The sequence below is a fragment of the Nocardioides luteus genome (genome assembly GCF_000960475.2).
In the GTDB taxonomy this organism is placed as follows: domain Bacteria; phylum Actinomycetota; class Actinomycetes; order Propionibacteriales; family Nocardioidaceae; genus Nocardioides; species Nocardioides luteus_A.
Genome location: NZ_JZDQ02000015.1, coordinates 1 through 57,671, shown reverse-complemented (window position 1 = coordinate 57,671; position 57,671 = coordinate 1). Strand labels below are relative to the sequence as shown.

At 69.6% G+C, this 57,671-nt stretch carries 49 protein-coding genes (1 of these 49 running past the window's edge); 17 read left to right on the top strand and 32 right to left on the bottom strand.

The window, feature by feature from the left end; genetic code table 11:
• A protein-coding gene (locus tag UG56_RS12260) for a hypothetical protein (protein ID WP_045546947.1) crosses the window boundary here: on the top strand, positions 1–659 show its 3' portion. 964 nt of this gene lie to the left of the window's left edge; only the last 659 of its 1,623 coding nucleotides appear in the window; its start codon lies beyond the left edge, outside the window; the stop codon is at positions 657–659.
• Between the two features lie 191 nt (positions 660–850).
• On the opposite strand, the gene UG56_RS12255 is transcribed toward UG56_RS12260, so the two are convergent.
• Positions 851–1,252, bottom strand: a complete 402-nt coding sequence (locus tag UG56_RS12255; protein WP_045547001.1) for a DoxX family protein — start codon at positions 1,250–1,252, stop codon at positions 851–853.
• Positions 1,253–1,386: 134 nt separating this feature from the next.
• Positions 1,387–4,803 carry a bifunctional proline dehydrogenase/L-glutamate gamma-semialdehyde dehydrogenase gene (locus UG56_RS12250; protein ID WP_045546946.1) on the bottom strand — a complete coding sequence of 1,139 codons (3,417 nt, stop codon included), beginning with the start codon at positions 4,801–4,803 and terminating at the stop codon, positions 1,387–1,389.
• An 82-nt stretch (positions 4,804–4,885) separates the two neighbouring features.
• Between UG56_RS12250 and UG56_RS12245 the strand changes: the two genes are divergently transcribed.
• Positions 4,886–5,803: a LysR family transcriptional regulator gene (locus UG56_RS12245; RefSeq protein ID WP_045546945.1), complete on the top strand. Its 918-nt coding sequence runs from the start codon at positions 4,886–4,888 to the stop codon at positions 5,801–5,803.
• A 10-nt stretch (positions 5,804–5,813) separates the two neighbouring features.
• Here the strand turns inward: UG56_RS12245 and UG56_RS12240 are convergent, their stop codons facing one another.
• Together UG56_RS12240 and UG56_RS12235 are read right to left on the bottom strand one after the other, a co-directional pair.
• Positions 5,814–6,482 carry a TetR/AcrR family transcriptional regulator gene (locus UG56_RS12240; RefSeq protein ID WP_045546944.1) on the bottom strand — a complete coding sequence of 223 codons (669 nt, stop codon included), beginning with the start codon at positions 6,480–6,482 and terminating at the stop codon, positions 5,814–5,816.
• Positions 6,483–6,545: 63 nt separating this feature from the next.
• Positions 6,546–8,060: a flavin-containing monooxygenase gene (locus tag UG56_RS12235; protein WP_045546943.1), complete on the bottom strand. Its 1,515-nt coding sequence runs from the start codon at positions 8,058–8,060 to the stop codon at positions 6,546–6,548.
• Between the two features lie 274 nt (positions 8,061–8,334).
• On the opposite strand from UG56_RS12235, the gene UG56_RS12230 reads away from it, so the two are divergent.
• Positions 8,335–9,156, top strand: a complete 822-nt coding sequence (locus UG56_RS12230) for a hypothetical protein (protein WP_143055014.1) — start codon at positions 8,335–8,337, stop codon at positions 9,154–9,156.
• Between the two features lie 39 nt (positions 9,157–9,195).
• On the opposite strand, the gene UG56_RS12225 is transcribed toward UG56_RS12230, so the two are convergent.
• The gene (locus UG56_RS12225; protein ID WP_045546999.1) at positions 9,196–10,374 is read right to left on the bottom strand and encodes a CaiB/BaiF CoA transferase family protein; all 1,179 of its coding nucleotides are present in this window, start codon (positions 10,372–10,374) and stop codon (positions 9,196–9,198) included.
• Positions 10,375–10,497: 123 nt separating this feature from the next.
• Between UG56_RS12225 and UG56_RS12220 the strand changes: the two genes are divergently transcribed.
• Both UG56_RS12220 and UG56_RS12215 read left to right on the top strand, forming a co-directional pair.
• Positions 10,498–11,970, top strand: coding sequence for a serine/threonine-protein kinase (locus UG56_RS12220; RefSeq protein WP_143055013.1), 1,473 nt, complete (start codon positions 10,498–10,500; stop codon positions 11,968–11,970).
• 155 nt (positions 11,971–12,125) lie between these two features.
• Complete coding sequence (locus UG56_RS12215; protein ID WP_045546942.1) at positions 12,126–13,574, top strand: glyceraldehyde-3-phosphate dehydrogenase; 1,449 nt, start codon at positions 12,126–12,128, stop codon at positions 13,572–13,574.
• 9 nt (positions 13,575–13,583) lie between these two features.
• Here UG56_RS12215 and UG56_RS12210 read toward each other — a convergent pair whose 3' ends face one another.
• The 4 genes from UG56_RS12210 to UG56_RS12195 form a co-directional block, all read right to left on the bottom strand.
• A complete protein-coding gene (locus UG56_RS12210) occupies positions 13,584–14,078 on the bottom strand; it encodes a hypothetical protein (protein WP_045546941.1) in 495 nt (164 codons plus the stop codon).
• Positions 14,079–14,557: 479 nt separating this feature from the next.
• Complete coding sequence (locus tag UG56_RS12205; protein WP_045546940.1) at positions 14,558–15,292, bottom strand: amino acid ABC transporter ATP-binding protein; 735 nt, start codon at positions 15,290–15,292, stop codon at positions 14,558–14,560.
• Positions 15,289–16,143, bottom strand: a complete 855-nt coding sequence (locus tag UG56_RS12200) for an amino acid ABC transporter permease (protein ID WP_045546939.1) — start codon at positions 16,141–16,143, stop codon at positions 15,289–15,291. Before UG56_RS12200 ends, UG56_RS12205 begins: the two co-directional genes overlap by 4 nt.
• On the bottom strand, positions 16,140–16,994 hold the full coding sequence (locus tag UG56_RS12195; RefSeq protein WP_045546938.1) for an ABC transporter substrate-binding protein: 855 nt from the start codon (positions 16,992–16,994) through the stop codon (positions 16,140–16,142). The genes UG56_RS12200 and UG56_RS12195 overlap by 4 nt, the downstream gene beginning before the upstream one ends.
• A gap of 63 nt (positions 16,995–17,057) precedes the next feature.
• Between UG56_RS12195 and UG56_RS12190 the strand changes: the two genes are divergently transcribed.
• On the top strand, positions 17,058–19,058 hold the full coding sequence (locus UG56_RS12190; RefSeq protein WP_045546937.1) for an NADPH-dependent 2,4-dienoyl-CoA reductase: 2,001 nt from the start codon (positions 17,058–17,060) through the stop codon (positions 19,056–19,058).
• A gap of 17 nt (positions 19,059–19,075) precedes the next feature.
• Positions 19,076–19,495: an HIT family protein gene (locus tag UG56_RS12185; RefSeq protein WP_008356022.1), complete on the top strand. Its 420-nt coding sequence runs from the start codon at positions 19,076–19,078 to the stop codon at positions 19,493–19,495.
• A 2-nt stretch (positions 19,496–19,497) separates the two neighbouring features.
• Here the strand turns inward: UG56_RS12185 and UG56_RS12180 are convergent, their stop codons facing one another.
• Complete coding sequence (locus UG56_RS12180; protein WP_256206579.1) at positions 19,498–20,718, bottom strand: glycoside hydrolase family 1 protein; 1,221 nt, start codon at positions 20,716–20,718, stop codon at positions 19,498–19,500.
• Positions 20,719–20,763: 45 nt separating this feature from the next.
• Here UG56_RS12180 and UG56_RS12175 point away from each other — a divergent pair, with 45 nt between their 5' ends.
• From UG56_RS12175 to UG56_RS12165, 3 genes are all read left to right on the top strand, one after another.
• Entirely contained in the window at positions 20,764–21,447 is a 684-nt protein-coding gene (locus tag UG56_RS12175; protein WP_177191467.1) for a pirin family protein, read from the top strand.
• A gap of 66 nt (positions 21,448–21,513) precedes the next feature.
• Positions 21,514–22,029, top strand: coding sequence for a hypothetical protein (locus tag UG56_RS12170; RefSeq protein WP_045546935.1), 516 nt, complete (start codon positions 21,514–21,516; stop codon positions 22,027–22,029).
• A gap of 15 nt (positions 22,030–22,044) precedes the next feature.
• Entirely contained in the window at positions 22,045–23,556 is a 1,512-nt protein-coding gene (locus UG56_RS12165) for a flotillin family protein (RefSeq protein WP_045546934.1), read from the top strand.
• 259 nt (positions 23,557–23,815) lie between these two features.
• Here UG56_RS12165 and UG56_RS12160 read toward each other — a convergent pair whose 3' ends face one another.
• The 3 genes from UG56_RS12160 to UG56_RS12150 form a co-directional block, all read right to left on the bottom strand.
• Complete coding sequence (locus tag UG56_RS12160; protein WP_052693107.1) at positions 23,816–25,615, bottom strand: penicillin-binding transpeptidase domain-containing protein; 1,800 nt, start codon at positions 25,613–25,615, stop codon at positions 23,816–23,818.
• Between the two features lie 207 nt (positions 25,616–25,822).
• The gene (locus UG56_RS12155) at positions 25,823–26,845 is read right to left on the bottom strand and encodes an SGNH/GDSL hydrolase family protein (protein ID WP_045546933.1); all 1,023 of its coding nucleotides are present in this window, start codon (positions 26,843–26,845) and stop codon (positions 25,823–25,825) included.
• 127 nt (positions 26,846–26,972) lie between these two features.
• Positions 26,973–29,063, bottom strand: coding sequence for an MMPL family transporter (locus UG56_RS12150; RefSeq protein WP_045546932.1), 2,091 nt, complete (start codon positions 29,061–29,063; stop codon positions 26,973–26,975).
• Positions 29,064–29,150: 87 nt separating this feature from the next.
• Between UG56_RS12150 and UG56_RS12145 the strand changes: the two genes are divergently transcribed.
• Entirely contained in the window at positions 29,151–29,471 is a 321-nt protein-coding gene (locus UG56_RS12145) for a PadR family transcriptional regulator (RefSeq protein ID WP_045546931.1), read from the top strand.
• A gap of 77 nt (positions 29,472–29,548) precedes the next feature.
• A complete protein-coding gene (locus UG56_RS12140) occupies positions 29,549–30,187 on the top strand; it encodes a permease prefix domain 1-containing protein (RefSeq protein WP_052693105.1) in 639 nt (212 codons plus the stop codon).
• A gap of 97 nt (positions 30,188–30,284) precedes the next feature.
• Here the strand turns inward: UG56_RS12140 and UG56_RS12135 are convergent, their stop codons facing one another.
• The 4 genes from UG56_RS12135 to UG56_RS12120 all read right to left on the bottom strand — a co-directional run bounded on the left by UG56_RS12135 (position 30,285) and on the right by UG56_RS12120 (position 35,116).
• Entirely contained in the window at positions 30,285–32,066 is a 1,782-nt protein-coding gene (locus tag UG56_RS12135) for a DEAD/DEAH box helicase (protein WP_045546929.1), read from the bottom strand.
• A 119-nt stretch (positions 32,067–32,185) separates the two neighbouring features.
• Positions 32,186–32,992, bottom strand: coding sequence for an MOSC domain-containing protein (locus UG56_RS12130; RefSeq protein WP_045546928.1), 807 nt, complete (start codon positions 32,990–32,992; stop codon positions 32,186–32,188).
• A 22-nt stretch (positions 32,993–33,014) separates the two neighbouring features.
• Complete coding sequence (gene glmS / locus UG56_RS12125; RefSeq protein WP_045546927.1) at positions 33,015–34,838, bottom strand: glutamine--fructose-6-phosphate transaminase (isomerizing); 1,824 nt, start codon at positions 34,836–34,838, stop codon at positions 33,015–33,017.
• A 14-nt stretch (positions 34,839–34,852) separates the two neighbouring features.
• Positions 34,853–35,116 carry a hypothetical protein gene (locus UG56_RS12120; RefSeq protein WP_084100980.1) on the bottom strand — a complete coding sequence of 88 codons (264 nt, stop codon included), beginning with the start codon at positions 35,114–35,116 and terminating at the stop codon, positions 34,853–34,855.
• A 535-nt stretch (positions 35,117–35,651) separates the two neighbouring features.
• Here UG56_RS12120 and UG56_RS12115 point away from each other — a divergent pair.
• Positions 35,652–36,260, top strand: coding sequence for a YceI family protein (locus UG56_RS12115; RefSeq protein WP_045546925.1), 609 nt, complete (start codon positions 35,652–35,654; stop codon positions 36,258–36,260).
• 89 nt (positions 36,261–36,349) lie between these two features.
• On the opposite strand, the gene UG56_RS12110 is transcribed toward UG56_RS12115, so the two are convergent.
• The 5 genes from UG56_RS12110 to UG56_RS12090 form a co-directional block, all read right to left on the bottom strand.
• Entirely contained in the window at positions 36,350–36,853 is a 504-nt protein-coding gene (locus UG56_RS12110) for a hypothetical protein (RefSeq protein WP_143055012.1), read from the bottom strand.
• A 580-nt stretch (positions 36,854–37,433) separates the two neighbouring features.
• On the bottom strand, positions 37,434–39,074 hold the full coding sequence (mctP, locus tag UG56_RS12105) for a monocarboxylate uptake permease MctP (RefSeq protein ID WP_218145203.1): 1,641 nt from the start codon (positions 39,072–39,074) through the stop codon (positions 37,434–37,436).
• Complete coding sequence (locus tag UG56_RS12100) at positions 39,071–39,325, bottom strand: DUF3311 domain-containing protein (RefSeq protein ID WP_045546922.1); 255 nt, start codon at positions 39,323–39,325, stop codon at positions 39,071–39,073. The genes mctP and UG56_RS12100 overlap by 4 nt, the downstream gene beginning before the upstream one ends.
• Before the next feature lie 156 nt (positions 39,326–39,481).
• Positions 39,482–40,804, bottom strand: a complete 1,323-nt coding sequence (locus UG56_RS12095) for an exo-beta-N-acetylmuramidase NamZ family protein (RefSeq protein ID WP_071327043.1) — start codon at positions 40,802–40,804, stop codon at positions 39,482–39,484.
• A gap of 84 nt (positions 40,805–40,888) precedes the next feature.
• Positions 40,889–42,046, bottom strand: coding sequence for an ROK family transcriptional regulator (locus UG56_RS12090; RefSeq protein WP_071327042.1), 1,158 nt, complete (start codon positions 42,044–42,046; stop codon positions 40,889–40,891).
• A 105-nt stretch (positions 42,047–42,151) separates the two neighbouring features.
• Here UG56_RS12090 and edd point away from each other — a divergent pair, with 105 nt between their 5' ends.
• Both edd and eda read left to right on the top strand, forming a co-directional pair.
• The gene (gene edd / locus UG56_RS12085; protein WP_045548277.1) at positions 42,152–44,017 is read left to right on the top strand and encodes a phosphogluconate dehydratase; all 1,866 of its coding nucleotides are present in this window, start codon (positions 42,152–42,154) and stop codon (positions 44,015–44,017) included.
• On the top strand, positions 44,010–44,639 hold the full coding sequence (eda, locus tag UG56_RS12080; RefSeq protein ID WP_045548276.1) for a bifunctional 4-hydroxy-2-oxoglutarate aldolase/2-dehydro-3-deoxy-phosphogluconate aldolase: 630 nt from the start codon (positions 44,010–44,012) through the stop codon (positions 44,637–44,639). Before edd ends, eda begins: the two co-directional genes overlap by 8 nt.
• On the opposite strand, the gene UG56_RS12075 is transcribed toward eda, so the two are convergent.
• The gene (locus UG56_RS12075) at positions 44,636–45,301 is read right to left on the bottom strand and encodes an SIMPL domain-containing protein (RefSeq protein WP_045548275.1); all 666 of its coding nucleotides are present in this window, start codon (positions 45,299–45,301) and stop codon (positions 44,636–44,638) included. The genes eda and UG56_RS12075 overlap by 4 nt on opposite strands.
• 39 nt (positions 45,302–45,340) lie before the next feature.
• Between UG56_RS12075 and UG56_RS12070 the strand changes: the two genes are divergently transcribed.
• Complete coding sequence (locus UG56_RS12070) at positions 45,341–46,573, top strand: low temperature requirement protein A (RefSeq protein WP_218145202.1); 1,233 nt, start codon at positions 45,341–45,343, stop codon at positions 46,571–46,573.
• A 100-nt stretch (positions 46,574–46,673) separates the two neighbouring features.
• On the opposite strand, the gene UG56_RS12065 is transcribed toward UG56_RS12070, so the two are convergent.
• The 8 genes from UG56_RS12065 to UG56_RS12030 form a co-directional block, all read right to left on the bottom strand.
• Positions 46,674–47,609 carry a type IV toxin-antitoxin system AbiEi family antitoxin domain-containing protein gene (locus tag UG56_RS12065; protein ID WP_177191466.1) on the bottom strand — a complete coding sequence of 312 codons (936 nt, stop codon included), beginning with the start codon at positions 47,607–47,609 and terminating at the stop codon, positions 46,674–46,676.
• Positions 47,610–47,798: 189 nt separating this feature from the next.
• The gene (locus UG56_RS12060; RefSeq protein ID WP_052693431.1) at positions 47,799–48,641 is read right to left on the bottom strand and encodes a PadR family transcriptional regulator; all 843 of its coding nucleotides are present in this window, start codon (positions 48,639–48,641) and stop codon (positions 47,799–47,801) included.
• A 151-nt stretch (positions 48,642–48,792) separates the two neighbouring features.
• Positions 48,793–50,061, bottom strand: coding sequence for a mechanosensitive ion channel (locus tag UG56_RS12055; RefSeq protein WP_045548272.1), 1,269 nt, complete (start codon positions 50,059–50,061; stop codon positions 48,793–48,795).
• A 201-nt stretch (positions 50,062–50,262) separates the two neighbouring features.
• Entirely contained in the window at positions 50,263–52,194 is a 1,932-nt protein-coding gene (locus UG56_RS12050; protein ID WP_045548271.1) for a M3 family metallopeptidase, read from the bottom strand.
• A gap of 23 nt (positions 52,195–52,217) precedes the next feature.
• Complete coding sequence (locus tag UG56_RS12045) at positions 52,218–52,988, bottom strand: hypothetical protein (protein ID WP_045548270.1); 771 nt, start codon at positions 52,986–52,988, stop codon at positions 52,218–52,220.
• Between the two features lie 124 nt (positions 52,989–53,112).
• Positions 53,113–53,478 (bottom strand): YciI family protein, encoded by a 366-nt coding sequence (locus UG56_RS12040; RefSeq protein ID WP_045548269.1) that lies wholly within the window; start codon positions 53,476–53,478, stop codon positions 53,113–53,115.
• Between the two features lie 106 nt (positions 53,479–53,584).
• The gene (locus tag UG56_RS12035) at positions 53,585–54,823 is read right to left on the bottom strand and encodes an RNA polymerase sigma factor (RefSeq protein WP_045548268.1); all 1,239 of its coding nucleotides are present in this window, start codon (positions 54,821–54,823) and stop codon (positions 53,585–53,587) included.
• A complete protein-coding gene (locus tag UG56_RS12030; RefSeq protein ID WP_045548267.1) occupies positions 54,820–55,188 on the bottom strand; it encodes a YciI family protein in 369 nt (122 codons plus the stop codon). The genes UG56_RS12035 and UG56_RS12030 overlap by 4 nt, the downstream gene beginning before the upstream one ends.
• A gap of 170 nt (positions 55,189–55,358) precedes the next feature.
• On the opposite strand from UG56_RS12030, the gene UG56_RS12025 reads away from it, so the two are divergent.
• The gene (locus tag UG56_RS12025; RefSeq protein WP_045548266.1) at positions 55,359–56,681 is read left to right on the top strand and encodes an MFS transporter; all 1,323 of its coding nucleotides are present in this window, start codon (positions 55,359–55,361) and stop codon (positions 56,679–56,681) included.
• Here the strand turns inward: UG56_RS12025 and UG56_RS12020 are convergent.
• Positions 56,658–57,491, bottom strand: coding sequence for an alpha/beta fold hydrolase (locus tag UG56_RS12020; RefSeq protein ID WP_045548265.1), 834 nt, complete (start codon positions 57,489–57,491; stop codon positions 56,658–56,660). The two genes, UG56_RS12025 and UG56_RS12020, sit on opposite strands and share 24 nt — an antisense overlap.
• Between the last annotated feature and the right edge of the window lie 180 nt (positions 57,492–57,671).

Genomic DNA, 57,671 nt, shown 5'->3' with positions numbered 1-57,671 from the left:
ACAACCCCCGCCTGGTCGACCGGCCGGCCGAGCTCGACTGGCTGCCGCAGCCGCCGATCTATCCGTCGGGGACGGTGTGCAACCCCTACGGCCTGTCATCGCTGGGCGAGTATGCGCTGAGGGGTCTGATCAAGCGCGGGATGATGGTCGAGGTCGACCACATGAGCGCCAAGGCCGCCGGCCGGGCCCTCGACATCCTCGAGGAGACCGACTACCCCGGCGTCCTCGCCACCCACTCCTGGATGGACGAGCGCTACCTCGACCGGCTCTACGCCCTCGGCGGCTTCTCGACGATCTACGGCCACAGCACCGACCAGTTCCTCGCGGAGTACGCCCGCACGGCCCCCGTCCGTGACCGCTACGGCGCGGGCATCGGCTTCGGCTTCGACATGAACGGCTTCGGCGGCACGCCCGGGCCGGCGAAGACCCACGTCACCTATCCCTTCCGCAGCATCCTCGGTGACGCCGTGGTCGACCGTCAGGTCACCGGCCAGCGGATCTGGGACTACAACACCGACGGAGTCGCCCACTACGGGATGATCCCCGACTACCTCGAGGACCTCCGCCTCACCGGCGGCCAGGACGTCATCGACGACATCATCCGTGGCCCGGAGACCTACCTGCGTACGTGGGCAGGAGCAACCGCAGCAGCACACTGACCCGCGGGCCTGCCGACTCGGCGCATCTGACCCCGTGCCTCGCGAAGCGAAGCGAGCGAGGAGAACGCACTCAACCACACACCGACCCGAAGGCCCGCCGAGTCGGCGCATCTGACCCCGTGCCTAGCGAAGCGAAGCGAGCTAGAGGGGTCGGATGCGCCGACTCGGCAGTCACGTCAGAAGCAGGCGATTCAGTCGTCTCGAGAACGCCTCAGCCAACCCCCGCCGAACAAAGCCCAGACCACGAGCACAGGCTGGAAGAACAGCCGAACGAAGCGCTTGGTGTCCGTGTCGAGCCCGAACGCGTCGACACCTTCCACGTACTGCCCGACGTTGCCCGGGAAGATCGCCACGAAGAACACGGCGAGCAGCGCTCCGACGACCCGCCGCTTGCCCGGTAGCACGAGGAACGCCAGCCCCAGCCCGATCTCGACGACGCCCGACGCGAGCACCGTCAGGTCCTCGTCGATCGGGAACCAGCTGGGCACCTGGGCTCGGAACTCGTGTCGCTGGGTGGTCAGGTGCGCCACCCCGGCACCCATCATCGCCACGCCGAGCAGAAGACGCGCGATGGTTCGCGCGATCGATGTCATCGCATCACTGTAGGAGAACGCGCCGAACCCCACGCACGCCGAGTCGGCTCGTCCTGACCGACACCAGCGCCGAGCCGGCTCGTCATGACGAGCCGACTCGGCGCGGATCTGTGTCAGAACGAGCCGACTCGACCTCAGAAGAGGTTGTCCACCAGCGGCGTCGGGGAGCCGAAGCGGTGGGCGGTGATCGAGACGGCCTGCTCGTGCACGAAGGTGAGCAGCTCGACCCGGCCGGCCTCGACGACGGGCTGGGCGTAGAGGGCGATGTCGACCCGGCCCTGGCTCGCCTCGGCGAAGGCCTCGCGCGACCCACCCAGCAGACGTACGCGGCTGGGCGCATACGGACCGGAGAGGATCGACGCCCACGCGGCCATGTCCTCGACGACATACGTCGCACCGGTCGCCTTCACCAGCGAGGCGGTCTCGTCGTCGAGCGCGTCGGCGACGGAGACCGTCACCGGGGCGCCGGCGGCGACACCGGCGGCGAGGACCCGCAGCAGGTGGGCGACGGGACCACCCTCGTAGCGGATCGTGACCGGAACCGGCGAGTAGCGCAGCACGTTGACCTCGGCGGTCAGTCGCGACACGTCCCGGGCTGCCCCGAACTCACGCTCCCAGGCGACCGCGTCCGACCCGGCGCCACGCTCGAGCATCTCGATCTCGTCGACCCCGATCCGGCGGGCCCAGTCGACGAGCGACCGGACCGCAGGAGCCGGCGTGGCGAGCTCGGTGGCCGGAGCCGACACCCAGTCGCTGAGACCGACCAGGTAGTTGGGCCCGCCGGCCTTCGTCCCGGCGCCGACGGCCGACTTCTTCCAGCCACCGAACGGCTGCCTGCGCACGATGGCGCCGGTGATGCCGCGGTTGACGTAGACGTTGCCTGCTTCCACCGACGAGAGCCATTGCGAGATCTCGGCCCGGTCGAGGCTGTGGAGGCCCGCGGTGAGGCCGTAGTCGACCTGGTTCTGGATCTCGATCGCCTCGTCGAGCGAGGAGGCCGAGATCAGACCGAGGACGGGCCCGAAGTACTCGGTCAGGTGGAACTCGGAGCCGCGCTTGACGCCGGTCTTCACACCCGGCGACCAGAGCCGGCCGGTGTCGTCGAGCTGGCGCGGCTTCACCAGCCACGACTCACCCGGCGCGAGGGTGGTCAGGGCCTTGAGCAGCTTGCCGGAGGCGGGCTCGATGACCGGGCCCACCTGTACCGTCGGGTCGGTCGGGTAGCCGACGCGAAGCGAGGTCACCGCGTCGATGAGCTGGTCGCGGAAGCGCCGTGAGGTCGCGACCGAGCCGACCAGGATGCCCAGCGATGCGGCGGAGCACTTCTGCCCGGCGTGACCGAAGGCGGAGTGGACGAGATCCTTGACCGCCAGGTCGAGGTCGGCGTCGGGCGTGACCACGAGCGCGTTCTTGCCGGAGGTCTCGGCCAGCAGTGGCAGGTCCGAGCGGAAGGAACGGAAGAGCTCGGCCGTGTCGAAGGCGCCGGTCAGCACGAGGCGATCGACCAGCGGCGAAGCGATCAGCGCGCGACCCACCTCGTTCTCCGGCACGTGGACCAGCCGCAGCACCTCCTTCGGCACCCCGGCGGCCCACAGCGTCTCGACCAGCACCGAACCGCAGCGCTGCGCCTGCGGCGCCGGCTTGATCACCACCGCCGACCCGGCGGCGAGCGCCGCTGCGACGCCACCGGTCGGGATGGCGAGCGGGAAGTTCCACGGCGGGGTGACCAGGGTGAGGCGTACGGGCACCTGACGCGCGCCGTCCACCAGATCCAGCTCCTCGGCCAGACCCGCGTAGTAGTTGAGGAAGTCGATCGCCTCGGAGACCTCGGGGTCGCCCTGGTCGAGCGTCTTGCCGCACTCCGACGCGGCGACCTCGAGCCATTCGGCACGGCGCCGCTCGACCTCGACCGCGGCGGCCCGGAGCACGGCGGCCCGCTCGGCACCGGTCTTGCGGCCCCAGTCGGCCTGGGCGCCGACGGCACCCTCGAGCACCGACTCCACGGCCTCGACCGACGTCACGGTGTGGTCGGCGACGAGCTGGTCACCCAGCGTCGAGGAGCCCACCCGGGCGATGATCGCCTTGCCCCACTCGCGGTTGCCCGGCAGATGCGGGTCGGTGTCGGGGGTGTTCTCGAAAGGCTTGGCCACCGGCGCGTCTGCCACCGGCTCGCGCCGGTCCTGGGTGCGGTTGGGCGGCGGCACGGACTCGTCGACAGCCGCCAGCGAGCGTACGAACCGCTCCTTCTCGCGCTTGTAGAGCGCCTCGGAGGAGTTGAGGTCGAAGACCGCCGACATGAAGTTCTCGGTGCTGGCGCCTTCCTCGAGGCGACGCACCAGGTAGGCGATGGCGACGTCGAAGTCCTTCGGGTGCACGACCGGCACGTAGAGCAGCAGGCCGCCCACGGTCTCCCGGACCGCCTCGGCCTGGCCCTCCGCCATGCCCAGCAGCATCTCGAACTCGACCGAGTCGCGCACCTGGCGCTCACCGGCAAGGATCCAGGCGTACGCCACGTCGAACAGGTTGTGGCCGGCGACGCCGACGCGCACGTTGGCCATCCGCTCGGGCGTCAGCGCCCAGGACAGCACCCGCTTGTAGTTGGTGTCGGAGTCCTGCTTGGTCGGCCAGGTCGCGACCGGCCAGCCGTGCAGCGACGCCTCGACGTGCTCCATCGGCAGGTTGGCACCCTTGACCAGACGCACCTTGATCGGCGCGCCCCCACGCGCACGCCGAGCAGCCGACCACTCCTGGAGCCGCATCATCGCCGACATGGCGTCGGGCAGGTAGGCCTGCAGGACGATGCCCGCCTCCAGGTCGGCCAGCTCGGGCCGGTCGAGGAGCCGCGTGAAGACGTCGATGGTCATGTCGAGGTCGCGGTACTCCTCCATGTCCAGGTTGATGAACTTCTTCGTCCCGGCGGCCGAGGAGTTCGCCGCGTAGGTGTAGAGCGGGAGGAGCCGCTCGACCACGTGCTCGACGGCCTCGTCGTAGGCCCACACCGCGTGCGGCGCGACCGGCGAGGAGACCTTCACCGAGACGTAGTCGACGTCGTCGCGCGCGAGCAGCTTGCGGATGCCGGCCAGGCGACGGTCGGCCTCCTTCTGCCCCAGGACGGCCTCACCGAGGAGGTTGATGTTGAGGTTGACGCCGCGCTCGCGGATCCGCTCGATCTGCTTGCCGAGGCGCGCGTCGGAGGCGTCGATCAGCAGGTGGCCGACCATCTGCCGCAGCGCACGACGCGCCACCGGGATGACGAACCAGGGCGCGACCAGCGACATCAGCGCGCCGAGCTTCACGCCCAGCTTCAGGTGCCAGGGCAGGAACGAAGGTACGTTGCCGGCCAGCTCGCGCAGGCTGGCTGCGGCCACGCGTACGTCCTCGGGACGGATCACCCGGTCGACGAACCCGACGGTGAAGTCGAGCCCGGACGGGTCCTTGAGTACGTCGGCGAGGCGCTGGGCGGCCGGCGCGGTGGGCTTGGTCGAAGCCTTCGCCAGCCAGCCGCGGACGAGGTGGTCGACCTCGGCGATGAGCGCGTCATTGGTGGTCATAGTGCCGAGTATGCGACCGGAGTCACGTAAGATAAAGCGATGTTTCTTGGAGATTATTCGTGAGAAGAAGTGAAGGTTCAACGTGCTCGACGTCCGCCGCCTCCGCCTGCTCGCCGAGCTCGCCGCGCGCGGGACCCTGGCCGAGGTCGCCGAGGCCCTCCACCAGAGCCCCTCGTCGGTCTCCCAGCAGCTCGGTCTGCTCGAGCGGGAGGTCGGCGTCCCCCTGCTCACCAAGGCGGGAAGGCGGGTCCAGCTCACCGCCGCGGCCGAGGTGCTCGTCGAGCACACGACCGAGATCCTGGCCCGGCTCGAGGCGGCCGAGGCCGCGGTCACCGCGCTCGGCGACGAGACCGCGGGCACGGTGCGGGTGGCCGTCTTCCAGTCCGTGGCGCTCGCCTACATGCCCCAGGCGCTCGCGGACCTCACCCGGCGGCATCCACGGCTGCGGGTCATGCTGTCCCAGCGCGCACCCGAGCAGGCGCTCAACGACCTCGCCCTGCGCGAGCTCGACCTGGTGGTCGCCGAGCACTACCCCGACCACGGCGCTCCGCACTTCGACGGGCTCGACCGGCAGCCGCTCACCACCGACCGTCTCCGGCTCGCCGTCCCGCCCGACGGCTCCGGGGAGATCTGGGACGACATCACCTCGCTCGCCGACGCCGGCCGGGTCCCGTGGGCGATGGAGCCGCCGGGCACGGCGTCGCGCCACTGGATCGAGGAGCAGTGCCGACGCGCGGGCTTCGAGCCCGAGGTCCGCTACGAGACCGACGACGTCGAGGCGCACGTCGCGCTGGTCGAGTCGGGCAACGCCGTCGCCCTGCTCTCCGACCTGATGCGGGTCCGCCACCGGACGGCGGTGCGGCTCGTCGAGCTGCCGGGGACACCGCGGCGTACGGTCTTCACCGCCACGCGCACCGCCATCGCCGACTCCCCCGGGATCATCGCGTGCCGCGCCGCCCTGGCCCGCGTGGTGCCCACGGACCTGACGCTGCCCGGCTGAGCCGGACCGGTCAGCCGAAGAGGTCCTCGAGCGGCTGGTCGTGGTCGATCGAGAGCCCGTACGCCGTGGCGCGGGTGTCGATCATGGCCAGCACGGCCTCGGTGACGACCGAGGTCAGATGCTCGGCGTCGGGGATGCCCTCGCCGAGATGGACCCAGCGGCGTACGGCACCGAAGACCATCCCGATCAGGCCGTAGATCAGCGGGTCGACGGCCTTCTTGTCGATCTCGGAGATCTCCACGCCGCCGAGCTCGAATGCCGCCAGCATCAGCTCCTTGATCCGCTCCGCGATCCGATCGAGGCCCTGCTGCAGCGGCCCGGTGCCGTTCGGCGCGGTGTCGACGTCGGCCACCTGGTGTAGGAGCGGGTGCTCGAGCGCCCAGTTGACGTAGGCCCCGACGGTGCGGGAGATGATCTGCCGGATCGACCCGGTGAGCTCCATCGCCGGGAAGAGCTTGGCCCACAGCCCGGCGAGGATGTCGGCCTGGATGGCGAGGTCGAGCTCCCGCCGGTCGGCGAAGTGGCGGTAGACCACGGACCGGGAGAGCCCGGCCGCCTGGCCGATCGCCTGCAGGCTGACGTTGACGCCGTCGGTCTCGATCAGGCCGATCGCGGCATCGACGATGCGCTTGCGTCGGTCATCGTTGTGACGCTTCCAGCGAACTGCCCTGCCATCCATGGTGAGGACATCGTAGTCCCCGCGACGGCAGCGTCTCAGGCGAACCTGCTCAGGTGAACCTGCTCAGCTGAACTTGAGGGCCCCGTCGGCCACCGGAGCACCGAGCGCCTTCATGTCGACGAGGTAGTTCTGCTTCGCGGCCCACGGCGCCCGGTCGCCGGCCTTCGGCATCTGGTCCAGCGAGCGCTGGATGTAGCCGGAGGCGAGGTCCATGAACGGCCGCTCCTCGACGCTGGGGTCCCGGGTGACCGCGGCGACGTCGTAGCCGTTCTCACCCATGAAGTCGAGCAGCCGGATCACGTAGTCGGTGACCAGGTCGGCCTTGAGCGTCCAGGAGGCGTTGGTGTAGCCGATCGTGTAGGCGAAGTTGGGCATCCCGGTGATCATCAGGCCCTTGTAGGCCATCTGGTCGGGCAGGTTGATCGGCTCGCCGTCGACGGTGTAGTCGACGCCGCCGAAGAGCCGGAGGTTGAGCCCGGTGGCGGAGATGACGATGTCGGCCTCGAGCGTCTCGCCGGACTCGAGCTCGATGCCCTTCGGCACGAACGTCTTGATCCGGTCGGTCACGACCTCGGCGTAGCCCTCACGGATCGACTTCATCATGTCGCCGTCGGGGACGAAGCAGATCCGCTGGTCCCACGGGTTGTAGGGCGGGTTGAAGTGCTTGTCGACGTACGCGATCGCCTCGTCCTTGGTCATCCCGGGACGCCCGCCGCGGGCGGTGAGGCCGTTGATCCACTGGTCGCGGATCGCCTTCTTGACCACGCCGGGCGCCCGGCGGGCGAGCTGATAGGTGCCGACGGTGAGGACGATGTTCTCCCAGCGGACGGTCTCGTGGCCGATCTTCTCGCGCACGCGCTTGAACGGCAGCTTGCCGAGCAGCTTGAAGGGCGCGGTCTTGAGCAGCGAGGCGATCGCGTCCTGGCCCGGCCGGGAGAGGATGTACGTCGGGGTGCGCTGCAGCATCGTCACCTTCTCGGCCCGGTCGCTGCCGGCGCCGGCCAGGTTGGGCAGCAAAGTCACCGCGGTCGCGCCGGAGCCGATGATGACGACCTTCTTGCCGGCGTAGTCGAGGTCCTCGGGCCAGTGCTGCGGGTGGACGAAGGTGCCCTCGTAGTCGTCGAGCCCGGCGAACTCGGGCTGGTAGCCGTTGGCGTAGTCGTAGTAGCCCGTGCAGTTCCACAGGAAGTCGGCGGTGATCTCGGCGGGGCCGTCGGGGGTCTCGACGGAGACCGTCCACCGCTTGTCCTCGGTGCTCCAGGCGGCACCGGTGACCTTGTGGCCGTAGCGGATCAGCTTGTCGACGCCGTAGTCCTTCGCCGTCTGGCGCAGGTAGTCACGGATCTGGTGACCGTCGGCGAGCGCCTGCGCGCTCTCCCACGGCCGCCACTTGAAGGCGAAGGTGAACATGTCGGAGTCGGACCGGATGCCGGGGTAGCGGAAGAGGTCCCAGGTGCCGCCGCTGGCATCACGCTGCTCGAGGATGGCAAGCGTCTTTCCCGGGAGGCGCTCACGGAGCTGTGCGGCCGCTCCGATGCCGGAGACGCCGGCACCGATGATCAGTACGTCGACATGCATGTGACTGAGGTTACCCGGAAGTATCTGATTGCGACACCCTGTCTCGCGAACTTTTGCAAGCAAATCAGATTTTCAGCGATTGAGGAACGGCTCGGTAACACCGGACAGCCCCGCTTCCACGCGCGCACGCGAGGTCACTACGCTGCGGGCTGCAGCTGTGGGGGCGGCGAAGCATCCACAGCGATTTCGGGGTCACTCACCCATCGCTTTCGGTGGCTGAGGCTGCATGCGGACCGCATGGTGCGGTCAATGGTCTTCGAAAGGTTTTCCAGTGTTGAGTTTCGTACGCGCCGGCGCGGTTGTCGCGGGCGTCACCATCGCCGGGCTCGCAGCGGCCCCGGCTTTCGCCACCGGCGACGACCCGGCCGGCAACAACGGCACGGTCAAGATCGAGAAGTTCCTCGCTCCCGACGACGTGCCGGACACCACGCCGGAGAACGATCCCCACCAGGACTGCAAGTTCGACATCGAGTGGTACGGGTTCGACAAGGGCGACGACATCATCTCGAAGGTCTCCTTCGAGCTGCAGGCGCCGACGCTCGACGGTGAGCTCACCGTCGACGGCCCGCTCGAGGTCTTCGTCGGCGAGGACGACGCGTCCGGCGCCGGCACCGAGGACGGCCTTGACGGCCGCGAGACCTACACCCTCAACTCGACGGGCACCGCGCACCCCGAGCAGGGCTTCCACGTGAAGGTCACCGTCCACACCCCGGGCAGCCAGGGCAACGACACCAAGTCCAAGGTCTTCTGGTTCGAGAACTGCGGCGGCGACACGAACACCACGTCCCCGACCCCGACCCCGTCCCCGACGGAGCCGCTGGAGTCCGAGTCGCCGTCGGAGGAGCCCTCCGAGTCGCCGTCCGAGTCCACCCCGGCCTCCGACGAGACCGAGCCCGTTGCCGACGAGTCCTCCGAGGCCCCGGTGACCGACTCCGAGGTCCCGACCAACATCGACGCCGGTCTCGCCGGTGAGAGCGACTCCCCCGTGCCCGCGATGTGGCCGCTGCTGGCCATGCTCGCCGGTGCTGCCGCCGCCGGCACCGCGCTCGTCGTGGTCCTGCGTCGCCGCGCTGCCGCTCTGGTCAACAAGGACTGATCAGAACCGCGCCGTTTCTGTTTGTCCGCGGTCCGGTCGTCAGTCCTGGAACGCGGCGCCCTTCTCGATCAGCGCGTCGGCGTCGTCGATGCCCCACGCGGCGAGGGCCTCGCGGGTGTGCTGACCGGCGCTGGCCGCCGGTCCCGCGCCCAAGGTGGAGGTCGTGCGGCTGAACCGCGGGGCCGGGGCCGGCTGGGTGACGCCGTGGTGGGTGACGTACGTCTGGCGGGCCTGGAGGTGCGGATGGACCGCAGCCTCGGACGGGGTGAGCACGGGGGCGACGCAGGCGTCGGTTCCCTCGAAAAGCTCGGCCCACTCGGCCATCGTCTTCGACGCGAAGGTCTTGGCGAAGAGGTCGCGCATCTCGTCGTAGCGCTCCATCTCGTACTGCCCCGGGCAGACCCCGTCGAGCCCGAGCCGGGTGACCATCTCGGCGAAGAACTTGCCCTCCAGGGCGCCGACCGCGACCTGCCGGCCGTCGGAGGTGTCGTAGAGCGCGTAGAACGGCATCGCACCGTCCAGCAGGTTGCTCAGCCGCTGCTCGTGCCAGGCGCCGGAGGCGAGCATCCCGGAGATCATCGTCGCCAGGTGGGCGGTGCCGTCGACGATCGCGGCATCGACGACCTGCCCCTGGCCGGTCGTCTTCGCCTCGACGAGGGCGGCGAGGATGCCCATCACCAGGTAGGTCGATCCGCCGCCGAAGTCACCGAGCAGGTTGAGCGGGAAGTGAGGCCGGGCGCGGTCCTGGCCGAGCCCGTTGAGCACGCCGGTGGTGGCGATGTAGGTGAGGTCGTGCCCGGCCGACTGGGCCAGCGGACCGTCCTGGCCCCAGCCCGTCATCCGGCCGTAGACGAGGCGCGGGTTGCGCTCCAGACAGGCGTCGGGGCCGAGGCCGAGGCGGTCGGTGACGCCGGGGCGCAGCCCCTCGACGAGTACGTCGGCGCTCTCGACCAGCCGCAGGACGGTCTCGACGGCGTCCGGGTTCTTGAGGTCCAGCGCGATGCTCGGACGGCCGCGGGTGAGCAGGTCGCCGGCGCCGCCGCCGAGCAGGTTGCCGCCCGGCCGGTCGACCCGGATCACGTCCGCGCCCATGTCGGCGAGGATCGTGCAGGCGTGGGGCCCGGGGCCGATCCCTGCCAGCTCGACGACCTTGACCCCGCGGAGGGGTCCGGTGCCCTGGCCCAGTGTCACTGTGGATTTCTCCGTCGACTCAGTCATGCCGGCCATCCTCGCAGGATCCGTCCTTCCGGAGTCTGGAACCCTCCGCCCGGCCTGACCCGATCGCCGAGCCGAGTCCGATACGCTCCGAGGCACACTCGCCGGTGCACAGGAGCAGAGAAGTTGTCTCGGGAAATCCCCACATCCCCCCAGTCCCTCCCGATCAGCTCGGTCAGCCCGCTGACCGCCAACGATCCCCGCGAGATGGGCCCCTACGCGCTCTCCGGCCGCATCGGCCACGGCGGCATGGGCGTCGTCTACCTGGGTGAGGACGCCCGGGGCACGAAGGCCGCGGTGAAGGCGATCCTTCCCGAGCTCACCTCCGACCCGGGGTTCCGGGCGCGGTTCGAGCGGGAGATCGAGGCCGCCAAGAAGGTCGAGAGCCGGTTCACCGCGAGGGTCCTCGACGCCGACCCCGGTGCCGAGCAGCCCTGGATGGCGAGCGAGTACGTCGCCGACCCGCCGCTCAACAAGCTGGTCAACTCCGGCCAGCGGCTCTCCGAGATCGACGTACGCCAGCTGGTCGCCGGGGTCGCCGAGGCGCTCGCTGCGGTGCACGCGGCCGGGCTCGTCCACCGCGACATCAAGCCGGGCAACATCCTCTACGGGGTCGACCCGTGCGTGATCGACATGGGTATCGCCCGCTCCGTCGACGGCACGGCGCTCACGCAGACCGGCAAGGCCGTCGGCACCTACGGCTACCAGGCGCCCGAGCAGGTCCAGACCGGGACGTTCTCCAGCGCCGTCGACATCTGGGCGCTGGGGCTGGTCGCCTTCGTCGCCGCCACCGGCCGCTGGCCGTTCAGCGGCGAGATCGGCTCGATGGGACACCTCCTCAAGGGCGAGTCGCCCAACCTGAGCCTCTGCCCGGACTACCTGCGGCCGCTGGTCGCCGCGTGCCTGGCCGAGAACCCGGCCGCCCGGCCCTCCGCCGCGGACATCCTCGCCACCAACGGCGACTGGACCCTGCTGCCGGCCCCGGCCACCTCGGAGGCGGAGACCACCATCGGCGCAGTGCCCCCGGCCTTCACCGGCGGTATCGCTCGCGCGCCTCGGCACGCTCCGTCTGCCTCCGGCACCGTCTCCGACACGGCTGACCTGCCGACCCGCGCGCCCACGTTCGCGGAGCCGACCCAGCCCTCGGGGCGACGTTGGAAGATCGCGGTCCTGGCCGCGGCGGCCGTGGTCCTGGTCTCGGCCGGTGTGGCCGTCGCCGCCAACCCCGACCTCCTGCCCGGCCAGGACGACGACACCCCGAAGGTCGGCGAGGTGACCCCGTCGGCCGAGCCGACCACCGGCGAGAGCGACTCGGCCCCGAACGAGCCGGTCGGTGGCTCGGTGGACACCGGATCGGAGCCTGATCTGAGCGAGGAGCCCGACGAGGGCACGGACGACGCCGGCGAGATCACGCCCAGCAGCGACGCGACGAGCGACGAGGCGTCGACGGCCGAGTCTCCCGAGACGACCGAGCCGGACCCGAGCGACCCGCCGAGCGAGACGGTCACCGAGACGCCGACGACCGAGCCGACCGAGACCGCGACGGCCGAGCCGACCGAGGAACCCACCGCGGATCCGACCGCGACCGCGACTCCCTGAGCAGCTCCTCGGAGGGGTCGGGAGACCCCGGTCACACCGCGTCCCAGGTTGGATCGATCAAGGTGGCCGGGGCCCTGGGGATGCCGATAATCGAGCCTGGCGGAGTGTGCCGTCCACCCCGAAATGGGCATCCCCGAGCAACCGAAAGTTGAGCTGTGAGCGACACCGACGAGACCTTCAACGACTGGCAGCACCGCGAGGAGCTCGCGGAGACGATGATCCCGATCATCGGCAAGCTCTACCGCGAGAAGGATGTCACCATCCTGGTCCACAGCCGGTCGCTGGTGAGCAAGTCCGACATCTCGATCCTGAAGGCGCACCGCTTCGCGCGCCAGATCGAGGGCGAGGAGCTCTCGGTCACCGACACGTTCCCGCTGCTCCAGGCCGTCGCCAAGCTCGACCTGGGCCCGTCGAAGATCGACCTGGGCCTGCTCGCGGTCCAGTACGCCGAGGACCAGCGCGGCCTCTCCGCCGACGACTTCGTCGCCGAGAAGCTCGCCGGTGCCACCGGTGAGAACAAGATCGAGCGCAACGGTGGCCAGGACGTCGTGCTCTACGGCTTCGGTCGCATCGGCCGGCTCGTCGCCCGGCTCCTCGTCGAGAAGGCAGGCTCGCGCCACGGCCTGCGGCTGAAGGCCGTCGTCGTCCGCAAGGGCGGCGAGGACGACCTGATCAAGCGCGCCTCGCTGCTGCGCCGCGACTCGATCCACGGCCAGTTCGCCGGCACCATCACGGTGGACGAGAAGAACGGCGTGATCATCGCCAACGGCAACCCGATCCAGTTCATCTACTCCAACGACCCGACGACGGTCGACTACACGGCGTACGGCATCAAGGACGCCATCCTCATCGACAACACCGGCAAGTGGCGCGACCGCGAGGGGCTCTCGCAGCACCTGCGCCCGGGCATCAAGAAGGTCCTGCTGACCGCGCCGGGCAAGGGCGACGTGCCCAACATCGTCCACGGCGTCAACCACCAGACCCTCACCGGCGACGAGAAGGTCATCTCCTGCGCGTCCTGCACGACCAACGCGATCGTGCCGCCGCTGAAGCTCATGGAGGACCGCTTCGGCATCGTCCGCGGTCACGTCGAGACGGTGCACTCGTTCACCAACGACCAGAACCTGCTGGACAACTACCACAAGGCCGACCGTCGCGGCCGCTCCGCACCGCTCAACCTGGTGCTCACCGAGACGGGTGCCGCCTCGGCCGTCGCCAAGGCGCTCCCGGACCTCAAGGCGAAGATCACCGGCAACTCGATCCGCATCCCCACCCCGGACGTCTCGATCGCGATCCTGTCGCTCTCGCTCAAGGGCGAGACCTCGAAGGACGAGGTCGTCGACTACCTCCGCGAGGCCTCGCTGACCGGCGAGCTGCGTCGCCAGGTGGACTTCACCACCGCCCGCGACGCGGTCTCCTCCGACTTCATCGGCTCCCGTGCCGCCTCGATCATCGACGGCAACGCGACCATCGTCGACGGTGACTCCGCGATCCTCTACGTCTGGTACGACAACGAGTTCGGCTACTCCTGCCAGGTCGTCCGCACCGTGCAGTCGATCTCGGGCGTCGAGTACCCGACCTTCCCGGCCCCGGCCGCAGTCTGATTCAGACCCCTACGCTGCCCCGTCCCGTCCGGTCTCCGGACGAGGCGGGGCAGCGGCGTCCCAGGCTCGAAGGATGGCATCGGCACTGGTCAGGCCGACCTGAGCGACATCGCGGAGGGCCGGCGCGGACCGCAACCACATCTCGTACTCGATCTGCTCCTTCTGCTTCTCGGCATCGACCCTGAGCCAGTCGACCTCGCGCAGCGGCCCGTTGGTCGGCGCGCCCCAGACGGTCACCGTCGGTCCGTGCTCGAGCGGCAGCCAAGTGTCCTTGATCGGCTCGAACCAGGCCCCCGGCGGTTCGACGTGAAACGTACGAGGCGGGATGCTGCGGTTCGCCGCCGGCGGTGCATCTTTGTCGTAGCTGTGGCCGGTGACTTCTGCACCGAACACCACCCAGCTGGCGACGGTCGCGACCAGCGGGAACCGGCGGCCGTCCAGACACCCCCAACTGTCCAGCAGCGTGCCGAGGAGGAACGGCACGTACCAGTTCGGTCGCACCACCTCGGCCTGCTCCTCCCAGGTCCGCGAGAGGTCGAACCTGCGATCGCGACCGAGCCGGACGATGAGCGGGCGGACCTCGTCCAGCGTCGGTCCGTGCAGCGCGGCCGGGCCAGCAGCTCGGCGAGCCTGCGCTCGTCATAGACGATCGCGCTGCCGACCCTCTGTCCCGGGCCGGCGAGGCCGGCCGTCAGCACCCGGTTCGCCTCGACCTTCCCGATCATGTGCAGCTCGCAGATCCGACGGATCGCCTCGCGCGTCGTGACTCGTGTCATCGCCCCCATACGTCGGGACGCTAGGCAGCGAGGTCGCATCGTTCGACCCGAAATCAAGATGCTGTGGATAACCCTGTGGATAATCCCAGGGCAGCCCCGCGCGGAGAGCCAGATCCGTTCCTTTTACTAGACGATGACACCTTGTGAATCGTTCACAAGGTGTCATCGTCTAGTAAAAGGTGCGGATATCGGGCTCCGCGCCGGCGCTCAGGAGCGGACGCGGGCCAGGAAGGCTCGGGTGCGCTCCTCGACCGGGTCGCCGAAGAGCTGCTCCGGCGGACCCTGCTCCAAGACGCGCCCGCCGTCCAGGAAGCAGACCTTGGTGGCGACCTCACGGGCGAACGACATCTCATGGGTGGCAAGCACGAGGGTCGTACCCGCCTCCGCCTCGGCCCGGACGATCTCCAGCACCTCACCGACCAGCTCGGGGTCCAGGGCAGCGGTGATCTCGTCGAGGAGCAGCAGCCGCGGCCGAGTGCACATCGCCCGCACCAGCGCGACCCGCTGCTGCTGGCCTCCGGAGAGCGCGTCGGGATGGGCGTCGGCCTTGTCGGCGAGGCCGAACCGAGCCAGCAGCTGCCGCGCTCGATCGGCCGCCTCGTCCTTGGCAACGCCATGCACCCGCACCTGCGCCAAGGTGCAGTTGTCGAGCACGGAGAGATGCGGGAAGAGGTTGTACGCCTGGAAGACCATCCCGATCTCGCGGCGGACCGAGCGCGGGTCGACGAGCGGGTCGGAGATCTCCCGGCCGTCGAAGGTGATGATCCCGTCCTCGATCGTCTCGAGCAGGTTCAGGCACCGCAGCAGGGTCGACTTCCCCGACCCCGACGCCCCGATGAGACAGACCACGTCGTGCTCGGCCACCACCAGATCGAGGCCGTCGAGCACGACCTTCCCCCGGTAGCTCTTCCGCAGGCCCTTGGCCTCCAGCAGCGCCGTCATCGGCCTTGCTCCTTCTCGATCTGTCGCCGCATCAGCCAGTCGGTGAGCCGGGTGAGCGGCACCGCGACGACGAGGAAGTACGCCGCGGCGACGAGCAGCGGCGTGCCGTTGAAGTTGTAGCCCTGGTAGTCCTGGGCCGCCCGGAGCGCCTCGAAGACACCGACCGCCGAGATCAGCGCGGTGTCCTTCTGCAGCGAGACGAGGTCGTTCATGAGTGGCGGTACGACGCGGCGTACGGCCTGCGGGAGGACCACGAAGCGCATCGTCTGGGCGCGGGTCAGCGCCAACGCCTCGGCCGAGGCGACCTGGGTGGGATGGATCGCCAGGATGCCGGCGCGGAAGACCTCCGCGACGTAGGCCCCGTAGCAGAGCACCAGCGCGAACGTGGTCAGCCAGAAGAGCGAGCTGGTCACCCCGGACAGGCCCAGCGCCGGGATGCCGATGCCGCAGATGACCACGACCATGATCGACGGCACCCCGCGGAACAGGTCGGTGTAGCCGGTGGCCAGGAGGCGCACCGGCGCCAGCCACGGGGAGGTGGTCTGGCGGGCGATGGCGACGAGGGCACCGAGGACGAGTACGCACGGTTCGGCGACCAGGAAGATCCGGATGTTGATCCAGAACCCCTCCGCGATCGCCGCGAACGAGTCGCGTGCGTGGGACCAGCTCAGGAAGTAGTCCCGCACCCGGTCCCACCCCGGCGAGGAGACGATCAGCAACGCCAGCCCGACCGCGACCACGACGGTCACCACGGTGGCGATGACGGTCTGCTGGAGCCTCAGCCGGCGGCGTACGGCCTGTCTCTCGAGCTCCCGCTCACTGGGAACCCAGCTCACTTCAGACTGCGTCATTTCAAGACGGGCACAGAAACGACGTCGGAGAGCCACTCCTTCTCGAGCGCCGCGAGGGTGCCGTCCTTCTCGAGCGCGTCGAGGGCGTCGTCGAGGCAGGGCGCCAGGCCGCTGTCCTTCTCGGTCAGCAGGCCGAACTCCTCCGGCTTCTCGCTGCTCTCGAACTGCCCGGTGATCGTGCTGCCCTCGATCTCGGCGGCGGTGATGTAGAACGCCGTGGGCAGGTCGAAGACGAGCGCGTCGACCTGGCCGTTGAGCAGCGCCTGCTTGGCCTGGTCGCTGGTGTCGAAGACCAGCGGGTCGGTGGTCGGCTTCACGTCCTCGCGGATCGCGGTGAGCGACGTGGTCGCGGTCTGGGCACCGAGCTTGAGGCCCTTCAGATCGGCGAGCGATGTCGCCTTCGCGGCGTCCTTCTCCATCGTCACGACCGCCTGCGAGGCGGTGTAGTAGCCCTTCGAGAAGTCGACGACACCGGCACGCTCGGGCGTGATCGAGATCTGGTTGATGTCGAAGTCGAACTTCTTCTCGCCCGGCGTGTAGGAGGTGTTGAACGCCTGCTTGACCCAGACGACGTCGTCCTTCGCGAACCCGAGCTGGTCGGCGACGGCGTAGGCGACCGCCGACTCGAAGCCCTTGCCGTTGCTGGGGTCGTCGTCGGAGAACCACGGCTCGTAGGCCGGGGAGTCGGTGCCGACGGTCAGCTTGCCGTCCTGCTTCAGCGGCAGGTCCGCGGCCTTACAAGAGGCCGGTGCGCCGCCCGCGGCGCTGGTGTCGTCCTCGCTTCCGCAGGCCGTCAGAGCGGCGGCCAGAGCGAGGGAAGCGACGAGAAGGGGAGTAAGGCGAGTGCGCATGTGCGGAATGCTAAATGGAACCGGCACTGGCCGCTTCTTATTACTCATGAGTAGCATACGTCCATGGCGTACGAATCCCTGCTCTCCCCGCTCACGATCGGGTCGCTCACCCTGCGCAACCGCGTGGTGATGGGGTCGATGCACACCGGCCTCGAGGACCACGCGTGGGACATCCCCAAGCTGGCGGCCTACTTCGCCGAGCGCGCACGGGGCGGCACCGGGCTGATCATCACCGGCGGCTACGCACCGAACAAGCGCGGCTGGCTCAAGCCGTTCGCGAGCGAGATGAGCTCCCGGCTGCACGCCGCCCAGCACCGCCGGGTCACCGGCGCGGTGCACGAGGAGGGCGGCGCGATCGCGATGCAGGTGCTGCACGCGGGCCGCTACGCCTACACGCCGTTCTCGGTCAGCGCCTCGGCCGTCAAGGCGCCGATCAACCCGTTCAAGCCCGCGGCCCTCTCCGACAAGGCCGTCGACGCGACCGTGAACGACTTCGCCAAGAGCGTCTCGCTGGCGAAGAAGGCGGGCTACGACGCGGTCGAGATCATGGGATCGGAGGGCTACCTGATCAACCAGTTCCTCGCCGAGCGCACCAACCAGCGCGAGGACCGCTGGGGCGGCACCGCGACCAACCGGATGCGGTTCCCGGTCGAGATCGTCCGACGGAGCCGCGAGCTCGTCGGTGACGACTTCCCGATCATCTTCCGGCTCTCGATCCTCGATCTGGTCGAGGACGGCCAGACCTGGGAGGAGACGATCGAGCTCGCCTACGCGCTCCAGGACGCCGGGGTCTCGGTGTTCAACACCGGCATCGGCTGGCACGAGGCGCGGGTGCCCACGATCATCACCCAGGTCCCGCGCGGCGCCTGGCTCGACATGACCGCGCGACTCAAGGCCGAGGTCAACGTCCCGGTCTGCGCCTCCAACCGGATCAACACCCCGGAGCTCGCCGACTCCGCGATCGCGACCGGCAAGGCCGACCTCGTCTCGATGGCCCGCCCGCTGCTGGCCGACCCCGAGTTCGCCAAGAAGACCGCCGAGGGTCGCACCGACGAGATCAACACCTGCATCGCCTGCAACCAGGCCTGCCTGGACCACGCCTTCGCCAACAAGGCCGCCTCCTGCCTGGTCAACCCGCGCGCCGCGCGCGAGACGACCCTGGTGCTCTCCCCGACCAAGCTCAAGCAGTCCGTGGCCGTCGTCGGTGCGGGTCCGGCCGGCCTCGCCGCCGCCACCTCGGCCGCCGAGCGCGGCTTCGCGGTGACCCTCTTCGAAAAGTCCCCGGAGATCGGTGGCCAGTTCCGCCTCGCCATGGCGGTGCCGGGCAAGGAGGACTTCAAGGACACGCTGCGCTACTTCGGCCGGCGCCTGGAGGTGCTGGGCGTCGACGTACGCCTCGACACCGAGGCCACCACCGCCGACCTGGAGCCCTTCGACCATGTCATCGTCTCGACCGGCGTCACCCCACGGCTCCCGCGGATCGCGGGCTCCGAGGACGACCGGGTGGTGACGTACGCCGACGTGCTCGCCGGCCGGGTCGTCCCGGGGCGCCGGGTCGCGGTGATCGGCGCCGGCGGCATCGGCGTCGACGTGTCCGCCTGGCTGACCCACCAGCCCGAGACCCTCGAGGAGTGGAAGGCCCGCTGGGGCGTCGGCGACCCGGCGACCTTCCGCGGCGGCCTCACCACCCCGGTCCTCGAGGCCCCCGCCCGCCAGGTGACCCTGCTGCAGCGCAAGACCACCCCGATCGGCATCGGTCTCGGCAAGACCTCCGGCTGGGCCCACCGCGCCCACCTGAAGCAGGACGGCGTCAAGCAGGTCCGGGGCGCGACGTACGACAAGATCGAGGCGGGCGACGACGCCGTCACCCTCCACTACGCCGTCGACGGCGAGCCGCACACGCTCGAGGTCGACCACATCATCCTCTGCGCGGGGCAGGAGTCGGTGCGCGACCTGTGGACCGAGCGCGAGAACTGGCACCTGATCGGTGGCGCCGACGTCGCGGCCGAGCTCGACGCCAAGCGGGCGATCAAGCAGGGAACCGAGGTCGCCGCGGGCCTGTGACCCGATAGCCTCGGGGCATGAGCGATCCCGACTGCCTGTTCTGCAACATCGTCGCGGGCAACATCCCCTCGACGAAGGTCTACGAGGACGACGAGACGTACGCCTTCATGGACATCGCGCCTGCTGCTGAAGGGCACACGGTGGTGGTGCCGAAGACGCACACCAAGGACGTCCTGGAGGCCGACCCGGCGGTGTACGCCTCGACCGCGAAGGCCGCCCAGGCGGTCGCGAGGCGGGCGGTCGACGTGCTCCAGGCGGACGGGGTCAACGTGCTCAACAACTGCGGGCCGGCCGCGTGGCAGACCGTCTTCCACCTGCACTTCCACGTAATCCCGCGCTACACCGACAAGTCCAAGGACTCGCTCACGCTTCCCTGGGTGCCGCACCCGGGTGACCTGGACGCGATCCGGGCGATCGGCGAGAAGCTCGCCTTCTAGGCTCAGCCTGTCGGCGCGCCTTCGGCGTGGGCGGCGACCATGTCGGCGTACCACCCGAAGGAGCGCTTCGGCGTCCGCACTCCGGCGGCGTCGACGTGCACCAGACCGTACTTCCCGCCGACGCCGTCCTCCCAGTCCTTGCCGGTGAACGGGGCCTCCCAGCCGTCGCGGTCGAGCAGCGTGTAGGCGTAGAAACCGCGGACGTCGACACCGCGCTCGATCGCGGCCGAGACCGCCTCCAGGTGTGCCTCGAGGTAGTCGATCCGAGCCTGGTCGTCGACCTCGCCGTCCACCACCGGAGCGTCGTACGCAGCACCGCACTCGGTCACCACGATCGGCGGCATCGCGGCGCGATAGCGGGATCGGGTGATGATCAGCCACTCCCGCAGCGCGGTCGGCACCACGCCCCAGCCGGTGTCGGTGGCGGGGTAGCCGACGAGCGGCACCATCCGGAACGGGATGTCGTCTCCCTCGGCGGAGGCGCCGATGCGCTGCGGGGCGAAGAAGTTGACCCCGTAGAAGTCCAGGGGCGAGCGGATCACAGCCATGTCGCCCGGCATCACGACCTCGTCGGCGAGACCGGCCAGATCGCGCGGGTAGCGGCCCATCAGCATCGCCTCGAGGGGCACCGCGTTCCAGGCCAGATCGATGAGCTTCGCCGCACCGACGTCGGCAGGGTCCTCCGAGAGCGGCCAGATCGGCTCGTGGTGGTTCGCGCAGCCGACCGACCCGGCTCCGGCGGCGCGCAGCACCTGCACACCGCGGCCGTGGGCGAGGAGCAGGTGGTGCATCGCGGCGACGACGCCCCAGCCGGCACGGCGGCCGGGCGCGATCGTGCCGAGGCCGTAGCCGAGATAGCCGGCCACGTTGGGATCCTGGACCGGCACCCACTCCGGGATCCGGTCGCCGATCAGGTCCGCGACCATCTCGGCGTAGACGCCGAAGGCATCGACCGTGGCGCGGTTGAGCCAGCCGCCGTCGGCGGCCAGCGGCTCCGGAAGCTCACCGGCGTAGAGCGTGGCCGACGGGCGCAGGCCGGCCTCGAGCAGCTCGTCGACCAGGCGGTCGTAACGAGCGCGGGCCTCGGGATCGAAGACACCGCGACCACCCGGCTGGAGCTCACGCCAGGAGACCGCGAACCGGTATCCCGGCGCACCGAGACGCTTGAGCAGCGCAACATCCTGCTCGCCCCCCGGCCGGGTGGCGTCTGCAGTGCCGAACACGAAGCCAGTCGGGAACTTGGGAAACGCCACGGCACAATCATGACTGTGACTGCCCAGATCCGCCGAGGAACCGCCCGATTCACGGAACGTCCCCCCGGCCTCAGGCCAGGAAAAATTACCTGGCACACCTACTCCTTCGGCCCCCACTACGACCCCAGCCGGGTGGGATTCGGCCCGATCGTGGCCTACGACGAGCACCTGCTGCGCAACGGGGAGGGATTCGACACCCATCACCATGCCGGCGTCACGATCGTCACCTGGCCGCTCTCCGGCGAGGTGACCCACACCGACTCGACCGGCACCACCGGCACCGTCTCCCCCGGCCAGGTGGGCGTCTTCACCACGGGTGACGGCGTCGACCACTCCGAGTTCGCCACGGCCTCCGGCACCCGGTTCATCCAGGTCTGGGTCGCCGGCAGCACCGGGGAACCGGCGTACGCCGTCCACGACGTCGCCCCGGTCGAGGGCGACTGGGTCGAGGCGGTCCGCCTGGACCAGGGGTCGCTGCGGGTCGGCCACGTCGGCACCGACGGCCCCGCCGAGATCACTCTTCCAGAGGGTCGGCTCCGCCATCTCCACGTCGCGTCGGGCGCTCTGCTGCGCAGCGGGATGGCCGAGCCACTCACCGCCGGCGACGCCTTCGAGATCACCGCCGGCGAGGATCTTCCGCCGGAGTTCACGGTCAGTGCGGGCGTACCGACCGAGCTACTTCTCTGGACCTTCGAATAGAGCGGACAAGGCCGAGTAGCGACGGATAAAGTCCGCATCAGACTGCTGCTCAGTGTGGAGGATTGTGTGACGACGTTCCTGATCATCGGAGCCGTCGGGCTGGGCCTCCTGCTGGTGTCGCTGGTGATCGGCGACCTCCTCGACGGCTTCCTCGGCGGCGCGCTCGATGCCGACTGGTTCTCGACCGCCGCGATCGGCGGATTCGTGTCCGCCTTCGGGTTCGGCGGCGCGCTCGCCGTCGGACCGCTGGGCACGATCCCGGCCATCGGGATCGGAGCCCTGGGCGGAGCGCTCTTCGCCTGGTTCGCGCTGTGGCTGACCCGCCTGCTGAAGGAGGAGCACACCGACGCTGTGCCCTCGGGCGACGCCGCCGTCGGGCTCGACGCCGCGGTGATCACCACGATCCCGGCCGGCGGGTTCGGTGTGGTGCGGGTCGCCCTCGGGGGCCACACGGTGACCTACAACGCCAAGTCGCCCGACCTCGACGAGCCGATCACGCCGGGCACGCCCGTGCACGTGACCGGCGTCCTCTCACCGACGGCAGTCACCGTCGCGCCGACCTGGCGCGAGATCACCTCCTGACCTGAAGGGGTCCTCATGGAACTGCTGGTGCCGATCGCCGGCCTTGTCGTACTTCTCATCCTGCTCCTGCTGCTGGTCACCAGCCGCTACAAGGTCGCCGGGCCCAACCAGGCCTTCATCGTCACCGGCCGTAAGGGCAAGGCTGTCCTCAACCCCGAGACCGGCCAGCTCACCACCGACCTGTCGGGCCAGAAGGTCGTCCTCGGTGGCGGCGTCTTCGTGGTGCCGTTCGTCCAGAAGCTGGCGACGATGGATCTCTCCTCGCGCCGGATCTCGGTCCAGATCCGCGGTGCGGTCTCCGGGCAGGGCATCAAGCTCAACCTCGACGGTGTCGCGATCGTGAAGGTCGGCGGCAACGCCGACCAGATCCGGCTGGCCGCGCAGCGGTTCCTCTCCCAGCAGGAGGAGATCGAGCCGTTCACCCAGGAGGTGCTCGCCGGTGCGCTGCGCTCGATCGTCGGTGGCCTCACCGTCGAGCAGATCATCCGTGACCGGGCCGCCTTCGCGCAGCGCGTCGCTGACGAGTCGGAGTCGAGCCTCACCGGCCAGGGCCTGATCCTGGACACCTTCCAGATCCAGGACGTCACCGACGACGGCTCCTACCTCGCCAACCTCGGCCGTCCCGAGGCCGCCCGCATCACCCAGGCCGCCTCGATCGCCGAGGCCGAGGCCCGTCGTGCCGCCGAGCAGGCCCGGATCAAGGCCGAGGAGGAGATCGCGATCGCCCAGCGCGCGCTCGCCCTCAAGCAGGCCGAGATCAAGGCCGAGACCGACGCGGCCGCCGCCAACGCCGCCGCCTCCGGGCCGCTGGCCCAGGCCGACCGCGACCAGGCCATCCTCACCGAGCAGGAGAAGGTCGCCGTACGCCAGGCGGCACTGACCGAGCGACAGCTCGAGACGCAGGTCCGCAAGCCCGCCGACGCCGAGCGCTACCGCGTCGAGCAGGAGGCGGAGGGCCGCCGCAACTCCGAGATCGCCGCCGCCGAGGCCCGCAAGGCGGCCACGATCGCCGCGGCCGAGGCCGACGCCGAGCAGGCCCGCCTCACCGGTGAGGCGGAGAAGGCCCGCCGTGCCGCGCTGGCCGAGGCCGAGGCCATCGAGGGTGCCAAGCGCGGTGAGGCGCAGAAGTCGCTGCGTCTGGCCGGCGCCGAGGCGACCCGGGCCGAGGGTGAGGCGAGTGCTGCCGCGACCCTGGCCGTCGGACAGGCCGAGGCCGAGGCGATGGACAAGCGCGCCTCGGCGTTCGCGTCCTACAACGACGCCGCCGTGCTGCAGATGCTGATCGAGGTCCTGCCCCGGATCGCCAAGGAGGTCGCCGCGCCGATCAGCGCGATCGACAGCCTCACCGTCCTCTCCACCGAGGGTGCGGGCGCCATCCCGAAGCAGGTCAACGACAACGTCGTCCAGACCCTCAACATGCTCAAGACCACCACCGGCGTGGATCTCGGGTCGCTGCTCCGCAAGGCCGTCGACAAGACCGACAAGACCGCCGAGAACGGCACCGCGGAGATCCCCGCCGGTCAGTGACCGATCCACACCTTCCCCACGCTTGGTGACCAATCGTGTGGAAATGGGGCATAAACGTGACAGCCAAGAACAAGTCTGGTTATGTATCCACGTCGACGTAGGGAGGGAGCACTCCACGCCTCGACCGGGCCTCGCGGCCGCAAGGCCGCCAGGCTCGCCCCTTGAGCTTCTCTACTGTTCCCCCCGTCGGTAGAGAAGCACCGAGGGAAATCGAATGTGGCCCGGCCTCACGGCCGGGCCACATCTCATGTGTGGGTCGCTAGCGCTCGTTGACCATCCGCAGGAACGCCTCGACGAGCGGCCCCGAGGTGGCGGCACCGTTCTCGCCCTCGTCGACGTAGACCGCCACGGCCAGGTCACCCTGCGCGGCGATCATCCAGGTGTGGGTAAGGCGCTTGCCGTTGCGGTCGAACTCCGCCGTGCCGGTCTTGGCGATCACCGGCTTGCCGGGCACGTCGGCCAGGCCGCTGCCCGTGCCGTCGGTGACCACACCCCGGAAGATCGTACGCAGCTGTTCGGCCTCGTCGGCGGCGAGCGGCTCGATGCCCGACGGCTTGGCGACCTGGCCCTCGACGAGGTTCGGGACCACGGTGTGACCGCTCTGGATGGAGCCGATGACGGCGGCCATCACGAGCGGCGAGGCGAGCACCTTGCCCTGCCCGATCGCGTCGGCGGCGTGCTCGGTCTCGCTGGCGGGCTCGGGGATCTGTCCGAAGTAGGAGGTGAAGCCGGCGTCGCGGTCGATCCCGAAGCCCAAGGAGGCGGCGGCCGAGGCGATCTCGGCGTGGCCGACCTCGCTCGCGGCTCCGACCATGGCCGTGTTGCAGGACTCGGCGACGGCGTGGGCGAGCGTGATCTCCCCGAGGGCCGACTTGGGGTACCACGAGTCGTTCGTGAAGGTCTTGCCGTCGACGGTGGCCTTGGCCGGGCACCTGACCTGGCTCTTGGGGTTGAGACCCTTGCGCAGCAGGGCCAGCGTGGTCGCGGCCTTGAAGGTGGAGCCCGGGGCGGCCTGGCCGTAGGTGGCCAGGTTCATCTTGTTGTCCCGGCCGTTGGCGGCGACCAGCACGGCGCCGTCGCTGGGCCGGATCGCCACCAGGGCGCTCTCGGGCTTGATGCGCTTCAGGATCTTCTCGGCGCTCTTCTGCAGCCGCTCGTCGAGGGTGACGGTCAGCGACTTCCCGTCGACCGGATCGGTGCTGTAGAGCCGCTTGAGGACCTCGCCCTCGTCACCGAGCACCGCCACCTGCAGCCCGGGCTTCCCGCGCAGCTGCTCGTCGTAGCGCGCCTGCAGCCCGGAGAGCCCGGCGAGGTCGCCCGGGAGGTAGGTGCCGGGATGCTTCTTCATCATCTCGGCCGTCACCTCACCGACGATCCCGATGACCGGGGACGCGAACTCCTTGGTCGGACCCAGCGGGAGCGTGCGGTTGAGCATCGCGGCACCCTTGATCTTGGCGATCCGCGCGGCCTTGGTCTTCGTCATCATCGGCTTGCGGATCGAGATCGCCTCGACGAACGCCTTGTCACCGGCCGCCTTGACCCGCTTGGCGTAGCGCTTCGGGTTGATGCCGACGATCGCGGCGACGTCCCGGGCGGCCGCGGGCGCCGCCACCGGGTCGATCAGGGTCTTGTCGATGCCCACGGTGACGACCGGACGGTCCGCGACCAGGGTCGCTCCGGACGTGCTCAGGATCTCACCGCGCTGCTGCTGGACGGTCTCGACGTGGAGGCTGCGTCCCTCGGCGAGGGCCGGGGCGACGACGGTCGGCTCCCAGACGAACTCCCACGTCTCATCGGTCTTGCGGAGCTCGACCTCCGACTCGTAGGTCCACCGGCCGCCCGGCAGGCCCCAGGCCCAGGTGAGCGTCGACTTCGCGCTGTCGGTGCCGTGGCCGGTGAAGGTCGGCTTGGTCGCGGACACGTCGGGCGCGCCGAGCTTCCCGAACAGGTTGCCGGTCAGATCCGCGTAGTCCGCCGCGACGGACGCGGGATCGGTCTTGGCCACGAAGTCGACCTTCGTGAACGTGCCGGTCTCCAGGGCGGTGGTCAGGCTCGACATGCTCGGCCCCAGGTCCTTGTCCCCACCACAGGCCGCAAGCAGCGGTAAGGCAACAGCAAGGGCCGCTATGCCCCGGGATACTCGCATGGAACGGTTCTATCAGCCCCGCCCCCAAGATTGGGTTACACCTGTCCAACGCGGAGGTTGTGAAGCCGAGAGTGACCGATAGGCCACGCTCGGCTTCACAACCGTTCCACAGCCGTCAGGTCAGTGCGTCGCCAGCCAGCTGTCCAGATCGATCCCGCGCTGGTCCGCGCGCCTCTGGAGGCGCTCACGGGTCGGCGGCTGGAACACCTCCGGCTCGATGTGGCGGTCGAGGGCGGCGTACCTCTGCTGCTTGGCGGCCTGCGCGGGACCGGATGCCTCGGCCGCGGCGAGCACTGCCGGGGTCGCGGTGACCGCGGCGCCGGTGAGCGGCGTGCTCACCAGGGGCGTGTAACCGTCACGCTGTCCGGCGACGTTGGGGTGATAGGACTCCTCGATCGGGTTCGAGAGACCGTTGATCCACTCGACGTCGTCGCAGACGGCGTGCCCGGTGAACCGGCTGATCGGGTTGACGTAGGAGAAGCCGGCGGCGCTCGCCCGTGACGCCGTGGTGTTGTTGAGGAGCACCGCGGTGTCGTTGAGCATCGTCTCGTCCTCCGGGCTGAACCAGGTGGCCGCGTTGCAGTCCTCGCCCATGAACAGCTTCGGGTAGCCCACGACCACCACCTTCGCGTACGGCGCGGCCGAGCGGATCCTGGAGTAGAGCGTCGTGAGGTTGCCGGGGAGCGTGTTGCGGATGTAGCTCTGCGCGCCCGCGACGGCGCCCGCGCAGTCGCTCGCCCAGGCCGGATAGGCGCACTCGGTGATCACGTCGGCGAAGCCGGCGTCGTTGCCGCCGACCGAGATCGTCACGTACCGGGTCGATGTCGACAGCGCGCTGATCTGCGTGTTGAGGACATCGGGGACCTTCGCGCCCGAGCAGGCGCGGAAGTTGAGGCTGTAGCTCTTCGCCGCGGCGACCAGGCTCGGGTACGCCAGGGTCGACCGTTTGCACGAGGTGCCGTCGGAGATGTAGCTGCGCGTGCCGACTCCCGAGGAGTAGGAGTCGCCGAGCGCGACGTACGGCTCCCCAGCCGCTGAAGCTGGGGAGCCGGGGGCGGCGGCGAGGCCGGCGCCGAGGAGGGCGATGGAGGTGAGGGAGACCGCGAGGCGGACTGTGGACAGGCGGAAGATGGAACCGTTCATGGCAACTCCCGAAAGCCGGGGACCGCTGGGGGTGCGGCCCTTCTCTTCGGTTGTACGCGCCCTCACGCCCGTCCGCAGGAAATTTGTTTCACGTCCAAGTAACTGTCCGGAACCCGCTTACCCGGGTTCATTCCACGTTCTGGAGACGCGGCAGGACCCGGTCGAGCCACCGCGGCAGCCACCACGCACCGGCGCCGAGGATCCGCATCACGGCGGGCACCACGAGGCACCGCACCACGACCGCGTCCAGCAGCACCGCCACCGCCATTACGAAGCCCATCTCCTGCAGCATCCGGTCCGGGCTGAACCAGAACGCACCGAAGACGACGACCATGATCGCGCCGGCCGCGGTGATGACGCCGCCGGTGTGCGCCAGCCCCTCCCGGACCGCCTGCTGGGCGTCGCCGCTGCGCAGCCACTCCTCGCGCATCCGCGAGATCAGGAAGACCTCGTAGTCCATCGAGAGCCCGAAGACGATCGCGAAGGTCATCACCGGCAGGAACGCCTCGATCGGACCCGGCTCGACCCCGAGCAGCCCCTCCTGGAAGACGTACGTCATCGCCCCCATCGAGGCGCCGATCGAGATCAGGTTGAGGACCGCCGCCTTGATCGCCACCGCGACGGAACGGAAGACACACATCAGCAGCAGCGCGGAGAGCCCGACCACGAGCCCGATGAAGAGCGGCAGCTTCTCACCGACCGCGTCGGAGTAGTCGATCAGCGCCGCGGTCGAGCCACCGACGAGGACGTCGCCGCCGAGGTCGTTGCGGAGATCCTCGACCAGCTCGGTCGTCTCGGCGTCCTGCGGTCCGGTCTCCGGGAAGGCGATGGAGGTGAACACCTCGCCGTCGGCCGACGGCTGCGGCGGCGTCACCGCGGCCACGCCGTCGTACCCCTGGACCTTCTCGTACGCCGCGGCCGCCAGCCCCTGCGAGCCCTCGGTCATGATCACGAGGGGACCGTTGGCCCCGGGACCGAACTTCTCGCTGACCAGGTCGTACGCCTTCCGCGTGGTCGAGGAGGGGTCGTCGTTGCCGGCGTCGGCGAAGCCGAGCTGCAGGCCGAGGACCGGGGTGGCGAGGGCACCGAGGGCGACCAGGGAGACGACCAGCGCGGCCCACGGGTGCCGCTGGACGCCGCCGGCCCAGGCACGCCAGCGCTGACCGGGCTCGCGGCGCGATCGGGCGGCGTGGCGGCGTACGGACTTCTCCAGGCGCTTGCCGAACAAGGTCAGCAGCGACGGGAGCAGGGTGACGGCGGCGATCATGGTCATCAGGACGGTGAGCGCGACCCCGAGGACGACGCCCTGGATCGAGGTCAGCTGGAGCACGTAGAGGCCGCAGAGCGCCAGGATCACGCTGACCCCGGCGAAGAGCACCGAGCGGCCGGCGGTGTCGATCGCGGTCGCGGTGGCGTCCTCGCGGGTGGCGCCGTGGAGCAGCTCGCTGCGGTAGCGCGAGAAGACCAGCAGCGCGTAGTCGATGCCCACCCCGAGACCGACGATCATCAGCATCGGCGCGGTGTAGTCCGGGATCGTGGTCAGGTGGGAGAGCAGCGTGACCACACCGAAGGTCGTGCCGACCGCGAAGATCGCGGTGATCAGCGGCAGGCTCGCCGCCAGGAACGAGCCGAACATGAACAGCATGATCACCAGCGCGGCCAGCATCCCGATTCCCTCGGAGCTGCCACCCTCGCCTGCGCTCACCTCGCGCATCGAGTCGCCGGCCATCTCGACCTGGAGATCGCCGGTCGTGGCGTCGTCCGCGATCTCGAGGAACGGCTCGTAGGCACTGGTCGGGAGCTCACCGGGGTTGGCGTCCATCACGACGGTGACCAGCGCCGTCGTACCGTCCTCGCTCACCGACCCGAGCTGCGGATCGGCCGCCTCGACGTGGGCCACATGCGGGGCGTCGGCGAGGTCGGCGAGCAGATCATCCACCGCCTGCTGGTCGGTGTCCCAGCCGCGCTCGTCATGGATCACCGCGCGCAACTCGTCACCGGCCGACCCGCCGTGCTTCGCCTGCAGCTCGGCCATCTCCTGCGACTGGGTGCCCGGGATGTCGAAGGAGTTGCGGTAGTCGTCGCCGATGCCCTGCGCCGCCGCGGTGACGCCGACGAGCACCACCACCCACAACAGCATCGCGGTCCAGTGGTGGCGTTGGGAGAAGGACGCCAGCCGCCGCAGCGGACTGGGTCTCGTGGTCGTCTGGATGGTCATCGTGTCTCCTGTTCTCTGGTGCCTGCCTACCTGTAGACAGGCAACACGTATGGAGACAAGGTACGACGAGTTGTGTAGGCTGTCTACATGAAAGCCGACGCCCTCCGTGGCCACCTCGACTCGCTGATCCTGGCCGTCGTCGAGAAGCAGCCCCTCCACGGCTACGCGATCATCGAGGCGCTCAACGCCCGCAGCGGCGGCGAGCTCGACCTCCCCACCGGCACCATCTACCCCGCCCTGCGGCGCCTGGAGAAGGCCGGCTACCTCCACAGCTCCTGGTCCGAGGTCGGTGGTCGCAAGCGCCGCACCTACGAGCTCTCCTCCGCCGGCCGCAACGCCCTCGCCGCCCACCGTCAGGAGTGGCGTACCTTCGCCAAGGTCGTCTCCGGCGTCCTCGGCGAGGCCTGACCCTGCGGAGTCGGCACTTCTGTCATTCAGGGAGTTCCCTGATGTGGCCGATACCGCCGAGAGCAGAAGATGTGAGCATGAGCGCCGTCGACGTCTACCTCGCGGACCTGCGCGCCGCGATCCCCGGGCCGAGCTGGACCCGGCGCGACCTCCTGCGCGAGGCCGGCGACCATCTCGAGGACGCGACCGAGGCCTACGCCGCAGCCGGCTACACGACCGCCGAGGCGGAAGCCCTGGCGCTGCGCGACTTCGGCTCGGTCGACGACATCGCTCCCGGCTTCCGCGACACCGTCGCGATCGGTGCCGCGAGGCGTACGGCCCTCATGCTCGTCCTCGTCATGATCCCGCAGGCGTTCCTGTGGGACGACGGCATCGACCTGGGTTCGAGCGGGCGGCTGGCGGCTCCCGATGCCGGCCTGTTCAACGTGCTGGACACGATCATCGAGTACGTCGGCACGATCGGCGCCCTGGGCGCCGTCATCGCGCTCGTGGCCACCGCGATCGGTCAGCGCTGGCTTCCCATCGGCCGGCGCGCCGCACGACTGACCGCGGCCTGGGCGTTCGCCATCGCGGTCGTCATCCCGGTCATCGGCCTCACGATGCTGGCCCTCACCGGCAGTCTCACCGTGATGGTCGCGCTGGCCGCGATCGCCTTCATGGCGACCCCGTTCGCCCTGGTCGCCCTCTCCGCCCAACGCACCCTCGCCGCCTGCTGACCCCCTGCCGAGGCGTCACCCCCGTCGGTCGAGACGTCACCGACGCGACCAGTCGGCCGACGCGAGTGACGCTTCGGCCGACGGGGGCGACTTCTCGTCAGTCGAACTTGCGCTTCTGGCGCGGCTTGCGGGGCCGGTCGCCGGCCTCGGGTGCACCGCGGCGCGAGCCCTGGCTCCGGTCGAAGCGACCACCCGAGCGACGCACGGGGCCGCCGCCGGAGTCCTCGGAGAGCTCGATCAGCTTGCCGGAGATACGGGTCGACTCGAGAGCCTTCCAGGTCTCGGGAGCCAGGTCCGCAGGGAGCTCGACGAGCGAGAAGTCGTTGCGGATGGAGATGTTGCCGAAGTCGGCGCGGCGCAGGCCGCCCTCGTTGGCGATGGCACCGACGATCTGGCGGGGCTCGACGCGGTGGCGCTTGCCCACCTGGATCTTGTACGTCGCCAGCGGCTGCCCGTTGCCACGCGACCGCGAGGTCTCCCGACGCTCACCGGACCCACGCTCACCCCGGTCGTCGCGACGACCCCGGCGCTCCTCGTACGCGGGCTTCTCGGGCTCCGGCTCGAGCAGCAGCGGCTCCTCGCCGTGGAGGACGGCGGCCAGCGCGGCGGCGACGTCGACCTCGGGCACGTCGTGCTCCTCGACGTAGTGGCGCACCACGTCACGGAAGAACTCGATCTTCTCACCCTCCTGGAGCGCGGCGGTGATGCCGTCGTCGAAGCGGGAGAGACGGGTCGCGTTGACCTCGTCGACCGAGGGCAGCTGCATCTGCACCGGCTGCGCCTTGGTGTGCTTCTCGATCGCGCGCAGCAGCCACCGCTCACGCGGGGTGACGAACGAGATCGCGTCGCCGGTGCGGCCCGCGCGGCCGGTGCGGCCGATGCGGTGGACGTACGCCTCGACGTCGGTCGGCAGGTCGTAGTTGACCACGTGCGAGATCCGCTCGACGTCCAGACCACGGGCCGCGACATCGGTCGCGACCAGGATGTCCAGCGAGCCGTCCTTGAGCTGGTTGACGGTCTTCTCGCGCTGGACCTGGGCGATGTCACCGTTGATCGCGGTCGCGGCGAAGCCACGCGCGCGCAGCTTCTCGGCCAGCGACTCGGTCTCGGACTTGGTGCGCGTGAAGACGATCATGCCCTCGAAGTTCTCGACCTCGAGGATGCGGGTGAGCGCGTCGACCTTCTGGGGGTAGGACACCATCAGGTAGCGCTGGGTGATGTTGGCGGCGGTCTGGGTCTTCGCCTTGACCGAGATCTCCTCGGCATCGCGGAGGTACTTCTTCGACAGCCGGCGGATCTGCGCCGGCATGGTCGCGGAGAAGAGTGCGACCTGCTTGTCCTCGGGGGTGTCGGCAAGGATCGTCTCGACGTCCTCCGCGAAGCCCATGTTGAGCATCTCGTCGGCCTCGTCGAGCACCAGGAAGCGCAGCTGGGAGAGATCCAGCGTGCCCTTCTCCAGGTGGTCCATGATCCGGCCGGGGGTGCCGACGACGACGTGGACACCGCGACGCAGCGCGGTCAGCTGCGGACCGTAGCCCTGCCCGCCGTAGACCGGCAGGATGCGTACGCCGTCGAGGTTGGACGCGTAGCGCTCGAACGCCTCGCACACCTGCAGGGCCAGCTCGCGCGTCGGCGCGAGCACCAGCGCCTGGGGCGCGTTCTGGTAGACGTCGAGGTTCGAGAGCACCGGCAGCGCGAACGCGGCGGTCTTCCCGGTGCCGGTCTGCGCGAGACCGACCACGTCGCGACCCTGGAGCAGCGTGGGGATCGTCGCGGCCTGGATCGCGCTCGGCGTCTCGTAGCCGAGGGCCTTCACGGCCTCGAGGACACCGGCGGACAGACCGAGTGAGTCGAAGGTCGGACCCTGCTCTACCTCCACGCTCGGCTCCTCGGACGTGGGAGTGGTGGATACGGCAGAATCAACGTCGGTGCTCACCATCCAACGGTAGGCCCTTATAGCACGATCTCGACATTCCTCGGCGCGGTGGCCCCGGTCACTCAGGAGACGATGACCTCGTCGCCGACCGCGATCTCGCCGGGATGGACGACGCCGAGGTGCACCGCCGCCCAGGTCTTGCCTCCCCACCGTCGATGGACCGCGAGCGTACGCAGCGGCTCCTTGCTCTTCTCCAGCGTCACCGGATCGATGGTGGTCATCACGCAGCGCGGGACCGCCGAGACGACCCGGAACCGGACCGGTCCGATGCCGATCTCCTTCCACCCGTCCTCGGCGAACGCCTCCTCGGCACCCTCGACCAGGAGACTGGGCCGGAACCGCTGCGCGGTGATCGTCACCTCGCTCCAGGAGTCGATCGCGGCGACCGAGGCGTCGGTGATCAGGGAGACCGCGGAGTCGTCGTGGAAGGCGGCGTGGTCGGAGGCGGTGAACCCGTCCTCGGCGTCGAGCACCCGGCGGAACGGGTCGTGGCACCACACCAGCGACAGGTCGTCGCGGCCGAGGGCGCGGCGCAGCCACGCGTCGGCCTCCGGACCGGCCGGACGCACACGCATCCTCGGACGGTTGAACATCTCGACGTCGCGTACGCCCTCGGTCGGGATCGCCAGCTCGATCGGCTCGTGCCCGGGCGCACTCAGCCGCAGGTCGGCGCCGCCGCCGGTCGCCGGCGTGTCGGCGACGATGGTGAAGAGCTCACGGAGCTCCCGCGCGGAGACGAGCCTCCCGTCACCGTCGACGACCATCCACTCCCGGTCCCCGACGAGGCCCGCCCTCCCGACGTACGCCTCCTGCACCGGCCTGATCGCCGTCGACTTCACCGGATGGAGATTGATACCTGCCAGACGCATGGGCCGATTCAACCGCTCCCGGCTACTCAACGGTTACCGATTTTGCGAGGTTGCGCGGCTTGTCGACGTCGTGACCGAGCGCCTTGGCGGCATGGAAGGCGATCAGCTGGAGCGGGATGGTCAGCAGGATCGGGTCGAGCTCGACCTCGTTCTTCGGTACGTCCACCCGCAGTGCGTCGAGCTCGCCGAGGTCGACGTCGGCGTGGGTGACGACGACCAGCGGCCCGCGGCGGGCGCTGATCTCGTGCAGGGCCGCGACGTTGCGGTCGGTGAGCTCGTCCTGGGGCACGATCGCCACGGTCGGCACCGACTCGGAGATGAGCGCGAGCGGGCCGTGCTTGAGCTCGGAGGTCTGGTAGGCCTCGGCGTGCCGGTAGGAGATCTCCTTCAGCTTCTGAGCACCCTCGCGCGCGACCGGGTAGCCGCGTACACGGCCGACGAAGAACATCGACTCGGCCTCGGCCAGGCGCGCCGCAACCTCCTCGAGGTGGGACTCGCCCTTGAGGATCTCCTCGATCTGCCTGGGCAGCGCCTGCAGGCCGGCGATGAGCCGCTTCCCGTCGGCGATCGAGAGGTCGCGGACACGACCGAGCTGGAGCGCCAGCAGGGAGAACGCGACGTACATGTTGGTCAGCGCCTTGGTCGAGGCGACCGCGATCTCCGGGCCGGCGTGCAGGTAGATCCCGCCGTCGACGGCGCGGGCGATCGCCGAGCCGACGACGTTGACGACGCCCAGCACCCGGCCGCCCTTGCGCTTGATCTCCTGGACGGCGAGCAGGGTGTCGATCGTCTCGCCGGACTGGGAGACGACGACGTAGAGCGTGTCGGGCTCGATGATCGGGTTGCGGTAGCGGAACTCCGAGGCCGCCTCGGCGTCGGCCGGGATCCGGGCCAGCTCCTCGATCAGCCCTGCGCCCATCTGGCCGACGTAGTAGGCGGAGCCGCAGCCGAGGATCTTCACCCTCCGGATCGCGCGCAGCTCGCGCGGGTCGAGGTTGAGCCCGCCGAGGTGCGCAGTGCCGAACCGCTCGTCGAGCCGTCCGCGCAGCGCCCGCTCGACCGAGGACGGCTGCTCGAGGATCTCGGTGAACATCCGCGGCTCGTCGGCGAGCTCGCCGTACTCGTACGCCGACGGGTCCACGTCGACCTCGCGGGCCGTCGTGGTGGTCGTCGTCAGGTCCTGGCGGAAGGTCGTGAAGCCGGTCGCGGTGACGGTCGCCAGCTCGCCGTCGTCGAGGTGGGCGACGGTGGTGGTGTGGCGCACGATCGCGGCCAGGTCCGAGGCGACGTACATCTCGCCGTCGCCGACCCCGACGATCAGCGGGGAGCCGTTGCGGGCCACCACCATGCGGTCGGGGAAGTCGGCGTGCACGACGGCGAGACCCCAGGTGCCCTCGACCTGGGAGAGCGCGTCGACCACCTTGGCCTCCAGCGTGTCCGCGGTCGACAGACCGATGAGGTGGGCGAAGACCTCGGTGTCGGTGTCACTGACCAGCTCGACGCCCGCCTCGGTCAGCCGCTCCCGCAGCGAGGCGGCGTTGTCGACGATCCCGTTGTGGACGACCGCGACCCGGCCGTCGGCGGAGGCGTGCGGGTGGGCGTTGGTGTCGTTCGCCGGACCGTGCGTCGCCCACCGGGTGTGGCCGATGCCGACCTTGCCGGCGAACCGCTTCGGCAGCGCATCCACCAGATCGCGTACGCGGCCGGCCTTCTTCACCACCTGGAGCCTGCTGCCCAGCACCGCGACGCCCGCCGAGTCGTAGCCGCGATGCTCCAGCCGGGCCAACCCCTCGGTGAGCAGGCCCGCAGCCTGCTGGGGCCCGATGTAGCCGACGATTCCGCACATGTGTCCTGTCCGTCCTATCCGTAGATGAGCCGTCGCAGCTGGCGCTCGGTCAGCCGCGGCGCGGCAACGACTCGCGCCCGAAGCTCCTCGGCGAGCTGCGCGAAGATCGCGTCGTTCTTCGCGCCGTAGGTCTTCAGCTGTGAGTGCCGGCGACGTACGTAGGCCTCGACCGGTTCGTCGAAGTACGCCACCACGTCCTCGATCACCCTCCCCGCCTCCGTGGGCGGGAGCCCGGTGGTGGCGACCAGGTGGTCGATCAGCGCTTGCTCCGCATTCACGCCACCCACTGTGAGGCACGCGCAGGACGAGACTCAAGTTTCTGCCCGATTTCGGGCAGGACTTGCCACATGGCCGCAAAGTGGGGCACGGCATGCACCTGGCGTGCCTTTCCGGCTCCTCAAGTGGGGCACACCGCGCCATCTGGCCAACTACTTGGACACGAGAGTGGGGGTGCGGTACCTTAGATGAACACAAGGTGAACAGGAGGTGTCTGATGAAGGGAAATGAAGTGACTAGCAGGCTCGAGCTCCGCTGGCTCCCCGTCGTCGACCGCCGCGGCCGTAAGCACATGGAGGCCCGCTGGGTCGAAGTAAGTGCACCCGCGACCACGCGTCACGCTGCCTGACAACCGCTCAACACTTCTGAGGCCCGCTCCCGACAGGGGAGCGGGCCTCATGCGTTTAGGGATAGCGTTGTCACTGCAACCAATCTTCGGCCCTCGCCAGAAACACCGGCGAGAGCGGGAACATTGGGCGAGATTCCCCCGTTATGATGCTTGCAGTTTCAACCAATTCTTCCAGGAGCACACCCGCCATGGGCATTTTCAGCAAGAAGGACACGGCCCCCGCCGCCACCGACTTCGACACCCCGACCGCCGCCATCGAGGACATCTCGGGTGACTACACCCTCGACGTCGCCCACACCCGCCTGGGCTTCTCGGCCCGCCACGCGATGGTGACCACTGTCCGCGGCTCCTTCAAGGAGTTCGAGGGCACCGCGACGATCGACACCGCCGAGCCCGGCAAGTCCAAGGTCTCGCTCACGATCAAGGCCGACTCGGTCGACACCGGCAACGCCGACCGCGACGCCCACCTGCTCTCGGGTGACTTCTTCGAGAACGAGGCCCACCCCAACATCACCTTCGAGTCGACCGAGGTCGAGTTCGACGGCGAGACCTGGAACATCACCGGTGACCTGACCATCAAGGGCACCACCAAGTCGGTCACCGTCCCGTTCGAGCAGACCGGCTCCGCCAAGGACCCGTTCGGCAACACCCGCGTCGGCTTCGAGGGCGCGGTCGCGATCAACCGCACCGACTGGGGTCTCTCCTTCAACGCCGCGCTCGAGACCGGCGGCGTGCTCGTCTCCGAGAAGATCAAGCTCGAGTTCGACATCTCCGCGATCAAGACCGTCGAGGCCTGAGCCTCGACCGGCGCTAGCGCCGGTCGGACGTGAACGGGGCCACCGGGAGATTCTCCCGGTGGCCCCGACGCATCTCACGCACGCATCGCTCAGGGCACGTCAGACCCCGCGGCGTCCGTGACGTAGTAGTACTTCTGCACCCCTACTCGGGCGGTGCCGACGACGTCGGCGGACGACGAGTCGCCCGTGACTCCCCCGGCGAAGCCGACCTGGTCCGTGTCGAGATCGACACCGCGCCCGCCGGGCAGCGGGGGCCGGGCGTCGTTGTCGTGGTGGACCACACCGCCACCGGTCGCATTGTCGACCGGGGACTCGACGTGCGCACGGCCACTGACCACGACCGTCGTCCCATCGGTCGTCACCGTGACCGCCGCATCGTTGCCGGCCTGTTCGCCCGACACCGTGACCGGACCCACGGGTCCGCGATCCGGTTCCTTGATCGGCTGCCGGGCCACCGAGGCGGCTCCGGTGTCGTCCGGCTCAACGGACTGCGAGTCGGCGCAGGCGACCGCAGCACCGGCGACCACCAAGCCACCTGCCACGAGGGTCACCGCCACCGTTCGCCGAAGTCCCCCGAGTAGCTTCGAGTTCATCGCGTTCTCCTGATGTGAGGTTGCGCGGCCGTTCGGCCGCAGGACTCCGCGCCCCTCTAGGCAGAGGGATCCCGGAGTGGTGGGAATGCGGGACCCCGTCGGCGCCTGCACCCGGCGCCCGAGCGCACGGGGATCGCGGCTGGCACCAGCGGGGTCCCGCCGAATGGGGCGAGCGCAGTCCTGGTCACGCTCATAGCCCCACCCATCGGACCGGACGGATCGGCAGTCTCGATGGACTTCGCCAGCCTCACGTCCGGTGGTAGATCCACACAGGCGACGCCCCCCGGCGTCCAATCGTCTGCGTGGATCCGCTGCTCATCATCACGCTCGATCTTCGTCGCAGGTCGGACATGACGAGCCGTCACGGCGCGGCGTACGCCGTCGTCTCGACTGCTCGCCGAGACCATCACAGTCTCTTTGTCCAACATCGACACTCCCGAGATCGGCCCGAATCAGACCTTCAACACTTGTTACGTACGTCGACGGTATGACGTTGCGGTTCCTCTGAAAATAAGGAAAAAGTCCCGCAAACACGCAGTTGAGGCGTGTTTGCGGGACTTTGTCTCAGGATCGATCGACCTCAGCGCACCTCCGTCGTCGAGCTCAGCTCCTCGACGACACCCTCGTCGCCGGCGTCGACCGAGTAGTCCTCGGGCGAGGTCGCGTCCTCCCCGTCCGGCACGTTGAGCGCCCTCAGGATCGGGGTCAGCACGACGACCACGATCAGGTTGAGCAGGAACGCGGTGAGCGCGATGTAGATCGGCGTCTCCGTACCCGGGAACGGCGCCAGTGGTCCACCGAAGTGCTCCTGGGTGGGCGAGGAGACCCCGTACGCGACGATCGTCCCGTACGCCATCCCGACCGCCCAGCCGGCCAGGACCGCCCAGCGGTGGAACCACCGGGTGTAGAGCCCGACGACGATCGCGGGCAGCGTCTGCAGGATCCAGACGCCACCGAGCAGCTGCAGGTTGATGGCGTACGACTTCGACAGCGCCAGCACGAAGAGCAGTGCCCCGAACTTCACGATCAGGGACACGATCTTGGCCTGCCTGGCCTCGTCCTGCGGGGTGGCGTCGGGCTTGAGGTAGGCCTTGTAGATGTTGCGCGTCCACAGGTTCGCGGCCGCGATCGACATGATCGCCGCCGGCACGAGGGCCCCGATGATGACCGCCGCGTACGCGACGCCCGCGAACCACGCCGGGAACTGGTCCTCGAAGAGCTGCGGGATCGCCAGCTGCGGGTTCGGCGGGTCACCGACCATCACTCCCGCCGCGAGAGCGACGAAGCCGAGCAGCGCCAGGAGTCCCAGCAGGAACGAGTACGCCGGCAGCAGCGCCGCGTTGCGGCGGATCACGGTGCGGCTGCGCGTGGAGAGGACACCGGTGATCGAGTGCGGGTACATGAACAGCGCCAGCGCCGAACCGAGCGCCAGGGAGGCGTAGGCCCACTGACCCGCGGCGGCAGCCGGGAACAGCGCCTTCGGCGCGGCATCGCCGGCGGCGATCGCGTCGGCGTTCTCGCTGTTGAAGGTGTCGAAGCCGTTCTGCACCGCGTCGAAGATGTTGCCCCAGCCACCGAGCTGCGAGGGGATGTAGATGATCGCCACGATGATCACGATGTAGATCAGCGAGTCCTTCACGAACGCGATCAGCGCGGGCGCCCGCAACCCGGAGGAGTACGTGTAGGCGGCCAGCACCGCGAACGCGATGAAGAGCGGCAGATCACGGATGAACCAGTTCGAGGAGTCGCTCTGCAGGCCCATCACCTCGAGCACGACCTCCATGCCCACCAGCTGCAGCGCGATGTAGGGCATGGTGGCGAGCAGACCGGTGAGCGCGACCACGAGACCGAGCGACTTCGAGCCGTAGCGCCCGGTGACGAAGTCGGCCGGGGTGACGAACCCGTGCTTGTGCGAGACCGACCACAGCTTCGGCAGGAAGGCGAAGATGATCGGGTAGACGAGGATCGTGTAGGGCACCGCGAAGAAGCCGACGGCCGAGCCGGCGAACAGCGTCGCGGGAACCGCGATGAACGTGTACGCCGTGTAGAGGTCGCCTCCGATGAGGAACCAGGCCACGAACGTACCGAACCCGCGGCCGCCCAGCCCCCACTCGTCGAGGTTGTCCATCGACTTCGCCCTGCGCCAGCGCGCGGCGGAGAAGCCGAGGATCGTGACCAGCAGGAAGAGGAAGGCGAAGACGGAGACTGCCACCGCGCTCACTGGCCGGCCTCCTTCCAGGGGCGCCCGGCGGCGTCACGGTCACGCCGGAACGCGGCCTTGGCGACGAAGTAGGCGATGGTCGTGAACAGGACCGAGCAGGGGATGAGGACGAGCTGGAACCAGAAGTAGAACGGGAATCCGGCGAGCGTCGGGGCCTCCTTCGCGTACAGCGGCACCGCGAGACACGGTGCTGCTGCCGCGACCAGGAGGACCCCGACGAGGATCCACGAGCCCTTGGACGAGGACGGCATGGGTCACCTCCGAGATCTGTCGAAGTGAGATGGGACGATGTGACCTTGGTCACATTGGTGACCCCTGTCCAGCCCAAATCGACCCACACGACGACGAACGGTCGATCTGCCGCGACGAACGGTCGAACCCTGTGCCGCGGGAGGGACCCTTCGACCTCAGCGGTAGATCAGGTACGGCCGGCGGCGGGCGTCGAACTCGGCGAGCTCGTCGGCCCAGGCGGCCTCGATCTCGTCGCCGGTGGCGCCGGCATCGATCTGCGTACGCAGCCTCGTCGAGCCGGTCAGCTTGTCGATCCAGAAGGGCCGGGCGGTGTCCCAGGAGTCCTGCCGCCAGGCGAAATCGGGGTAGAGCGACGTGGCCGTGACCAGCATCTCGACACCGGTGCGGATCGGGTCGAAACGGTCGCGGTCCTGGATCGTGACCTGCACCCCGCCGCACACCTGGCCGGCGAACTTGTTGACCGAGGGGTTGAAGTAGGCCTCCCGGAACGTCACTCCCGGCAGACCCGCCTCCTCCAGCGCCGCGGCCCAGCGGTGGTCGACGAACGGCGCCCCGATCAGCTCGAACGGCTTGGTGGTGCCGCGCCCCTCGGAGAGGTTGGTGCCCTCGAACATGCAGGTGCCGGGGTAGGCGAGCGCGGTGTCGGGGGTGGGCATGTTGGGGCTCGGCAGGATGAAGTCGAGGCCGGTGTCGGCGTACAACGTCGTTCTCCGCCACCCGGAGACCTCGACGACGTCGAGCTGAGCGAGCCGCCCACCGGCGTGCTCCTCGAGGAACTCGCCGTCGAAGAAGCGAGCCAGCTCGCCGACCGACATCCCGTGCTGCTGGACGATCTCGCGGGCGCCCACGCCCGAGGTGTACGCAGCGGTCATCATCGGTCCGCGGGCGACTCCGCCGACAGGGTTGGGCCGGTCAAGGACGACGAAGCGCGTGCCGGTCGCGACGGCGGCCTGCATCGCCGTCCACATCGTCCAGATGTAGGTGTAGAACCGGGCACCGACGTCCTGGATGTCGAAGACGACGGTCTCGACGCCCGCGGTGGTGAACAGCTCGCGCATTTTCGCGACGTTCGCTCCGTAGGCGTCGTAGACGGTCAGGCCGGTGCGCTCGTCGACGAAGGTGCCCTCCGAGCCGCCGGCCTGAGCCGTGCCCCGGAAGCCGTGCTCCGGACCGAACACCCCGGCGATGCTCACGCTCCCCGACTCGTGCATCTCGTCGACGATGTTGCGGAGATTGCGCAGCACGCCGGTGGGGTTGGTGATGACGCCGACGCGTTCGCCCGACAGCACCGACCAGTCGTCGGCAGCGGCTCGGTCGGCGCCGGGAGTCACCGGACGACCTCGGTCCCCGGCCGGCGGTGGCGCGATCGGGCCCGGCTCGGCCCGGGCCGCTCCGGCGAGAACCGGCGCTCCCGCCGCACCGATCGTTGCCGCGGCGAGCAGCCGGCGGCGGGCGATTCTCGGACCTTCAGCGACCATGATCTGCTCCCGTCCTCGGTGACCCTCGACCTGGCAGGCTAGCCCCGCCGCGCCGGCTTGGGGAGCGAAATCCGCTGGTCCGGATCAGGCCTTGGCGAGGTGGGCGTCGAGCCGCTCGGGCGAGAGCAGATGGTTGATGGCGACCGCGGCGCAGCCGACCATCCCGGTGGAGTCGGCGTGGGTGGAGGGGACGAAGGTCAGGTCACGCGTGGCAAGGGCGGTCGAACGCGAGTAGACGGTCTCGCGGACACCCGCGGTGAAGAGGTCGAAGGCGGCGGCCATGTCGCCGCCGATGACGACGACCTCGGGGTTGAGCAGGTTGATCGCGATCGCCAGCACCTCACCGAGCTGGCGGCCGGCCTCCCGCAGCAGGCCACGGGCGATCGCGTCGCCGGCCAGCGCGGCGGCCACCAGGTCACGGATGTGCCCGGCGGAGACACCGGAGTCGACCAGTCCCTGGGTCAGCGCCCAGCCCGCGGCGACGGTCTCCAGGCAGCCGGTGGCGCCGCAGCGGCACGGGCGCTCGCCGGCGGACTCGACCCGGGTGTGCCCGATCTCTCCGACGGCACCGGCGTGGCCCCGCAGCACCCGGCCGTCGGCGATCACCGCCAGGCCGAGGCCGGTCGAGGCCTTCACGACCAGCGCGTCCTTCGGGTGCAGCCCGCTCCCGAAGAGCTCGGCCGTGGCCAGCGCATCGGTGTCGTTGACGAGCACCAGCGGGCCGTCGGTGAGACGGTCGAAGTAGGGGTCGAGCGCGACGCCGTCCCAGCCCCGCATCACCGGCGAGTCGACCGAGACGCGGCGGACGGGGTCGACGACGCCCGGCAGGCTCATCCCGACGCCGAGCACCGGCGGCTCGATCCCCTCCAGGAGCCGCTCCAGCCGGTCGGTCACGTCGGGCATCAGGTCGTCGGCGGCGATCCCGACCTCGTGGTCGCGCGTGTCGCCGGCGAGCTCGCGGCCGTCGAGGTCGAAGACGGCGAGCTGGCTGCGGGAGCGCCCGATCGCCACCGCCAGGACGACCCCGGCGTCGGCGTTGAAGGTCAGCGAGCCCGGCGGCCGGCCACCGGTGGACGCGAGCTCCTCCCCGGTGAGGATCAGCCCCGCCTCGACCAGGGCGGAGACCCGAGACACCACAGCGGTACGCGACAGACCGGTGGTTTTCTGCAGATCGCTGCGAGTCAGGGCGCGCCCGGAGCGCACCAGAGCGAGGACGTCGGCGGCGGTTGTCATCTCGGGCATGGGGTCAGCGTACGCCACTTATGTCTTTGGCGTACCAAAGATTTACTTGTATCGATCCAAAGATCATGACATTGTGTGCCAAAGCACACTGTCTTTGGAGGACCCGTGACTGCCGTTTCCCCCACCGTCGCCGACGTCACCGCTCGACTCATCGAGCGTTCCGCCGCCACCCGGGCCGACTACCTGGCCCGCATCGAGGCCGCCCGGGTCGCCGGGCCCGCCCGCGGCCGGCTCGCGTGCAGCAACCTGGCCCACGGTTTCGCGGCCTCCACCGCGCCGACGAAGGCCGAGCTCAAGGTGATCACCCCGGCGGCGAAGCCCAACGTCGCGATCGTGACCTCCTACAACGACATGCTCTCGGCGCACGCTCCCTACGAGACGTACCCGCCGCTGCTCAAGGCCGCGGTGATGCGGGCCGGCGGGCTGGCGCAGGTCGCCGGCGGCGTACCCGCGATGTGCGACGGCATCACCCAGGGCCGCGACGGCATGCAGGTCTCGCTCTTCTCCCGCGACGTGATCGCGATGTCGGCCGGGATCGCCCTCTCGCACGACATGTTCGACGCGGCGCTGATGCTGGGCGTGTGCGACAAGATCGTGCCGGGCCTGCTGATCGGCGCGCTCTCCTTCGGCCATCTGCCGACCGTCTTCGTGCCCGCCGGCCCGATGTCCTCGGGGCTCCCCAACAAGGAGAAGGCCCGCGTCCGCCAGCGGTACGCAGCGGGCGAGGCCACCCGCGAGGAGCTGCTCGAGGCCGAGGCCGCCAGCTACCACTCCCGCGGCACCTGCACCTTCTACGGCACCGCCAACTCCAACCAGCTGCTGATGGAGGTGCTCGGCCTGCACCTGCCGGGCTCCTCGTTCGCCTCCCCGGACACCCTGCTACGAGCCGCGCTCAACCGCGCCGCCGCCGCGCGCGCCACCGAGCTGGCGCTCACCGGTGGTCCCGGCATCGGCGAGATGATCGACGAGAAGTCGATCATCAACGCGTGCGTCGCGCTGCTCGCCTCGGGCGGCTCGACCAACCACACCATGCACCTGGTCGCCATCGCCCGCGCCGCCGGGATCCAGCTGACCTGGGCCGACCTCTCCGACCTGTCGCCGGTGGTGCCGCTGCTCACCCGGATGTACCCCAACGGCTCCGCCGACGTGAACCACTTCCACGCCGCGGGCGGCGTGAGCTTCCTGGTCCGCACCCTGCTCGAGGCCGGCCTGCTCCACGAGGACGTCACCACGATCCTCGGCCCGGGGCTGTCGGCCTACACCCAGGAGTCCCGACTCACCCGCGACGGCGAGATCGAGCTGGTCGAGGGCGCCCCGGTCTCCGGCGACCTCGACGTGCTGCGGCCGGCCGAGGACCCGTTCTCGCCCGACGGTGGCCTGCGAGTGCTGACCGGCGACCTCGGCACCGCGGTCATCAAGACCTCGGCCGTCGCGCCCGAGCACCGGGTGGTCTCCGCCCCGGCGATCGTCTTCGACGACCAGGCCGACTTCCTCACCGCCTTCTCCGAGAAGCGCCTCGACGGTCGCGACTTCGTCGCGGTGATCCGCTACCAGGGTCCCGCAGCCAACGGGATGCCCGAGCTGCACAAGCTCACCCCGGCGCTCGGCGTGATGCAGGACCGCGGTCAGCACGTCGCGATCGTCACCGACGGCCGGATGTCCGGCGCGTCCGGCAAGGTGCCCGCTGCCATCCACCTCACCCCCGAGGCCGCGCTCGGCGGACCGCTCGCCCGCGTGCAGGACGGCGACCTGATCACCGTCGACGCCGTCGCCGGCACGCTCTCGATCGACGTCGACCCGGACGAGTTCGCGCACCGCCCGACCACCGGCCGGGCACCGCTCGACGCCGAGTGGCGCGGCACCGGCCGCGAGCTCTTCAGCGCCTTCCGCGCCACCGTCGGCTCCGCCGACACCGGCGCCTCCGTCTTTCAGTTCGCCGCATCGTCCCAGGAGAGCCCTGTCCATGTCTGACCTGAAGTCCACCGACCTGCTCGACCTCTCGCCGGTGATCCCGGTCGTCGTCGTCGACGCGATCGACCAGGCGGTGCCCGTGGCCCGCGCCCTCGCCGAGGGTGGCGTGCCCGTGGTCGAGCTGACGCTGCGTACGCCGGTCGCGCTCGACGCGATCCGGGCCATCGCCGAGGAGGTGCCGGAGGTCCTGATCGGCGCCGGCACGGTGACCTCCCCGGTGCTCGCCAAGGAGGCCGCAGCGGCCGGGGCACAGTTCCTGGTCTCGCCGGGCGCCACGCCGACCCTGCTCGGCGCGATGCGCGACACCGGCCTGCCGTTCCTGCCCGGCACCGCCACCGTCTCCGAGGCCCTCGCGGTGCTCGAGACCGGCCACACCGCGATGAAGTTCTTCCCGGCCGAGGCCTCCGGCGGCGCCAAGTTCCTGGGCTCGCTGCCGTCGGTTCTCCCCGACGCGCGCTTCTGCCCCACCGGCGGTATCTCGCTCGCCACCGCTCCGAGCTACCTCAGCCTCCGTAACGTCGGCTGCGTCGGCGGCTCCTGGCTCACCCCAGCCGACGCGCTCGCCTCCGGCGACTGGGACCGCGTCACCGCGCTCGCAGCCGCCACCGCTGCGCTGCGCTAGACGGTGAACGCCGCCTCGACCTCGGCGTAGACCGTGATGTCGTCCGGGTCGAAGGCCAGGTCCGGGGCCCCGGCGGCGTCCGCGAACTTGGCAGCAGCAGCGGCCGGCATGGGCATGGCCGTCGACTCGTACGCCAGCTCGCGGCTGACGCCGACGTCGTTGATGCTCCGGACCGCGACCGGGCCGAGGTCGAGGGCATCGGCGTAGTCCTGTGCCCGGATCTTGGCCTGGCGCACCGCCTCCTGACGTACGTCGCGCTCGACCTTGAGCCGGCTGTCCTTGGTCAGCCGCCAGTCGACGTGGTGGATCCGGAGGCCCTCGTCGCCGGCGGTGCGGCCGACCCAGGTCGCCAGCTCCGTGAAGTCGACGAACTCGACCGCGAGGCCCACGGAGGCATGGTGCACCAGCGGCAGCCGCTTGCCGTCCTGGTTCCAGGGCCGCTCGGCCGAGGTGCGCACCCGCTGGATGAGGAACCGCTCGATCGCGCCCTCCTGCTCGAGTCGCTCGAGCTCGCCCCGCACGCCGTGCAGCCCGCGCTGCAGCCGCTCCATCACCGGCTCGGGAGAGGCGCCCTCGAACCGGATCTCGGCCGACACCACCCCACGCTCCGGCGCCACCTCGACGCTGTGTGACCCACGCACCTTGATCAGGATGTCGCTCATGCCAGGAAACGTACGCCGTCAGCACCTATCCTCACCACCGTGACTGCAACGAGCCGCCTGAGGCAGATGACCGGACGCGACCCGCATGAGGAGCATCGGGCCGCGACCCCCTTGGAGCTGCTCTTCGACCTCACCTTCGTCGTCGCGTTCGGGGTGAGCGGCAACGAGCTCGCCCATCAGCTCGCTGAAGGACACGTGTGGGCCGGCATCGTGGCGTTCTGCTTCGCGTCGTTCGCGATCTGCTGGGCGTGGATCAACTACTCCTGGATGGCCTCGGCCTACGACACCGACGACTGGGCGTTCCGCCTGCTCACGATGGTGCAGATGGTCGGCGTGATCATCATGGCGCTCGGTCTGCCGGAGATGTTCGAGAGCATCCACGAGGGCGACCGGCTCCACAACGAGATCCTGATCGCCGGGTACGTCGTGATGCGGGTCGCGCTCTGCGGCCAGTGGCTGCGCGCCTGGCGCCAGGATCCCGGCCGGCGCGGCGTGCACCGCGTCTACCTGACCACGATCCTCACGGCGCAGGTGCTCTGGTGCGTCCTCGCCGTCCTGCCGCTCGACGTGCCGACCGCGTTCGCCGCGATGACGGTGCCACTGGTGGTCGAGCTGATCGGCCCGTTCATCGCCGAGCGCCGTTTCGGTGGCACGCCCTGGCACGCGCACCACATCGCGGAGCGCTACGGGCTGTTGGTGATCATCACCCTCGGCGAGGGCGTCATCGGCACGGTCGCGGTCGTGTCGGCGATCGTCCACAACCCGGAGATCGGGTGGAGCCTGGACGCGATCCTGCTGCTCACCGCCGGGATCGGGCTGACCTTCGGCCAGTGGTGGACCTACTTCACGATCCCCTGGGCCGAGGTGCTCCACCGCCGCCGCGACCGCTCGTTCCTGTGGGGCTACGGCCACATCCTGCTCTTCGCCTCGATCGCGGCCACCGGCGCCGGTCTCCACGTGGCCGCCTACCTGCTCCAGGACGAGTCCAAGCTCGGCGAGGTCGGCACGGTCGCGTCGGTCACCATCCCCGTGGCTGCGTACGCCCTGCTCCTGTACGTCCTCTACAACTCGTTCATGCACGTGATCGACCCGTTCCACATCCTGCTGGTCGTCCTCACCGCCGTCGTGCTGGTAGCGAGCGTCGTGCTCGCGGTCGCGGGTGTGCCGGTGTCGTGGTGCCTCATCGTCGTCGCGCTGGCGCCCGTGGTCACCATCGTCGGCTACGAGGCCCTCGGACACCGCCACCTGGCCAACCACCTCGAGGCACTCTGACCCGGCCCGCGGAGATTTCCCCACCCATCGGGAGATTCCCAACGCTCCGGAGGATGGGGGACGTTCCGACGGGTGGGGAAGTCTCTCGGGGAGTGGGGCATCAGACCGCCGCCCGGGCCATCGCCCGGATACGGGCCACGAGCCGAGCAGGGTCGGCCAGGTCTTCCCAGGTCAACCGGAGGAACCGATAGCCGGTGAGCTCGCGGATCTCGTCCTCCCGCTGCTTCTCGGCGAAGAGGGCGTCCGTGCCGGTCTGGCCGAACCTGCCGGAGTATTTCACCTTGCCGTCGAACTCCACGATCAGCCGCCACTCGTGCCACACCCAGTCGACCACGCCGACGAGACTCCCGTCGGCGCGCAGCACCTCCCACTGCTGCTGCGGCCGAGGCAGGCCGGCCTGGTCGAAGATCCACGACCCACGTGACTCGGCCACCGATCCCGACCGTGAACCGGCCATGGCGATCAGGGGTTGGAGCCGGCCCATCCGATGCCGGGCGTGCATCGCGACGTACGCCGCCTCCAGATCGGCGCGATCGAACTGCTTCGAACGCAGCCCGGACTCCAAGAGACAGAAGGCCGCTTCCGGCTCGAGGTGAACCGCTGCCTCGAGCACACACCGCTGCGGCGCCAGCACCCGGATGCCGGCGACATTGCGGATCTCGAGATCGCCCTTCCCGCGCTCGTGCTGCACGACGTCGCCGATGATCCGGCCCGAGCGGCCATCGAGCCGGGTCACGTGGATCCGCGCCAGGTCCAACCGCCAGCCGTCGATGGCGTGCGCGACCACCCCACTCGCGTGGCTGACCGCGACGTCGTCGCCGAGCGCCCGAACCGCCGCGCGCGTGCGGAGCCAATGTCGGTCGGTGTCTTCGAGCGGCGCCCATTCGTCGGCGAAGGCGTAGGCGCCCTTGCGCAGGCGGCGCCATTCACCGAGACGCACGGCCGTGCGGATGTCGTTGATGGTGCAGCCCGCCGCAAGGGCCTCGGCCCGGGTGAAGAAGCCGGCCCTCCTGGTGACCGCGCGCAATGACCTCATGGCGCCAGCATCAACCCAGCCTGTCGGTGGCGAAATCGCAATCAGACGACCTGTGGACAACCCGACCCCGAGCATGCCCTGTGGACGGCAGCTGGCCCCGAACGATCCCCCACAAATGAGTAGGTTCCCCACGCTCCGGAGCGTGGGGAACCTACCTGCGAGTGGGGATCTCTCCCCACGAGTGGGACATCAGGCCTTCGGCTCGGGGCCGGGCTCGCCGTCCTCCGTCTCCTCGACCTCGTCGATCTGCTCGGCGGTCACGGTGTGTTCGTCGTCGCCGGCCGCGAGGAGGCCGTAGAGCTTGCGCCGGGTGTCGGCGAGGATGTCGGCGGCCGCCTGGCGCTGGCCCTCGGTGCCGGAGGTGGCGAGCTGCCACACGGCCGGGAGCACCTGGGCGAGCTCGCCGCCGAGGATCCCGAAGCCGGCGAGGTCGCCCATGCCCTGGCCGCCGCGGCCACCACGGGCACCGGCGCGGGCGTTGTCGACGGCCTTGTCGAACGGCTTCCACACGGCGGCCAGCTCGTCGCTGTGCTCGGTGGCGTAGGTCTTGCCGGCCTCGGTCAGCCGGATCGCCCGGCGGCCGTGCTCGTCGTCGGACTCCACGAGACCCTCGTCCTCGAGCTGCTGGATGGTCGGGTAGACCGAGCCGGGGCTCGGCCGCCACTCACCCGAGCTGCGCTCGGAGATCTGCTGGATCACCTGGTAGCCGTTGATCACCTGGGCCTGCTCGGCCGCTTCGGCCAGCACGTAGATGATCGCGGAGCGTACGTCACCACGGCGGACCCGGGGACCGGGCCGCTGCGGGGGCTGGTTGTCGAAGCCGAGCAGCGCCGCGATCCACGGGGGCGGACCAGCCGGTCCGCGACCGCGACCGTGGTGGCCGCCCTGCCAACCGGGGCCGCCGGGGCCACCCCAACCGGGTCCGCCCCAACCGGGACCACCCTGCCAGCCGTGGGAGCGGCGCGGGCCGCCCTTGCCGAACTCTCGACCGATCTGGTCGATCCAGTCACCCCAAGGGTTGTTGTTGTTCATGATTCTTCTCCCATGTCGAAAGTCTAGATCGCGTTCCTTCGCGATATATCGTGATCTTACGTCGATGATCGAAGCGATTCAAGCCAAATGCAGGGAGCCCCCGGAAGATCCGGGGGCTCCCTGACTCAGACCCTGAGGGTCGTGGGCGCGATCAGACGCCTGGCGTCGGCGGCGGCGTCGGGTTCTGAGCGGTCGGCGCGGCAGCCGAACGGGTGCCACCACCCTCCGCCTGGAGCCTCTCCAGCTGCCGGGCGGCAGCGTCGCGACCACCGAGACCGAAGGCGAGCGCCGCGGCAGCGGCACCACCGACGACCACGGCACCGAAGCCGAGGTTGATGATCGAGTCGGCCAGACCCATGAACTTCAGCCCGATCGCGACGAACAGCACGATCGTGGCGTACTTCAGGATCTGCGAGGCCGACCCGGGCACGAGCTTCGCGATGACACCGGCGATCACGACACCGGCGGCGATGATCGCGCCACCGAAGATGACCTTGCCACCGAGCTCGAGCACCTCGCTGATGAACGCGGTGATCTGCGGGAACTCCAGCATCTGCGCCGCCATCACGGCGAAGAAGAGCACGATGCCGATCTGGATCACCTTGGTGATCGCCGGGGTGGCGCTCTGGCCGGCGGGCAGCACGTCCATCGAACGCAGCGCGTTGTCGAAGCCGAGACCGTCGATGATCTGGCCCAGGATGTCGGCGGCGAAGCGGGCGATGAGCACGCCGATGCCGAGCAGGATCGCGGCGGCGATGAGCTTCGGGATAGCGGCCAGGATCATGTTGAGCATGCCCTCGGCGGGCTCCGAGATGGAGCTGATCCCAAGGATCTGCAGAGCGGCGATGGCCACCACGATCATGATGATCGCGTAGAGCACGAGACCGATGACCTTGACGATCTGCGCGGCAGTGCCGGCGGGCGCCGCCGGTGCAGCGTACGGGTCGGCGTCGTCGTCGACACCCACGGTCGCGTCAACACGGCCGGAGAGCTTGCTGCCACTGCCGATCCACTTGTCGAACGGGACCGCACCGAGCGCGGTCTCGACGAGCTGGCGGACGACCTTGGCGACGAGCGCGCCGACAACGAAGACGAAGACCGCGCCGATGAGGTTGGGCAGGAAGCCCAGCACCCCGTCGAGCAGGCCCTGGATCGGCGTCAGCACAGCGCTGAGCTCGAACAGGTCCAGCAGCGCGATCAGACCGAAGAGCCACACCAGCAGACCGGCTACTGAACCGAGGCTCTTGCCGATGGTGTCCCCGTCATTTCCAGCCTTCTGGAGGAACGGGATCTTCGAGGTCAGCTTCGCGAACGCCCAAGCGACGATCTTCGCGATGATCCACGTGACCAGGATGATGACGATCGCGGCGAGCACTTTGCCCCCGAGAGCCACCCAGTCGATGTCCTTCACGGCATCCATTTGTCTCTCCCCTCAATAGGGTTTGTTGAGAAGGTGCCTGAGATCGACGAGCAGCCCGAGTGATGCGCGCAACAGGCACCTCTGCTTCCAGAGACGTTCGTCCAGATGGAGCCGTGAAGCAAGTTTGGCGCTCCAGCGGACGCAAATCAGCAAAGGATTTACAATTCGGCGCTTCCTGTCACGAACGCACCGAAACGCGATCTACGAGACCAGCCAGGTCGCGTACGCATCGAAGGAGTAGGGCCGGCCGAGGAAGTCGGCGACCAGATCGGCGGCGTCCTTCTCTCCGCCGCGGGCGAGCACCAGGTCGCGGTAGCGTCCGGCCACCTCGGGGGCGAACAGGTCGTCCCGGTCGAAGGCGCTGAACAGGTCCTTCGCGATGACCAGCGACCACATGTAGGTGTAGTAGGCCGACGAGTAGCCGCCCAGGTGGCCGAAGTTGGCGAAGAAGTGGGTGCCGTCGAGGTAGGGATAGGGCGAGTACGCCGCCTGCAGCTCCTGCAGCCGCTTGGTGAGGTCCTCGGGCTGCTCCTTGTGGAACCAGTAGGAGATGGCGGCGTAGAACATCTGCTGCCGCGCGTGGTAGCCCTTGCCGAAGTCGTCCGCCGCCCGCATCCGCGCCACCAGGTCGGCCGGGATCGGCTCGCCCGCCTCGTTGGTGGCGAAGGTCTGGAGCACCTCGGCGTCCCAGGCCCACTCCTCGAGCATCTGGCTGGGCGCCTCGACGAAGTCCCACTCCGTCGCGACCCCGGAGAACCGCGCCCACTCGCCCTGCCCGCCGAGCACGTGGTGGATCAGGTGGCCGAACTCGTGGAAGAGCGTCACCACGTGGTCGTGCTCCATCAGACCGCGGGAGAAGTTGCAGACCAGCACGCCCTCGGGCAGCTGGCGGCCCTTCACCCCGGTGGCGAGGTCGAACTGCGCGGCGTGCTTGTACTTGCCCTCGCGGGGGTGGAGATCGAGGTGGATCCGGCCGAGGCGCTCGTCGCCGTCGTGCGGGTAGACGTCGAAGACGCTGACGTCCTCGTGCCAGGTGACCACGTCGGAGACCGGCTCGTAGCGCAGCCCGAAGAGGCGTCCGGTGACGTCCAGCAGCCCCTGGTGCACCTTCGCGAAGTCGAAGTAGGTACGCACCACCTGGCTGTCGACGTCGTACTTCTCCTGGCGGACCAGCTCCTCGTAGTAGAGCGCGTCGGCCGCGGAGACCGCGCTGGCCCCAGGGACGTCGCGGTCATAGCGGTCGAGGAGCACCTCGAGGTCACGCTTCATCCGGCCTTCGGCCGCTGCAGCGATCCGGTCGATGAACTCCGGGATCGCCGACCCCTCGCCGATCATCTTCACCGCGGCGTCGAAGGCCGGCCAGTCCTCGTAGCCGACCAGCGTGGCCAGCTCGTGACGCAGCGCGAACATCTCCTTCAGGACCGCGTCGTTGTGCGGCCAGCCGCGCTCGAGCCCGGCCACTGTGACGGCGCGACGGATCGCCGGGTCCTTCACGAACATCCGGGCCGGAAGCGCGTCGGGGTAGTCGGTGGTGATCTCCACGAGCCCCTTGTCGTTGACCGGGTGCGCCTCCAGCCAGTCGGCCGGCATCCCGTCCAGCTGTTCGGGCGTGGCCGTGGTGATGCGTACGTCGTCCCGGGTCACGCGGGAGAACTCGAGGTTGAGCTCGGTGAGCCGTTCGTTGATCTCGGTGAGCCGGGACCGGGTCGCGTCGTCACGGTCGACACCGGCGCGGGTGAAGTCCTGCAGCGTCTTCTCGAGAAGCCGGGCCGCGAGCGGGTCGAGCGCCGCGGTCTGCTCCTCGGGGAGGTCGGCGAAGACGCGGTAGAGGGCCTGGTCCTGGGTGAGCTCGGTGCGCAGCCGGTCGACCTCGACCTCGGTGTCCTCGCAGGCGGTGCGGACCGCCTCGACGGGGTGCACGTTGGCGAGCAGCCCGGCCAGCCCGCCGAGCGAGCCGAGCTCGAGCGAGAGCTGGTCCCAGGCCTTCAGCACCTCGAGCGCCTGGCTCGGCGGCGCGGTGCGCAGCCGCTCGGCCAGCTCGCGCACGTGCGTCAGCGTCGCCGACGTACGCTCCTTGACCCAGGCCTCCGCGGCCTCGGTGTCGGGCAGGGCAAGCGGCTCAGGCGTACTCATGCCGCAAGCCTGCCACGACCTCGTCAGTAGAGGATGTAGTTCCTCGTCATCTGCACCGGCGCAGCCGTCAGCGGGACCAGCCACAGCCGTCCGCAGGCGGTGGTGGTGCCCCGGACGGAGGCCCACTTCCAGCCGACCGTGCTCGACCAGGCGTTGACCGTGCCGATCTTCGTCGAGCCGAGCAGGACGGTCATCCTGCCCTGGTGCGGCCCCGTGCGGACACGGAGCCGGGCACCCTTCGCACAGTAGGCACCGTTGGAGCGCTGCTTCCCGTAGCGCGTCGAGACGTAGACGACGTCCGGACCGTCGGAGCTGCCGTCCAGGTTGAGCTTGGAGACCAGGTTGGGCTGGCAGCACCAGGAGAACGTCTCGCCGGCGAGCATCGGCGCGTGCGAGCAGTGCCAGCCGCTCCAGGCCGAGGTCAGCCCGGCGGCGTCCTTGGCACGGACCCGGAAACACCCGACACCGCCCGACTCCAGGGTGGTCGTGACCGACGTACGCGACGGGTAGAGCCAGGTGCTGGACCCGTCGGCGCGCCAGACGTAGCTCGCCGCGCTCATCTTCGCGACCTCGGTCGGCGAGCTGCTCCGCGGCGCGACCTTGACCTGCACCTGGTAGCCGGCGATGCCCGCGTCGTCGCTGGCTGCGTAGGTGAAGGCGGGGTTCCACTGGATGATCCCGGTCGTCTTGGCGGGCAGCCAGGTGGTGACCACCGCCTTCGTGATCCGGGGCGCGGTGTTGGCCTGCGCAGGCTGGGCGGCCAGCAGGCCAGCACCGAGCAGTCCGGTGATCAACAGGCTGAGAAGATGGGTCCGACGACCACCGTGATGAGGCAACCAAACTCCTAGGGAACGGGCTCGAACGAGCACAGCGGACGTACCCTAGCGGGCATCCGCCAGGGCTCCGATCCAGGTCGCCCTAATCGTCGAAGCGGTCCATGTTCGGGAAACGGTGCACCTCCTGCGGCCAGTCGAGCGCGACCGACATCCGGCCGGCCCAGTAGCGCGCCGCGTCGTCGTCAGGCACGTCGATGACGAAGAAGCCGCCGAGGTGCTCCTTGGTCTCGACGTACGGGCCGTCGGTGAAGACGGGCTCGCCGTCGGCACCGAGCTCGACGCTGAACAGAGCGGTCGAGGCGTCGATCCCGCCGTTGCCGTAGACGAAGACCCCGGCGTCCTTCATCTCCTTGGTCACGGCCATCGAGGTGTCGCGCTTGTGGCGCAGCTGCTCCAGCGTGTGCTCGGCGACCCACTCGTCGTTGAACGCGATGATGTATTCCGGCATTCGTCTCTCCTCGTCTCGGGATTCGTTTCAGGGCGGTCGGGTGACCGCCGCTCACTTCCTCTACGAACGCCCCGGCCCCGATCCGACAGGGTCGGGCGAAAATTCCTCAGATTCGTCCGAGCTGGTCCCTGCGCCTGGTCAGCAGCGCGACCTCGGCCGCGTTCTCGGCGAGCTCGATGGCCCGGTCGTACGCCGCGCGCGACTCGCCGCTGCGCCCCAGCCGCCGCAGCAGGTCGGCCCGGGTGGCGTGGAAGGCGTGGTAGTCGTCCAGGTCGAGCCGGTCGATCTCGGCGAGGGCGACCTCGGGGCCGTCCAGCTCGGCGACGGCGATGGCCCGGTTGAGCCGCACGATCGGCGAGGCGTCGACCCGGATCATCTGGTCGTAGAGCGCGACGATCTGGGACCAGTCGGTGTCGCGGGCGTCCCGCACCGAGGTGTGGACGGCGTTGATGGCCGCCAGGATCTGGTAGCGCCCGGGCCCCGGGCCACCGTTGGCGACGACGGCGAGCCGCTCGCGCACCAGCGCATGGCCCTCGGCGATCAGCGCGAGGTCCCAGGAGCCGCGGTCCTGCTCGTCGAGTCGCACCAGCTCGCCGGTCGCCGAGACCCGAGCCGTACGCCGCGCCTCGATCAGCAGCATCAGGGCCAGCAGGCCGGCGACCTCGCCGTCGTCCGGGAGCAGGGCACGGACCAGGCGGGTCAGCCGGATGGCCTCGAGGGTCAGGTCGCTGCGTACGGCGTTCTCGTGGTCGCCGGAGGAGAGGTAGCCCTCGTTGAAGACCAGGAAGAGGACCGCCAGGACACCCGAGACCCGCTCGGGGAGATCGGCCGCCTCCGGGACCCGATAGGGGATGTGGGCGGCCTTGATCTTGTTCTTCGCGCGGGTGATCCGCTGGCCCATCGTGGTCTCCTGGACCAGGAACGCCTTGGCGATCTCGGGCACGGTCAGACCGCCGACCATCCGCAGCGTCAGCGCGATCCGCGCCTCGGGCGCGAGCGCGGGGTGGCAGCAGGTGAACAGCAGCCGCAGCCGGTCGTCCTCGATCGCGCCGAGAGGCTCGTGCGGGGTGTCATCGTGCATCGCGACGGCCTCCTTCTGCTTGTCGTCACGCTTGGACTCGCGGCGGATCCGGTCGATCGCGCGGCGGTTGGCGGTGGTGGTGAGCCACGCGCCCGGGTTAGGTGGTACGCCGTCGAGCGGCCAGCGCTCGACGGCGACCGCGAACGCCTCGGCCGCGGCGTCCTCGGCGATGTCGAGGTCGCCGAAACGGCGGGTCAGACTGGCGACCACCCGAGCCCACTCCTCGTGGTGGGCCCGGGTGATCGCCTCGTCGACGTCGGTCACTCGACGCCGTGCATCGGGCGGACCTCGACCTTGCCGAGGCAGGCCGCGGAGCCCTCCGCGGCGAGCTCGAGCGCGACATCGAGGTTGGGCACGTCGATGACCCAGAAGCCACCGATGAACTCCTTCGCCTCGGTGTAGGGCCCGTCGGTGTAGACCGGCTTGTCACCCGTTCCGTCGACGACGGTCGCGGTCTTCGGGGAGTCGAGGCCGTTCGCGAAGACGAAGTAGCCCTGGTCCATGAGCTTCTGGTTGAACGCTCCGGTCGCGGCGAACGAGGCCTGCATCTGCTCCTCGGACTCATAGCCACCGAAGGGCTTCTCGAGATCCTCTTCGCTGCCCCACACGGACATCAGGTACTGAACCATGGTGATCACTCCTCTGTGCCGGACGGTCCCGGTGACCGTCTCTCACCCCTGCTACGAACGTCTACACCTCGATCCGACACCTCTCATCGGAATTTCTCCAGGTAAATTGATTCGCTTAGCATCAGTGGTCTCGACAGGCTCGACCACCGGACTCTCAGGATCAACAGCATTTGAGCATCGCGGACAGGCTCAGGGGTGCCGTCGCCGACACCCGCCCCCTCCAGGAGCCGCACTTCCGGCGCCTCTGGACCGCCGGGATCATCACCATGATCGGCGCGCAGCTGACCGTGGTCGCGGTGCCGGCCCAGATCTACGCGGACACCGGCTCGTCGGCGTACGTCGGTCTGACGGGCGTCTTCGGACTGGTCCCGCTGATCGTCTTCGGGCTCTACGGCGGCGCGCTCGCGGACCACTTCGACCGGCGTACGATCCTGATGGTCTCGACCACCGGGCTGATCGTCACCAGTGCGCTCTTCTGGCTCCAGTCCGCGCTCGGGATCACCAACGTGTGGGCGCTGCTGTGCCTCTTCTCGGTGCAGCAGGCCTTCTTCGCGGTCAACCAGCCGACCCGGAACTCGCTGCTCCCGAAGATCCTGCCCGCCCACCTGCTCCCGGCCGCCAACTCGCTCAACATGACGGTCTTCCAGGCCGGCGCGATCGCCGGCCCGCTGGTCGCCGGCGTGATGCTGCCGTTCACCGGGTTCACCTGGCTGTACGCCATCGACACGGTCACCCTCTTCGCGACCCTCTACGCCGTCGTGCTGCTGCCCCGGATCCCCGTCGAGGGCGCCGGCTCGAAGGTGCCCGGGCTGCGGTCGGTCTGGGACGGCTTCGCCTACCTGCGTCACCAGCCGGTGCTGCTGATGAGTTTCGTGGTCGACCTGATCGCGATGGTCTTCGCGATGCCGCGGGCGCTGTTCCCGCAGATCGCGCACGAGTCCTTCGGCGGTCCCACCGAGGGCGGGATCGCGTTCGCGCTGCTCTTCGCGGCCATCCCGGCCGGCGCGGTGATCGGCGGGATCTTCTCGGGCTGGGTCTCCCGCATCGAGGCCCAGGGGCGCGTGGTCATCTGGTGCATCGGCGTCTGGGCGCTCGGGATCACCCTGTTCGGGCTCACCGTCGCCTTCGCGGACCACCTCACGCCCCTGATGCTGGCCCTCGGCGTGCTCTTCATGATGGTCGCCGGCGCGGCCGACGTGGCCTCGGCGGCCATCCGGATGTCGATGCTGCAGTCGGCGGCCGACGACAACGTACGCGGCCGGCTGCAGGGGGTCTTCACGGTGGTCGTCGCGGGCGGCCCACGAGTGGCCGACGTCCTGCACGGAGGTGCGGCGGCCGTGGTCGGCACCGCGATCGCGACCACCGGCGGCGGCCTGCTCAACATTCTCGGGATCGCGCTGTGCGCGCTGCTCGTGCCGAGCTTCCTCGCCTACCGGGTCAACCGGACCGCGCCCGCCGAGAGCGAGCTGCTAGACCACGAAGGCACGAAGTAGCCCGGCGAGCACCTCGGGCTGGTCGATCGGCACCAGCGTGGCGGAGTCCTTGACGATCTCCAGGCGCGCGTCGGGATAGTGCCCGGCCAGCCGCGGACCGTGCTCGGCGGGCATCAGCGTGTCCTGGTCCGCCCAGACCACGAGCACCGGCTTGGTGAACTTCCGCTGGCCCTCGGCGAGCTCGAGCAGCTCGTCGCGACCCGGGGCACCGCCCGCGAACTTGATGAAGTCGCGGCGGATCGCCTTGTCGGTCAGGGCCGGCGCGAACCAGCCGTGAACGAGGTCGTCGTAGAGGTGGTAGTCCTTGTCGACCGACATCCCGCCGTAGCCCCAGCGCGCCTGCCGGAAGCTCGCCATGCGGAACAGCTGCAGCCCCGCGGTGAACAACGGCGGCACCTTCGAGAGCACCGCCAGCGGCTTGGCCGCCTTCGGCGGGTAGTTGTCGAAGGCCTCGCACGCCACCAGCGCCAAGCGCGCGATGCGGTCGGTGCGGTCCTCGTTGATGAGGAACTGGCCACCGCCCCAGTCATTGAGGACCAGGGTCACGTCGTGGAGGTCGAGCGCGTCGAGGAAGTCACCGAGGATGTTGGCCACGCCGACCTGGCTGAGGTCGGCGTCGGGGTTCATCGGCTTGCGGTGACCGCCGAGCGGCAGCGTCGGCCGGATCACCCGGAACCCGCCGAGGTAGGGCAGGGCACGACGCCACAGACGGCCGTCCATCGGCACTCCGTGGAGGAGCACGAGGACAGGGCCGTCACCGCCGGTATCCTCGTAATCGATCGGACCGGCCGACAGCTGGACGCTGGGCATTCAGTGGGCTCCTCGAAGCAATGACGTGGGGTGCCCACACCTTGCCCCCCGGGGGACACCGGTGCAACGGGAATCGCCCAATTGCCGGCGCATCTGGGCCTATCGCGGGTCTTAGGTCCCTGAGCATCAGGGACCTTTCGATACGCCCTGGGGTGTGAGTGATGCGGCGGGTGGAGCAAC

Bases quoted from the DNA above. Each gene is read 5' to 3' on its own strand.
- UG56_RS12255 (WP_045547001.1), bottom strand. From the start codon at position 1,252: ATGACATCGATCGCGCGAACCATCGCGCGTCTTCTGCTCGGCGTGGCG.
- UG56_RS12250 (WP_045546946.1), bottom strand. From the start codon at position 4,803: ATGACCACCAATGACGCGCTCATCGCCGAGGTCGACCACCTCGTCCGC.
- UG56_RS12240 (WP_045546944.1), bottom strand. From the start codon at position 6,482: ATGGATGGCAGGGCAGTTCGCTGGAAGCGTCACAACGATGACCGACGC.
- UG56_RS12235 (WP_045546943.1), bottom strand. From the start codon at position 8,060: ATGCATGTCGACGTACTGATCATCGGTGCCGGCGTCTCCGGCATCGGA.
- UG56_RS12225 (WP_045546999.1), bottom strand. From the start codon at position 10,374: ATGACTGAGTCGACGGAGAAATCCACAGTGACACTGGGCCAGGGCACC.
- UG56_RS12205 (WP_045546940.1), bottom strand. From the start codon at position 15,292: ATGACGGCGCTGCTGGAGGCCAAGGGCCTGCGGAAGAGCTACCGGGGG.
- UG56_RS12200 (WP_045546939.1), bottom strand. From the start codon at position 16,143: ATGACGCAGTCTGAAGTGAGCTGGGTTCCCAGTGAGCGGGAGCTCGAG.
- UG56_RS12195 (WP_045546938.1), bottom strand. From the start codon at position 16,994: ATGCGCACTCGCCTTACTCCCCTTCTCGTCGCTTCCCTCGCTCTGGCC.
- UG56_RS12190 (WP_045546937.1), top strand. From the start codon at position 17,058: ATGGCGTACGAATCCCTGCTCTCCCCGCTCACGATCGGGTCGCTCACC.
- UG56_RS12185 (WP_008356022.1), top strand. From the start codon at position 19,076: ATGAGCGATCCCGACTGCCTGTTCTGCAACATCGTCGCGGGCAACATC.
- UG56_RS12165 (WP_045546934.1), top strand. From the start codon at position 22,045: ATGGAACTGCTGGTGCCGATCGCCGGCCTTGTCGTACTTCTCATCCTG.
- UG56_RS12160 (WP_052693107.1), bottom strand. From the start codon at position 25,615: ATGTCGAGCCTGACCACCGCCCTGGAGACCGGCACGTTCACGAAGGTC.
- UG56_RS12155 (WP_045546933.1), bottom strand. From the start codon at position 26,845: ATGAACGGTTCCATCTTCCGCCTGTCCACAGTCCGCCTCGCGGTCTCC.
- UG56_RS12150 (WP_045546932.1), bottom strand. From the start codon at position 29,063: ATGACCATCCAGACGACCACGAGACCCAGTCCGCTGCGGCGGCTGGCG.
- UG56_RS12145 (WP_045546931.1), top strand. From the start codon at position 29,151: ATGAAAGCCGACGCCCTCCGTGGCCACCTCGACTCGCTGATCCTGGCC.
- UG56_RS12140 (WP_052693105.1), top strand. From the start codon at position 29,549: ATGAGCGCCGTCGACGTCTACCTCGCGGACCTGCGCGCCGCGATCCCC.
- UG56_RS12130 (WP_045546928.1), bottom strand. From the start codon at position 32,992: ATGCGTCTGGCAGGTATCAATCTCCATCCGGTGAAGTCGACGGCGATC.
- glmS (WP_045546927.1), bottom strand. From the start codon at position 34,838: ATGTGCGGAATCGTCGGCTACATCGGGCCCCAGCAGGCTGCGGGCCTG.
- UG56_RS12115 (WP_045546925.1), top strand. From the start codon at position 35,652: ATGGGCATTTTCAGCAAGAAGGACACGGCCCCCGCCGCCACCGACTTC.
- UG56_RS12110 (WP_143055012.1), bottom strand. From the start codon at position 36,853: ATGAACTCGAAGCTACTCGGGGGACTTCGGCGAACGGTGGCGGTGACC.
- UG56_RS12100 (WP_045546922.1), bottom strand. From the start codon at position 39,325: ATGCCGTCCTCGTCCAAGGGCTCGTGGATCCTCGTCGGGGTCCTCCTG.
- UG56_RS12095 (WP_071327043.1), bottom strand. From the start codon at position 40,804: ATGGTCGCTGAAGGTCCGAGAATCGCCCGCCGCCGGCTGCTCGCCGCG.
- UG56_RS12090 (WP_071327042.1), bottom strand. From the start codon at position 42,046: ATGCCCGAGATGACAACCGCCGCCGACGTCCTCGCTCTGGTGCGCTCC.
- eda (WP_045548276.1), top strand. From the start codon at position 44,010: ATGTCTGACCTGAAGTCCACCGACCTGCTCGACCTCTCGCCGGTGATC.
- UG56_RS12075 (WP_045548275.1), bottom strand. From the start codon at position 45,301: ATGAGCGACATCCTGATCAAGGTGCGTGGGTCACACAGCGTCGAGGTG.
- UG56_RS12065 (WP_177191466.1), bottom strand. From the start codon at position 47,609: ATGAGGTCATTGCGCGCGGTCACCAGGAGGGCCGGCTTCTTCACCCGG.
- UG56_RS12060 (WP_052693431.1), bottom strand. From the start codon at position 48,641: ATGAACAACAACAACCCTTGGGGTGACTGGATCGACCAGATCGGTCGA.
- UG56_RS12055 (WP_045548272.1), bottom strand. From the start codon at position 50,061: ATGGATGCCGTGAAGGACATCGACTGGGTGGCTCTCGGGGGCAAAGTG.
- UG56_RS12050 (WP_045548271.1), bottom strand. From the start codon at position 52,194: ATGAGTACGCCTGAGCCGCTTGCCCTGCCCGACACCGAGGCCGCGGAG.
- UG56_RS12040 (WP_045548269.1), bottom strand. From the start codon at position 53,478: ATGCCGGAATACATCATCGCGTTCAACGACGAGTGGGTCGCCGAGCAC.
- UG56_RS12030 (WP_045548267.1), bottom strand. From the start codon at position 55,188: ATGGTTCAGTACCTGATGTCCGTGTGGGGCAGCGAAGAGGATCTCGAG.
- UG56_RS12020 (WP_045548265.1), bottom strand. From the start codon at position 57,491: ATGCCCAGCGTCCAGCTGTCGGCCGGTCCGATCGATTACGAGGATACC.